We start from the raw sequence: 56,505 nt of genomic DNA, 5'->3' as shown, positions 1-56,505 counted from the left end.
TTGTGTTTTCTTGGCCGGAATTAGAATATACCATGTTCATATTTTTTATGCAAGTACTTTTTTCAAAAAAAGAAATCAAGCAGAAGCATACAGACTTCTATTCAAATAGTTTCTTCTATATATAATATACGAAGTTTACAGCAAGAGCAGTTATATGATCTCAACCATCAAAGGGTCAAACCGAATTAAGTTCTGAACATAAACGTTGCAGCTTATCCAAGATCTATAACATCACATAAACATAAAGTTCTACACGAGTCCCTTTTATTGATCCAACTCATGCTGTATATCTTTATTGACTTACCTTTACAAGCTATAAATCATCTCACCATATCTCTCACCAACTTCCCCTTCCTTCTATAATAGAAAGAAACTTATCCACTATATAAGGAAAGGAACAGTCTTATATTTCTCAAGCGAGATTTAATTCTAATTCTATATTAATAAAAAAAGGACGAAAGCCCTGATCAAGCCCAGGAGCTTTCGTCCTTATATAGTAGAACTGAATTATTCTCCGCCCATAAAGATATAGCGGGCAAGAACAATGATTGCGAGAATCCACATCAACCAGTGAATCTTCACTTTGCGATCCGTAACCAAGTTACTGAATACGGCCAGAATAACATAAGACAGAATACCTGCAGAGATTCCGTTTGCAATTCCGCCTGTGAAAGGCATCAATACAATTGTAAGGAATGCAGGGAACGCTTGAAGGAAATCATCCCACTCAATGCTGCGCACCTGGCTCATCATCAATACACCTACGATAATTAGGGCAGGCGCTGTAGCAGCAGACGGAACAACCAGCGCAAGCGGAGCAATGAATAGCGCCAGAATGAACAAGATCCCAGTTGTTACCGAAGTCAGACCCGTACGTCCACCCGCTTCAACACCAGAAGCACTCTCAACGAATGCCGTAATAGTACTCGTACCCAATGCCGCACCTGCACTTACACCTACTGCATCGACGAGCATTGCTTTACCAATTGTTTTCTCGCCTTTTTGTTTGTCTTTCATAATCCCCATCCGGGTCGCAGTCCCAACCATTGTACCGAACGTGTCAAACAATTCAACGAAGGTAAAGATGAAGATAATCTCAAACAATCCAAGGCTGATTGCGCCCTTCAGGTCCAACTGTCCAACAGCCAGATCACTAAAATTAGGCAGCCAACTTGCACCGGATAGTCCGCTAAGATTCGTAACACCCATCGGAATACCAATTAGAGTTGTAGCAACGATACCAATGAGCAGCGCACCTTTTACACGCATAACCATCAGTACAGCAATAAGGATCAATCCAATCAGTGCCAATAGCGCATCATGATGCGTCACAAAATTACCGAGTGACAAATTGAAACTGCTGCCGGGAATCGGCTGGCTAAGGTCTGCATCTGGCGCAACATTAACCGTAACAGCAACGAGATTGGCCAATTTGAAACCTACAATAGTAATAAAGAGACCGATACCGACCGTAATGGCCATTTTCAATGTTTGAGGTACAGCCACAAGCAGCATCTGACGAATTCTCGTCACGGTCAAGATAATAAATACGATACCCGAGATGAATACAGCCCCGAGAGCAGCTTGCCAGGTAATTGCCCCATTCGAACTCAATACAACCGTCATGAAGTATGCGTTCAATCCCATACCCGGCGCGAGGGCGATCGGGATGTTAACGAACAATCCCATAATGATGGTCATAAGCCCAGCACCTACGGCTGTTGCAAAAAACACTGCGTTATCCGACATCCCCGCCCCGGCTGATCCGAGGAACAATGTGTTAACAAAAAGGATGTACGCCATGGTCATAAAGGTAGTAAGACCCGCAACAATCTCCGTTCTAACATTTGTTCCGTTTTCTTTTAGTTTAAAGAAACGATCCATAATCCACTAACTCCCCCTTAGAGATGTTGAAGCCATTTTGAAAAACGACAAAGACCCTGGACGGACTTACTTCACCCAGGGTTAGCTATTAGGAGAGGCGTAGCCTATTGCCAAGAACAAAAAAAATTCTAATGTGCGTCCATTATAGTTAACCACGCAGTCATATAGAATTTTGCTGTGCTTAGCCTCTCCTGCTCGTAGCCAGATCATTAGGGTGATCTTGTAGAAACTCCCGGGCCATATCCCCAGGATTATACGAAGTAGTATGCGCTATTTGTTTGTTTTCCCATCCCTATTTTAGAAGCACCGACCTTTTCTGTCAATGATAAAAACGAATGTTAACTATATGTTTATACGGAAACGTTCGTGTTCTGAAAGCGCTGTAAATTTCACAGCAAAAAAAGCCACCGTATATACGGCAGCTCATAATCCAATCTATACATTATTCCTAGTGTAAAACAACAGTTTAACAAACAATGCAGCAATTCAGCATTATCCTTTGATTCCCGAATTCAGATTAATCGATTGCAGGAAATACTTTTGTGCAAAAATAAACAGGACGAGTGTTGGAATGATCGCCAGAATCGCCGAACCCATCAGCTGTCCAATCATGCGATAGTTGCCGTAAATATCCTGCAGTAACAGCAGTCCAGCGGTAATCGGCATTTTTTCGACATCTGTATATACGATAACCGGCCATAGGAAGTCATTCCAGGACCCAATGAACGAGAATAGACCGCACACAATCAACACCGGTTTCACTAGAGGTAAAATGATGGAGTAATAAATTCGGAAATCACTTGCACCATCAACCTTAGCAGACTCGTCCAGTTCGCCAGGTATTCCCTTCATGAACTGACGAACGAGGAAGATATTCCCCATACCAGCCAGCCCCGGAATAATCATGGCCCAAGCTGTATTCACCCATCCAAGCGCCTCAATGATTTTGTAGGAAGGGATCAGGTTAACGACACCCGGGAAAAATGATATCCCGAGGAGCGTGAAAAACAAGGCATCTCTCCCTTTGAACTTCAACCTTGTGTAACCATAGCCTGTAAGGGAAATGATAAAAACGACAAGCACCGTGTGAGATACTGCAATGAGCAGCGAGTTGCTCAACCATCTCAGAATCGGAGCGGTTGATGTATTGTCCAGTATGGCGACGTAGTTATTAAAGTCCCACTCTTTGGGAAATAACCGGAACCCGGCCGACACCACTTCCGCCTGCGAGCGAAACGAAGTCGTGATCCCGAAAATAACGGGCACCACCCATATGACACAAATGGTTACCAAAAATAGATAGGATATATATTTGGAGATACTTATTTTTTTGACCATGTTGATATACCTGCTCCTTCCCGATCCACGTTCGATCCTGCTCCTCTAATTGGCGTTCCGGTTCATTACGTAATATTGCAATGCGGAGATGACCAGAATAACCAGTCCTAACAGCACAGCCATGGCGGAAGCCATACCTGCTACTGACTCACCGGAGCCAAACGCAAGCTGGCGAATATACATCATGAGAACATGCGTAGTCTGCTGTGGTCCACCATCGGTCATCATCAGCGGCTGACCAAATACGTTAAACGAACCTGCTGTTGTCATGACAAATGTAAAAATCAACGGGAAACGGATGGAAGGCAGCGTAATGCTGAAGAATCGGCGTACCGGACCGGCACCATCCATCTCGGCTGCTTCATACAGATCGCTAGGTACACCATTAATGGAAGCGCGATAGATAATCATGTTACCACCGACCGCTCCCCATACAGATATCACAATAATAATGATCCAAGCATACGGTTGATTGGCTGCCCAGGATATCTCTGATCCAAATACGTTACCCGTGATGCCGAGCTGTTTATTGAAAATAAGAGACCAGATGAGCGCTGCAGCAGATATGGAGATCATACCTGGAATGTAAATAATCGCCTGCATGAAGCCTTTGAATTTCACCTTTTTATGTTCAAGGGCTACAGCAACAAGCAGCGGAATAATGATTAACGGCGGAACGCTCAGTGCCACGAAAATCAACGTATTCTTTAAACCGTTAAAGAATTGAAAATGAAATGAGGAATCCTGGTCGAACAGGATCGTCCTATAATTTTCAAAACCGACCCAAACTGGATCGTTAATTAGGTTCCATCTGGTGAAAGAGGCATAAATCCCGTAGATCGTTGGCAGCAGTATAAACACCAAAAACAGGATTAGATGAGGACCAACAAATAAGAACGGTGCAAATGATCGTTTATTCATATCCTTTCATTTCTCCTTTGGGAAAAGCAATGTGCCACTCTTGCGACACATTGCTTCTATTACAGTAGAATGGCGAGATGTACAGTACATCCGTTATGCAATTCAAGTGTTACTGGGCACCACTGCTTCCTTGAGCAATTTTGTCCTCAACCTCTTTTTGCATGGTTTGCAGTGTCGCATCCAACTCCACATTGCCACGAACAATATCAGCCGCGTATTTGTCGACCGCTTCAGCTACATACGGGTAATACTCGTAAGTGTAGATGTAGAGCGATTCGATCTCCTTCTCGTTCGAAGTAAAGAACGACTGCATGTAGTCTTTGTACTCCGGACTCTCAATAACCTGTTTACTCGCAACGGTCTGTCCCGCTTTGGCCCATTCCATTGAATTCTGACGGATAAACTCCAGGAATTTACCGATCCCTTGTTCCTTCTCGTCCGTTCTCGCTTCATTGTTCAGCATGGCAAACAGGTGGGACGAAGAACGGTTTGTAAACTTATCAGCCGTAGGTGAATATACATTAGTCACGCCAAAATTCAGACCTTCAACAGTGGCATGAGCGGTTGAGCTCCATGTACCATCTGTAGAAAACAGGACATTACCGGATTGGAACATCAGGTATCCATCTTCACCGAACGGAGTCATGAGACCGGCATCGGCAATCTTTTTGACACTTTCAAATGCAGCCTTCATTTCAGGAGTGTTCAGTGCTGGTTTTCCATCCTTCTGCACATCTCCGCCCACATTCTGCAATTGTCCGAGGATAACCCATCCGAGCAAAGCATCATTAACAACGAAGTCTCCTTCATCTAATTTGCCTTGCAAGGAAAGCATTTCGTCAATCGTGACAACGTCATCGTCCAGGAATGATTCCGCGTTATACTTTTTCAGCAAATCCTTGTTGTAGTACATGGCATTACTGTGGATATCGAGAGGAACAGTGTACTGTGTCCCATCAATGGTTCCTGTCGACCACGCTTGCGGCAAATAGTTCTCTTCCTTGATTTCCGGCTGTGCTGCCAGCATTGAAGTCATGGGTTCAAGCACGTTTTGCTTCACAAAGCCCGGAACACGGTCAGCATGGATAATAGCCAGATCCGGGACCCCTTTACCGGAGTTAATTACCGTAGACAGCTTGGTGTACATATCAGACGTAATCACATGTTTTAATTTGATTTCTGGTTCAGTGGCGTTATATTCTTTAACTAACTGGTCCATATAGGCTCCATCTTCTCCAGTCAGAGGCGTCCAGAACGTAATCGTATTTTTGTCGTCTGTACTGCAACCCGACAGCACAAAAACCAGCAGAAACAGCGTAGATACCATGATTACAAAACCTTTTTTTGTACGTTTCACACAAGAACCCCCCTAGAATAATCAATCCTAAGCACATTTGTAAACGCATTCAAATATTCAAGAAAATCACAGGGCTCTGCTATATTCTCCTTGAAAACCGGCCTGCCCTGCTTCTAAAGTGCCTTACTGAAGGAAGCTTGCCTAGGAGCACTCCCTTCGCCCTAATACACAAACGTTAATGAATTAATTAATGATTAACATTTGTATGAATTTATCGTAATTCATAGCGCTTACATTTGTCAACCACTTTGTTCCATTTTATTTTTTTATTTATGCTATAGCCCTATACGTTCACCGGTCGACCATCTGGAACAGGTTTGCCAAAGTATGGAAATCCATACTCATCCCAACCAAAGACCTGTGCCCGCATGTGGCGATTCGGATCATAGAGCGGGTCTCCCTCAATTTCTTTATAATTGCGAGCATGATACACCAAAACATCCTGACTTCCGTCCTCCGACACGGTGAAACTGTTATGCCCTGGGCCGTATTGTCCAGCCTCTACATCGGTTTGGAATACAGGTGCCGGAAGCTTTGTCCAACTCTTTGGTGACAACAGGTCGCTCCCTTCCTCTGCATACAGCAATCCCATGCAATAATTATGATCTGTCGCACTTGCCGAGAAGGATATAAATATTTTGCCGTTTCTCTTCAACACCGCTGCGCCTTCGTTGACCAAAAAACCGATCTTCTCCCAATCATGTGTCGGTTCAGCGATCATCACCTGTTCCGAAGCGAGTGTCCACGGATTTTCCATGGATGCAATATACAAGTTGGAATTGCCCACGATGTCCGGATCTTTTTGTGCCCAAACTAGATATTGAACATCTTTATGAAGGAACGAGGTCGCATCAAGTGCGAAACTCTCCCATTTTGTCTTGATCTGCCCCTTTTCCTCCCACACTCCTTCAAGCGGGTTAGCCGAGGCATTTTCCAGCACAAACATGCGATGGTCAAAAAGCCCTTCCACCGTAGCTGTTGTTCGCGCTGCAGCGAAATAGATATACCATTTACCATGGACATAATGAATTTCCGGCGCCCAAATGTTGGCACTCATCGGTCCTTCATCATATTTGCGCCATGCTACGACGGGCTCAGCACTATCCAGCTCTTGAACAGTGCGAGCTCTTCTAACCTCAATTCGATCATACTCAGGCACGGAACCTGTAAAATAATAATAGCCGTCGGTATGTTTGTATACCCATGGATCGGCTCGTTGCGGTATAATCGGATTAACAAATGATTCCTTCTTCGAAACTGTACTCACGTTGTCATCTCCTGTTCTGCACGATACGTTAATGTTTTTGTTTATATATTCGTAAATTTGTTACTAATTCACCTAAATATTAAGTTATTGAGTAACACGTGTCAATGAGTTGGCAGGGTTTTTTTGGTTATTTCGTGGTTCGTTTTTACATTTTTCCGATTACTTCTGTTTTTATGTTGTATTCCTGGTATTATTTATATAAAAACGTTGTGATTATTTTCGAATTTCGATATTATAATATTCTACGTTTACTATTCATATAAATGTTAATATTTCATTTCTTCGGAGGAATTACATTGAAAATCGACCTGAACGAGAAAAACCTGCATATCTTCGAAGCCCTTTCTAGCAGTGTACGTATTCAGATCGTTCATCTGCTGTCTAAAAACTCTATGAATATAAAAGAACTGGCCGAAGCGCTTGGACTTAGTAGTGCCATTATGACCATGCATGTCAAAAAATTAGAAAAAGCCGGTGTGATTGAATCCAATATGGCTCCGGGCAAAGGTGGAGCGGCTCAAAAGGTCTGCTCTCTTCGTATGGACACTCTTGAAATCGCATTCCCGACCAAGGACGTCATCCAACGTGAGATTCACAAAACCGAAATATCCGTAGGACATTTCACGGATCTGCAGATCAAGCCGACTTGTGGCATATGTACAAGAGATTCCATCATTGGAATTTTTGATGATCCCCGGTATTTCCTTGATCCTGACCGACTCAAAGCCAAAATCCTGTGGTTTGGACAAGGATATATTGAATACAAGGTACCGAATTATCTAATGGGAGATGAAAATCCGGAAGAATTGGAGATATCGATGGAGATCTCCTCGGAGGCACCACTCACCAACAACAACTGGCCTTCTGATATTTCGTTTATCATTAATGGCGTTGAGGTTGGAATGTGGACGAGCCCTGGTGACTTTGGAGGGAAAGGCAAACTGAATCCGCCCTGGTGGTTTGAGAGTGTAAATCAGTACGGCCTTCTGAAACATCTCATTATCAAAAAGGAAGGTACGTTTATGGATGGCGTAAAATTGTCCGATGTTACCATCGATGATATCGGCATCCGTAATAGCTACTGGTCACTTCGCATTGCCGTCAAGGAGGATGCAGAGCACATCGGTGGTGTTACGTTATTCGGAGAAGGATTCGGGAACCACAATCAAGACATTATTTTCCGGCTGTACTACACCGACAAAACTGAAAAGCCTGAATGAATTAAGCCTTTGTAAGCCTAGCGATTCTGAGTTAATCATCACTGGCGCAACATCACTGGCATAACTAAAAACTCCCTTTGACATGTGTAATACATGATCAAAGGGAGTTTCTTTTCGTTTTTATATCGTTTATTCGTTAACCTATTCCCACTCAATCGTTGCAGGTGGTTTGGAAGTTACGTCATAGACGATCCGGTTAACGTTATCGACTTCATTTACGATACGCACGGAGATTTTCTCCAGTACATCCCAAGGGATACGTGCCCAGTCGGCAGTCATACCATCGATGGATGTTACGGCACGAATACCTACCGTGTAGGAATACGTACGGGCATCCCCCATAACGCCTACGCTCTTCATGTTCGGCAGAGCCGTGAAGTATTGCCAAATTTCGCGGTCCAAACCTGCTTTAATGATTTCTTCACGCAGGATGTAGTCAGAATCACGAACGATTTTAAGCTTCTCTTCCGTAACTTCTCCAAGAACACGGATCGCAAGACCCGGACCCGGGAAAGGCTGACGGTGTACAATTTCGTCCGGCAGGCCGCACTCTGTACCCACTTTGCGCACTTCATCCTTAAACAAGGTGCTCAGCGGTTCAATCAGCTTAAAGTTCATATCTTCAGGCAATCCACCCACATTGTGGTGAGATTTGATCGTTTGTGCTGTCGCTGTGCCACTTTCCACGATGTCCGTGTACAGTGTACCTTGCGCCAGGAATTCAAAATCATCAAACTGCTTGGACTCTTCATCAAATACGTAAATAAACTCGTTACCGATAATTTTACGTTTTTGTTCCGGATCATCCACACCAGCCAGCTTGGACATGAAGCGCTCCTGTGCATCGATTTTGACAACTTTCATGTCAAATTTGCCAACAAACGTCTCCATTACGCTTTCAGCTTCGCCTTTACGCAGCAGGCCGTGGTCAATGAACATACATGTCAGTTGGTCACCGATCGCTTTGTGAAGCAATGCAGCCACAACGGAAGAATCCACACCACCGCTAAGTGCACACAGTACTTTACCGTCGCCCACTTTTTCACGAATATCCTTGATCGTGTCGTCAATAAATGTTTCCATCGTCCAGTTGCCTTCGCAGCCACAGATGTTAAACAGGAAGTTGCTAATCATATCGTTACCACGAACAGAGTGACGTACTTCCGGGTGGAACTGAACAGCATACAATTTGCGCTCATCGTTACTCATCGCAGCGATCGGCGCACTTTCCGTGCCTGCATCCAGTTTGAAGCCCGGAGGCAACGTAACTACATGGTCACCATGACTCATCCATACCGTATGTTCGCCTTCAATGCCTTGTGCCAGGGCAGATCCCGCGGCAAACTCAAGGTCTGCCTTTCCGTACTCACGTTTCTCGGAACGTTCTACTTTACCTTCAAGCTGCTGTGCCATAAGCTGCATACCGTAGCAAATCCCGAAGATTGGAAGTCCCAGATCATACACACCCGGATCTACATGCGGAGCGTTCTCAGCGTACACGCTGGACGGACCTCCGGAAAATACAATACCTTTTGGTGACAATTCTGCGATCTTCTCTGCCGGTGTGTTATACGGCAAAAGCTCGCTGTATACGCCAAGATCCCGGATTCTTCTGGCGATTAACTGGTTGTATTGGCCCCCAAAGTCAAGGACAACCACAATTTCATTTTGCTTATTCATTACCGTGCCTCCCTCAATTAATGAAACTAATTATACGCAACGACAAAACATACCGTCAAGGAAAGACGAAACTCCTTTTTGTGGGCAGTTTGCAACATTTAATATGAAGACCCCTTCATTGTGAGTTTTCTACAAATTCCCCAGTTCCATTCGCTTCATGTTCAAATGAATATTTCATGCCAAGCTTTATGTAAAACAGACACTATAATGACAAGCCAAAACAGAAAGAAATCGCCCAAAGACGCCTTGTCCGCACTTCGGCGAGCAAGACGTCCCTGGGCGATGTTATGGTACTTGCAGGCGCCGGGCGAGGCGAAGTGCCCGGCGCAGGAATGCAAGACTGTCCGCGCGCAGCGGACGGTCCGGCCCGTACAGCAGCCGTTCCCAGTCGGCTGCAAACCGCGCGATGTCCGCGGCGTCCATGCCTGCGGCCAAGGCGGGTGACGCTGCATACTCCCGCAGCGTCATCCCCGGCGGCCGCGGGCCGTACCGCCGCGCGAGCGCGGCCCAGACCGGAGCTGCGGCGCTGAGCAGCCGCTCACGGTCCGGGAAGCTGCTGCGCGGCCATGCCAGCAGCAGCCTGAGCCGCAGCGCGGGGCGAAGCCGCCGCATGCGCAAGGTCCCGGTAGCGGCCAGCAGCGCCGCTGCCGCAAGGGCTGCCGCGAGCCATGGCTCCGCGGCAAGAGCACGCGCGCGCGCCAGCAGCCAGGCGCCCGCACTATCGATCCCGCCCCCAGATTGCGGCGGGATCTCCTCGCCGGGCTGCGCCCCGGCGACTGCTGCGACGTCCGTACCATCGCCTTGCGGCAATGCGAAGCCCGGCGTAGCCTCAAACGGCATCCAGCCTGCGCCGGGGAAATACACCTCCACCCAGGAATGTGCATCCCCCTGGGTAACGACATACCGGCCCGGTACCTCCGGGTCCGGTGAACCTGCACTGAATCCTTTTACCCAACGCGCGGGAATTCCTTCTGAGCGAAGCAATACAACCATCGCCGTGGAGAAGTGATTGCAGTAGCCTTCCCCTGTGACAAACAGAAAGTCGTCGACGAAATCCGTTCCGCGAGGCGGCATGCGTGTGTCCAGTGTATATTCGGCATGCTCTGCCAGGTAGGTCCGCACTGCCTGGACTGCATCATAACGCGTTTCGCTCTTCTGAATAATGTCACTTGCAAGTGATCGTACCCGCTCAGGCAGAGAGGTGGGCAGCTGCAGATAGGTTCGGCGAATTGCTGCCGGATCCTGACTCGAACTGCGCGCCTCGCCCAATTGACGAAGCTGTTCTGGCGACGCAGTGGGAATCATGACATCGGTTGTATACGTTTTGATCGGGTCACGACTGCTGGATCCGGCAAGCCAGAGCGTAGCCGAGTCTGCATTGGAGAGCAGGGCCATTCTATTTTCTTCGTTCTGTTCATTCTTGTCCTGAAAGGACAGGTTCAAAGGTACTCCGCCCGTAAAGAGCGGGTTAGGTCCCCTCCACGGACGCTCCATCGTAACCGTTTGACGAATGCGTGTCCAGTAGGCTTGGTTCTCCCAGCCATCGGCACGAAACAGCCCTGCCGGGCTGGCTTTTTGAAAGTTTTGTGCAGGATCACTCCATGTACTGCCGTTATAGTAGGAACGAGTCTCCCCGCGCCAATACGTGACTTGAGGGCTCTTCGCTGTAAAAAAGATGGCATTCCCTTGTACCAATGGAGATCCCATCGGCGCATCAGATGTGCTGTATCCCGTGACAGATGCCGAAGCAGGAATGCTGCCGCGTGGTGTATAGCCCGCCCAGCGGGCAAGGCGTTCTCCAATCTGATCAAGCGATATCCGTTCCGGCTCAGGGACCGGGACGACACGTCCGGGCAGAGCAGCAACCAATACCATCCCCGCAGCCGCAGCAGCAGCCACCGCACACCAACGAACATAGGGATATCGGTGAAAGGTTAGTGTTGTGCCCCCTTCCAACAGACGGAGCAGTTGGAGAATAGTCTGGATCAACAGTATCCATAGAACGGATCGTACGACGGAGGCGTAAACATCCAGCCCGGCCAATGTTTCCAGGAGCAGCAAATAAAGCAGGGTAGCACTGCCGAACAGCATCACACTCCGCCGCATCAACACAAGGGATTGCACAGAAGCCATAAGCATACTCCACCCACACATCATCAACAAACCTCTTGTCTCCGTACTGATGGAATAAAAGTGCCCACTTTCCATGAATGAGCGTATATCCTCCATCCATGTTCCAGGGTAACCAAGAGCCCAACCGGCAGGATCACTGCCTCCATACATCAGACATAGAGCAGTAAGAGCCACAAGCAGTCGAAGCACTATCCCCAACATCCAGCCTGCACGCAATAATCCTGAAATCAGGAGCGCACCCGTAAGTCCGGCCATCACCGTCAGAAAACGCCCACTTCCCTGCTGTCCCGAGGAAGTAATCGGATAGATCCATTCCAGGGAGAGAAGCAGCAGAAGAACAGAAATGCTTATCTTATACACGGCGGGTTCTCTCTTAGACCGCTGGGATTTGGATCCCTGACCAAGTACCGAAACTTCTTCGGCAGATTGGACAACCGCCATATCACTACGATTACGCTCCCACATCCGAGACACCTGCCTTTCCAATGAAAGGCATGGATTGGTCTGCGACTGAGCTGACTCTTACCCCGCTAAGCCGAAGCTGTTCCGTCCACTGCTCAGCCGGATTCTCAAGCCCTCCCTGAACTCTATTCCTCTTGGCTTGTTCCTCACCCATCTGTGTTTCGGTTAACTGCACTTCTATTTCATGGCCCAACTCAGCCGCACCCAGCACCCATCCGGTCAGCACGGGATCCAATCTGCCAGTAAGGACAACCATGCGTGTCCCCGCGGGACACTGATCCAGTATGGTTGTATCCGCCAGCAATGAAACGGATAAGTCAGCACTTGATATGCTTGCCTGGGCGAGGCTGTCCAGTGACAGATTTACATGCTCGGCATGGATCAGATCGCTTAACCACCCGGGCTGCTTATCCGGACCAGCCTCTACCCCTGTCCTCCAGAGTTGATAGGGAACATCATCGCGAACAGCTGTAAACACCCAGCGGGCAGCCATGTTAATGGCACGTTCAAACGCCGGATGCTCCTTCGCCCCCTGAATTCGTCGTTCGTAGCCAGTCTTTCCTTCATACAGCAGAATACCCAAAGACGTTGATTCCGATATTTCAGGCAAAAAGGTTTGAAGTTTGCCCGTTTTGGCCGTACTTTTCCAATGAATGCGTCCCAAGGGATCTCCTGGTTGATACTCGCGGAACTCGGGGCTTCGGTTACCTTGACCGGTTTTTGTATTTGCCGAAGTTCCCTCATCTACAGCCGCAAATGCTGCAGATTCACGATCACCGAATGTTGATCCAGACGGAACGACAGCAAGAGATGTCCCGCCCACCGTTTCCGCAGAGACGGTGTTCCATCCGAATACATCTCCCCAGTACAGTTGACCTGAGCCCCACTGATACAATCCTCTTCGCAAGCCAGACATTTGATATTGGTAAGCAAACTTGCGTCTCATTCCCGGAAAAAGTAATTTTCTATGCACTCCAGCGGGCGTATCCTCACAGAGCATGATCCATAGCAGTGGAATTCGGCATTCGAACTCCACTTCCACCTGAACACGCACCATCTCCCCAACCATTATTCGTTCCGAATTCATTTGCCGGCGAATGCGAATTCGGCGCGGCCCCAACAGATGAATGACCAGACCGCTAATCAGGATGAGAGAGACCGTAATGGACAAAAACAGCGCCGCCTTGCCTCCATGCCATAGGTAAAGACAAGCAAAAGCTGCTGCCAAGACCGCATGGAACAGCCATTGAACAGGCGCGGTCATGATCGCCGGCCCCTTCCCTGAGCTGTCATTTGTACCGGTACGGGAACCGATGCTAGTGCATCCTGAATGACTTGTTCCTGACCCCGAAATGCCTCCGTCCTGTTCTGCCCTTTCAACCCGATTCGGTGGGCAAGCACAGGCTGAGCCACCTCTTTGACATCATCCGGAATGACATAGCTTCGCCCCTGTAGGTAGGCATATGCTTGCGTCGCAACCATCCAGGCCAGTGTTCCGCGTGGACTGATGCCGAGCCTCACGGCCGGATGATTACGCGTAGCTATAGCCACTGCAACCAGGTACTGCTTGACTACGGAATCAACGTGCACATGTCTAACTTCGCGCTGCATCGCACTCACTTCTTCAGCGAGCACCACTGGACGAAGTTCATCCAGCAACTCTCTGCTCTGCCCTCTGGTTAGCAGCTCGACTTCCTGTTCCGGTTCCGGGTAACCGAGTCCTATTCGCATTAGGAAACGATCCAGCTGCGCTTCGGGTAACCGATACGTGCCCTCGAACTGCAGCGGATTTTGCGTTGCCAGCAAAAAGAATGGCCTTGGCAAGGCATGTGTCGTACCATCCACTGTAATACGTCGTTCTTCCATTGCTTCCAGCAGGGCTGACTGGGTCCGGGGCGATGCCCGATTAATCTCGTCAGCCAGTACAATGTTGGACATGACAGGGCCTGGCCGGAATGTGAATTCACTCGTGTGGGGGTGATACATGGATGTCCCAGTAACATCTGCAGGCATGACATCGGAGGTGAATTGAATACGACCCATGGAACAGCTCAATGATGAGGCGACAGCCCGAACCAGCATTGTTTTCCCTGTCCCCGGTACATCTTCCAGAAGCACGTGACCCCCACCTAGCATTGCAGTAAGGACATATTGAATCTCTTGTTTTTTGCCTATAATTACACTCTCGACCCGCTTGATCACCCTGTTTAGCAGCTCAACCGCATGTTCATGTTCCATTCGAATATACGACATCCCTCATTCTCCTTCCATTCTGGGCATTCAGAGCCATAGTAATCTATGATTCATTGTTGCCCGGAAGTAGAGAGATTAGTCCTGTCTGGATGCGTTAATTCATATCGTTCTGTACAGGTAGAAGTTTAACGCTGCCGCAAGAGGCATATTGGCCTTTACGATCCACTCGGATTCATTGGACTGAAGCGAAGACACATCCAGCCCCATTATTTCAAGCAGTTCTCGCAGTGGAACCCAGATCGTCCCCCCTTGACTCTGCACTGCCCCCTCTATCGTTCTATCATTCGATAGATTCGCTGAAGTGGATTTTAGTTCACCGTTGACGCTGTTCGCCTGGATCACTTTATCCTTCCATAGCGCAGTCGCCGTTCTGGATTCCACGTCCCAGCGAATGCTGCCGCCGAACTTTTTCATAAACGGTCTTAATGGCACCATAATTCGCTGATCTTCCACGCGGAATTCCCCTGGCTTCAGTGTCCCCGCAGCAAGACCAAGCTCTATCTTGAGTTCCTTGCCGGATAACCACAGGTTACGATTGAATTTCACATGCTCTGCCACCCACTCGGCGCCAGGTGCCTTGCGAGATTTGTATTTCCCTTCGGGATGAACACGGAATTGTACAGGTGGATCCTCCGCTCTCATGGTGTCAAAACGATATCCGTGATCACGGTAGTATTTGATTATTCCGGGTAGGGCCTTGACCGTCTCCGCATGAGCTCCACCATCGTGCATTAACAAGATTACTGAACCGGTACCGGCAGGCACCTTGGTGGAATTGCGCAAAATTTCTTTGGCTGGCACACCTTTGCGCTTCGAATCACCACTGTCGACGTTCCAGTCCATCACGGTATACCCGCCCAATTCGAGCAGATCGAAATAGTTTTGATCAAAATGTCCATATGTTCCGCCAGGTGCACGTACCAGGTTGGGGCGGAAGCCGGTGATCCGGTTCACGATGTCTTCCGTCTGCTTCACCTGTTTCCAGAACGATTTAAAATCACTATACAGTTCATCATAATGATGGTTATAGGTATGATTGCCAAGTGCATGTCCCTCTTCCACAGCAGCCTGAATCAACTCGGGATAACGTTCTGCCTGCTCTCCCAGGACAAAAAATGTAGCCTTTACCTGTTCCTCGCGCAAAATATCCAATACTTCACGGGTATGCTTGCCTGGTCCGTCGTCAAAACTCAGATAGACTACCTTTTCCTTATTGCTCTCTTTGTTAGGTGCAGCAACTTCTGCGCCAGCAGCGTAAGAAGGATATGCTGTCCAGGCATAAGAAGCAAATACGCATATTATTACCGCAAGACGAAGCAGAAACGATGGCCATGCGGGAAAACCATGCTTATGTATGGATTTGGCTTTTAGGGATTGCTCTGCATTTTCCACCATTGTGAAATCCGGTCTCTGCATCATTTACGAATCATCCTCCAACGTCTCTAGTGATTCTGCTGATAGACTTTAGCAGATTTGTTAGAATTATATGGAGGCTTTATCGAAAAAAGACGCGTTTCTGTTTTATATTTTTCACAATTTGGGTTAGCTCATGATTGATTCTTGGCTTGGGATTGGGTAGCATAATGAACAGGCACTTATTACCGGAATCACTGCTATTACGGGGATAAGCACTGCAAATGTTTCATTTGACGGCGGACTGCAATGATCGTATACAAGACAGCATGGAGAGTCATCCGATTCCCCTGTCTTCAGGAGAGTGAATCTATTGGAATTGCTTGAAAAGATCCAACATCTGTTCGGATCCTATGGATACAGCGTTTTGTTTTTTGGCTTGTTGCTGGAATTTATCGCTCTTCCCTTCCCGGGAGAAACAACCATGGCTTACGCAGGATACCTATCATACAAGGGTCAATTGGACTTCGGGATTCTTGCCATCCTTGCCTTTCTCGGAACAACCATCGGCATGACGATCACTTACTTCATTGGTGCCAAAGCCGGTCTGCCCTTCATTGTCCGTTACGGAAAATGGTTTCTATTCAAACAGGACAAGCTGGATAAAACGCAAAAGTGGTTTGCCAAATACGGTAATGCTTTGATTTTCATCGGATATTTCATACCTGGTGTCCGGCATTTTACCGGATACTTCGCAGGTATAGCGGCAGTTCCTTTTCGGAAATTCGCTCTATATGCATACTCGGGTGCACTGTTCTGGGTCGTGTTATTTCTGGGCATTGGAAAAGTATTCGGTCCACAGTGGAACGCGGTGTTCCACCTTGCGCATCAATATGCAGCATATATCGTCGCAGGCATTGGATTGTTACTGATCGCTGCCGTGCTGTACCGTTATCGGAAAGCTTGGGGGCGACGCTCAATCCGCAAGTCTTCTCCAATCAGGCAGAAACAAAATGCAGAATGAAGCATATCCCCGGAGTCGCCACCAGTGCGACTCTTTTTGAATTAACTCCTTTTAAAAGCATCCCTTCGAATCCATGCGTAAGCTGCGAGCAAGAGCGCAATACATGCGAATCCCATTCCCCCTGAAAAACCAAGTCTACGCGGTTCCACTACCTCCACCAGTATGCCTGCGCCAAACATGGATAACCCAAGCATCGTACTGCTGCATGCCGTCACTAAACCATAGACAACTCCGCGGTATTTCTCTGGTGTTTCCCGCATCAGGAGCGTATCGAGACACGTGTTCCCCATACCTGACGTAAAGGCCAGCAAAATATACATCAGGACAGCAACTGATGCGAACCTGGTCTCACTTAGCAGCATTAGCAAGCTGCCTTCGATCAACAGACATGCAATAACCCCTGGGAGCAGCCACTGCTGCAAATAACGAGAACCCCAGCTGCTGAGCACAAGTCCAATCCCCAGTGCTGCGTAAAATAGACCCACACCCCAATCACCGAGTTTGAACACTTCAATCGCATATACACTGATCAGAACATTATCAATCCCATTAATAACGGGAACCCACAACTCAAATGCAATAATAATCTGCAAAGGGACAGATGAGCAGATGAACTGCCACAGCAGACGGGCACCCCCTTTGCTTTTACGCTTTAGAGCATGTGCAGGTTGTTTCCCCACCGTTTCATCTACTTGTTCGGTTCTAAGTGTTGGGAACGAAATCTTGCGTATCAGAGCAGCAGCAATCAGGAAAGCAAGTGCATTGGTTACAAAAGCAGCCTGAGGGCCCAATGTAGCCGAGACGATACCCCCTACAAAAGCGCCCACAATGAGAACGGATCCGTTCATGACTTGTTCGAGCCCATTAATCTGGTGCAAGTTTTCCGAACGTACAAGCAAGGGGATTCCCGATTTGCGGACAGGCGCATATAGCGCTTCTGCGCATGCAAGCAGCGTACTCGCTGTATAGAGAATCCATAGATCATCTGCTTGATGTACGAACAAAAAGCTTAAAGCCACAGGTACCCTTAGAAGATTGGTCACAATCATAATCGTTCGCCGGCTGAAATGCAGCGTCAATACACCCCCTAGCGGAGCCAGAAGAAGAAAAGGAAACACCCTCAACCCGAGCGCCAAACCTACGGCAAGACCTGAACCGGTTGTACCAAGAATCAAGGCCAGCATGGCCACCTGACTGAATCGATCTCCAATTCCGTTGACCAATCCCGCCATGAAAAGCTGCCTATAATCAGGTTCTGCATGCAGCAAGCGTTTAAAACCAAAACTGAATGTCATTACGATACCTCACTCATTAGTTAGATATTAATCTAATTAGATAATATTCTAATAATGTGAAGTTGGCAATCACCTTTTGTATGTGCACCGTTCGAATGTTACTTCTTTTTTTTGTCATAAGTTGATTTCATCCAGGTCATACTAACTTGCAAATATAGGGAGGTATGGGGGTGAAGGTTATGAGTTCTGCAGCGCAGAGCGATCATGAACAGAAACTGATCTCTCCGAATCTGATTGAAAATACGGAATATTGCAAACAAGTGATGGGCCAGAGCAACGACCTGATGATCCGCCCTCTCCAATGTTTACATAAATGGCCATCGATTCTGCTGTACATTGATGGGCTAGTAGATGTTCAGATACTGAATCAGGCCATTTTGGGATCTCTGCTTCAGACACATGATCTTCCAGAGTTCTCGGCTGAAGACGAACGCCTAAGCTATCTTCAAAATGACATTCTTGCTGCCAGTGATGTGCTGCTGGTAGACAATATTCAGGATGTACTTAATGCCTTGTTGTCCGGTTCTGCAGTACTGCTAATCGAAGGCTCAATCAAAGGTCTCAAGATCGGAGCGGCCGGCTGGGAAGATCGCGCTGTTTCGGAGCCCGTATCCCAAACCGTCGTACGTGGACCCATGGAAGGCTTTAATGAAAATTTGCGTACAAATACCTCTTTGATCCGAAAACGAATCCGTGATCCTCATCTCTGGATTGAAGAGAAAGAAATCGGACGAGTAACCAAAACTAAGGTAGCCGTACTATATCTTGAACATATCGTGGATAAGGAAGTGGTGGAGGAGCTCCGGCGCAGGCTTGATGAGATCGACATCGACAGCATTTTGGAAGGCGGCTATATTGAAGAACTGGTTCAGGACAAAACTGGAACCATCTTCCCAACTGTTTATAACAGCGAGCGGCCCGACACAGTGTCTGCTGCACTCCTCGAAGGGCGCGTTGCCATTATCGTGGATGGTACCCCATTTGTACTTCTGGTGCCGGCACTGTTTGTGCACTTCTTTCAATCTGCAGAAGATTACTATCAGCGTGCGGACATCAGTACTTTGATTCGAATGATTCGTTACCTGGCCTTTTTTATCGCTTTGCTTGCTCCATCCTTCTATATCGCCATCTCGACCTTCCATCAGGAAATGCTGCCAACAAACCTACTGATTAGTCTGGCCGCTCAGCGTGAGGGGGTTCCTTTTCCTGCCTTCATTGAAGCCATTTTGATGGAGCTTACCTACGAGATCTTGCGGGAAGCCGGCATTCGGATTCCGAAAACGGTCGGTCAGGCTGTCTCCATCGTGGGAACGCTAGTCATTGGTCAAGCTGCGGTTGATGCGGGTGTTGTGTCTGCTGCAATGGTCATCATCGTGTCGATTACCGCCATATCCAGTTACGTCATTCCGGAGAACGGATTATCCATCTCGGTTCGAATCTTGCGTTTCGTATTGATGATTCTGGCTGCTGCCTTTGGTTTCTATGGCATTCTGGTTGTTCTGCTCATTACAGTGACTCACCTGTGCAGCCTTCGCTCGTTTGGAGTACCCTATATGTCGCCATTTGCTCCATTGGTCCAGAAGGATCTTAAGGATACGATCTTCCGCGTACCCTGGTCTCACATGAAAACCCGCCCTCTGAGTACGGGTACACCGAACAAAACCAGACAGTCCAACAAAAAAATGAAACGCTGATCGCGGCAAGGAGAACATCGTATGAACAAATACATCCGACTGGTTTTATCCCTTGCGGTTCTGCTTCCTCTCCTTACCGGATGCTGGGATCGCAAGGAACTCAATGACCTTGGAATTATGCTGGGTCTTGGCGTTGATAAGGATGGAGATCAAGTCAAAGTTAGCGCCCAGGTGGTCGTCCCCAATGAAGTATCCTCCAAATCGGGAGGCGGCAAAGGAACTCCCGTTACCCAATATCAGGCTACTGCCGCTACACTGTTTGAAGCCATTCAGAAGCTGACCGAGACCAGCCCGCGCCGTATCTTCATGGCACATGTGCGTATTCTTGTCTTCGGAGAGGAATATGCCCGCAAAGACGGGATATACGATGTTATGGAAGCATTGATGCGGGAACCTTCAGTACGACCGGATTATTATGTCATGGTTGCCCGCAAGACCACGGCTTCCAAAGTGCTTGATCTGCTTACGCCATTGGAAAATACCCCCGCTGAGAAGCTGTTTAATTCCCTGGACGTATCCGCCAAAACCTGGTCTCCTACAACCACCGTCACTGGAGACGAATTGGTTGATAATATGCTAACCCCTGGTATTCAGCCTGTAATTACCGGCGTAGAGATCATCGGAAATCAGAAGATAAGCGGGAGCAAGGATAATATATCTTCCATCAGATCTCCAGCCAGTCTTCAAACTACCGGATTAAGTGTATTTAGAAAGGATAAGCTGATCGGCTGGTTAACCGAGGAGGAATCCAAAGGATATAACTACATCCGGGACAATGTGGTATCCACGGTAAGTCATCTTCCTTGCGGCAATGGCGGAGCAGTAACGTTCAAAGCACTGCGCACCTCGACGAAACGAAAAGCCAAAATCGTGGACGGGAAACCTGTTATTCATATCAAGCTTGAGAATGTTTCCTCCATCGCTGCTGTGGAATGCGGTGTCAAAATCGGTTCAATGGAAACACTCAGAAAACTGGAAGAGGAGAGCGAGGAGCGACTAATCGAGCTCATGCAGACTTCGGTGAACTCCGTAAGGCGAAAATACCATGCCGATATTTTTGGATTCGGGCAGGAAGTATACCATGCCGATCCCACGCTTTTTAAAAAGGTCGAGAACGACTGGAACAAGTACTTCGACAATCTGGACGTAAAGTACGAAGCCAACGTACAGATTAAACGTACGGGAACTTTGGACAATTCATTCAAAAATGAAATGAAGGAGTGAGATCAGGCATGATCACGGTCACAGTCATTGTTGTGGGAGTTATCGTAGGCTGGATCGATCTTCCTGGTCTAATCCGCCGTAAGGAGTGGAAAGAAACCGCAGTATACAGCAGCATGCTGCTTGTTGCCACCTTCTTTAGCGTGATCGCAGCAAACTTATGGGAATTTCCAAGTCCCCTCTATATCATTATGTGGATTTATGAACCTGTGAATCAATTTTTGGCCAATATCACCGGAACTTAGGAAAGGAGGTAAAACGGATGCTTGAGCAAGGACGGCTTGGAACAAGGCAGTTGGCAACCTTGACTTTCATGATGGTTATTGGAGATATGATGCTTATCTATCCCTCCGTCATCACGTCCTATGCTAAGCAAGATGCCTGGATTTGTGCCCTCATCGGAATTCCGCTCGGTATGGGGCTCATGGCCATGTTCCTTAAACTGGGCAATATGAATCCGGGTAAAAACCTGGTTCAGATTGCACGCAAGCATTTGGGATTCTGGCCAGGAACCGTCATTTCATGCTTTTACTTATTCTTCTTTCTCATTGGGACTTCTACTCACACACGGGAAGTCGGGGATTTTATGACTAGCCAAATCTTTCAATATACACCCATCCGTATCATTACTCTAATGTTTGTCATTACCATTGGTTGGGGAGCATTTAAAGGCCTGGAGACCATGGGACGAACAAGCGAACTGCTGCTTCCAATCGTAATCGTATTTATCCTAGTCCTCTCTTTCTGCCTTTTGCCCAAAGTGGATATCAGTAACTTGAAACCCGTCACTGACACAGACACGGTCTCCATCATGCAGGGGATCCTCGTAAGCGTCATCTATCCGGTGGGCGAGACCATCCCCATTCTTATGATTTTACCTTATACGGCGAGACAAGCTCACCGAACCCGGGACATGATCGCTGCCGCTGGTCTAGGGAACTTGATGCTGGCGATGCTAGTTACCATATCATTGTTAGTACTCGGTGCATTTCTGACTCAGCATAGTATCTATGCATCCTTTATTTTATCTCAGAAAATCAGTATCGGGGGTTTCTTTGAACGTATCGAGGCCATTATGGCTACCTCTTGGCTGATCTCAACCTATTTCAAAGCCATGATTTATCTTTATGCTTTTATGGTGGGAGTTGCCGAGTTATTCAAGCTTAAACAGTACCGGGTTCTCCTTTTGCCAGCATGCATGCTGGTGTTTGGAATGGCCAATGTAGTGGCTCCTAACCTGACCTTTATTGTCATTACCATCGTTCCATATTGGGTAGATTGGGATACCACTCTTGGAATTCTGCTTCCGGGGCTGCTGATGCTTGTCATGGTATTCAAGAAAAGAAAAAAATCGATATCCCACTGATCACATGTTGAAGGAGCACAAGTACGATGCTGATTAAAGATTGCCTTACGGTGCGACAATTCACCTTGCTGACCTTCCTGACATTGGTCGGTGACATGATTCTCATTTATCCATCATTGGTCACCGCATATGGGAGACAGGACGCTTGGATATGCTCCTTGCTCAGCCAACCAATCGGTCTATTGGTAGTATGGATTCTGTTCAAGCTGCATCGTACCCATCCCGAATTGTCCCTGGTTGAAATTTGCAAAAAATTGCTCGGTCCATGGCTTGGTTCTATCCTGGCTGCCGGATACCTGTTCTATTTCATCATGGGCGCCGCGATATGTCTCCGTGAAGTGGGAGACTTTATGACAACACAGATCTATCTTCAAACCCCCATCCGTGTCATTCTGACGTTGTTCCTATTCCCCATGGTATGGGGGATTTTACATGGGCTAAAGACCATGGGCTTGAGCAGTGAACTTCTCGCTCCCATTGTCGTTGTGTTCATGATTCTTCTGCTGCTGGGGCTGCTGCCACAAGTAGAGCCTGCCAAACTACAGCCCATTCTTGAAACACCATGGATCAAATTATTGCACAGCACGATTAGAGGTGCTTTCTCTTCATTTGGCGAGTTGATCGTATTATCCATGTTCCTTCCTTACGTGACAAGGGCATCTCATCTTAAACGGGATATATTGCTTGCTGCGCTTGGAGGGGGAATTCTGCTTAGTATGCTTGAGCTCGTTTCTCTCATGGTATTCGGTCCAATTCTTACGCAGCATGGGTTCTATATCTCCTATTCACTTGCACAGAAAATCAATATCGGTAACTTTTTCGAACGAATCGAAGCATTGATGGCCATCTCTTGGCTGATCTCGACCTATTTTAAGAGCATACTGTATATGTTCGGTTTTGTTCTGGGAATAGCCCAGTTATTCGAGTTAAAAGGTTATAAGCCCCTGATCCTGCCCTCAGCAATGCTGATGTTTGGTGCAGCCGTTCTGATCGGTCCCAATATCGTCTTCTATACCAACACCGTCATGCCCGCATGGCTCGACTGGAATGTGACGGTCAGCCTGGTCATCCCACTCTTTCTGCTGCTCGTTCATCGGCTTCGCTTCCAGAGAAGGAAACGGCCCACCAAACGTGTAACCTCATAACAAAGGCAGTGTCCACGGTGATACCCGAGAACACTGCCTTTGTTGAATTTCCGCTTTTACAGGGATTTCACAGCCTCCAAAGCTGCTTCAATATGTCCTTTGACTCTGACTTTCGACCATTCCTTGATTAGCTTTCCCTCTTCATCGATGAGGAATGTGGAACGGACAATGCCCATGTATTCCTTGCCGTACAATTTCTTAAGCTGCCACACCCCATATTGCTCGGCAACCTGATGTTCTTCATCCGATAAAAGGGTAAACGGCAATCCATATTTCGCAATAAACTTATCGTGCCTGCTCATCGGATCTGTGCTTATACCTAATATAACCGTATTTAACCCCACAAACTCCTCATGGCGATCCCGAAAATCGCATGCTTCCTGTGTACAGGACGAAGTCATATCCTTGGGATAAAAATAGATCAGCACCCGCTGTCCGCGGTAATCGGAGAGCTTCACTGTCTCCCCGGTGCTCGACGGAAGTTCAAAATCAGGAGCAAGGTTACCTTCAGTTAACGTCATCTCTATTCCTCCTTCTCGTCTTACCCTCTATTATCGGGCTTCTCTCTACGAACCAGCACCCCGGTAGCGTTTCACGCCGTAGTTCCACAGCGTAAGTCCGACTGCCCCGAAGATCAGTCCCATCACCGGAGTCAGCAGTGCCATGCGATGCATCTCTGATCGATCCAGGAACAATGCTGCCGGATAGATCCCGACAAAAGCAAACGGAATGACCCAGGTTAACAATACCTGAATGGCTCGATTGTAGATCGTTACCGGATAACGTCCATAACCCTGAATGTTGTACATCAATGGAAGAATACCTGTCGGAGCATCCGAATAAAAAGATAGCGACGTCAGCGTAGTATAAATTCCCGCGTAGATTAACACGGAACTAAGCGCCAAAATGATTAACGCCGGAATGTGCCACCATTCCAGGACAAGCCCCATCTCCGCTCCACTGAAGATCATGATAATCAGTCCGATAAACGAACCCACAAGTGCGGGCGGGTCTACATTTTCGAGCAATATCTGAAACAGGTTATGCGCCGGACGCGTCAGAATGCGGTCCATCTCACCTTTAACGATATACCGCTCGCTGAATCCCCAGAGATTGATAAAACAGCTGAAGATGCCATAGGGCACCATGAAATAACCATATACAAACAGGACTTCACTTTCACTCCAGCCCCCGAGGTTATCCGTGTGGCGGAAAACAACAAAGATAAAGATCAGATTCGTCGCCTGGAACAGCAGATCCGAAATAATCTCGACCCAGAAATCGGCACGATACGTAAGCCGTGTTTTCATGTAGTTTTTTAAATATTCCCCAATTAGACCTAAGTAGAACATGCTGTTAACCCCCTTGCACGAACAGACGCTTGCGCGCCTGACGCCAGATCAGCATCATTGGAACGAGCAGGATGACAAACCAGAGCACCTGAATTCCGAGTACACTCCAAATGCCGGTACCTTCCACTCTTCCAGTGAATACGGAACCCGGCAGATACGTGATAGCCTGAAAAGGCAGTACCTTCATGATCGCGGACATCCAGCCCGGATAAAGGCTGATCGGAATGATGAGACCGGAGAACAAATCGACGACGACCCGTTTCATTCGCATCATACCTTCATTGTTTTCCACAAAGAATGCTGCCAGTCCCGTAATAACATTAATCTGGGAGTTAATGAGGAAACTGAAGAACAGCATGACAAGAAATCCGATCCACGCTGAAGGCGCAGTAGGCAGTTCGACCGGGAACAGCAGAATTGCAATGAGCATGCCTGGAATCATAAGCAGCAGAAAACGGAAAACACCCTCACCGAGACCCTGCATCATTTTGACCATAACGTAATTAATAGGCCTGATAAATTGAATCGCAATGGATCCATCCCGTATATCTGCGGCAATCTCACGGTCCAGATTGTTAAAATAAAATGCACGCGCCATCCAGGATACCGCCACATATGTGGTCATCTGGGCTGCCGTAAACCCACCCAATTCTCCGCTACCACCGTAAATGGCTTGCCATGTAAAGTAATACACGCCGATATTCAGCGTATATATCAAAATGCCGGAATAATAATTCACCCGGTACGCCAGCATTGTCAGAAACCGGATTCGCATAAAATCAAAAAATGCACTATTCATCTAGGATACACCCGCCGCTTCTTTCCCTGCTCCCACAATCTCGGGACGCTCGGCAGAACCGGATTGGTAGATACTCCGTACAATCTCATCGGTATTAATCTCAATAATCTGAATATCCGTAATATCAGCCTGTCCTACCACACGGCCAAGTACATCGGACACATTGAGTTCCAGCGGAATCCAGACCGATGCGGACAACTCGTTCTCTACCGTCCAGCGTACGGGCATAGCGGCAGTCCATTCCTGCATTTGTTCCACCTTATGGCCCGTCCCGAATTTGAAACGGATTTCCCGTTCCTTGCCCCACTGGGATTTCAAGTGATCCAGACCGCCATCGTAGATGATATTCCCGGCATCAAGCATGATCACTCTTGAACACAGGGCTTCGATATCCTGCAGATCGTGTGTCGTCAGCAAAATGGTTGTTCCGTGTTCCTTATTCATGTCTTTCAGGAATTCACGGATTTCCGACTTGACGACAATATCCAGACCAATGGTCGGCTCATCCAGAAAGACAATATCGGGATTGTGCAGCAATGCGGCCACCAGTTCGCAGCGCATCCGCTGTCCGAGGCTGAGCTTGCGCACCGGACGATTCAGCAGTTCCTGCAGCTGCAGCCGCTCGACCAGCTCATCCAGCCGTTTCCGGAAATCAGACTCGTCCACACGGTAAACCTTGCGCAGCAGATGGAATGATTCAATGACACCAATATCCCACCATAGCTGGCTCCGCTGACCAAATACGACACCAATATTCTGTACAAATTTCTCTCGTTCCTGATACGGAACATATCCACCAACCGATATATGCCCTGAAGTAGGCACCAAAATGCCGGTCAACATCTTGATTGTTGTTGATTTTCCGGCACCGTTCTCTCCAATATATCCGCATATTTCACCTTGCGGAATCTGAAACGAAATATCGTTCACAGCCAATACTTCTTGGTATTGTCGTTTAAACAGATCCTGAAATGCGCCCTTCAGTCCACCCCGACTTTTCTGGACGCTAAACGACTTACGCAAATCTTTGACATCAATCGCCAGCATGATTATACCTCACTTGGATTTTGTTGAAATTGCTTGTAGCCCAAAAAGAAATTATAATGGTATCAGTCAAAATTCAGCAAGCTTTTAAAATAGCTTAAGCTGCGTCCTCTGATTGAGTTTGGAAGAGACGTGCACGGAAGGCTTCAGGCTACGTTACTTTGGCACTCGAACTCGTTTTTTTATTTTATCTCAAATACAAAGGAGAGCTAGCATGACCAGAAAGACGAAGAGAACCATTTGGATTTCTCTTGCCGCCTTCGTGCTGATCGTTGGAGGAGCAGCGGCATTTTATTTCGGTTCTATTCTCAATCAGTTGAATGGCTTGCAGAAGGAAGGCGACGAATCTCCGTTCGCCAGTATTGAAAATGTCGAAAAAGTAAATACACCGGACCCTCCGAAATGGGAAGGCACTGAAACCGTAAATATACTGGTTATGGGCGTGGATGCCCGCGGCCTCAAAGAAGGGGAAATTCCCCGTTCGGACAGCATGATGGTCGTATCACTCGACCCACTCACCAAAAAAATTAACTTGTTCTCCATTCTGCGAGACACTTACGTCGATATAGACGGATATGGCAAGGAGCGGATTAACACCGCGATTACCCATGGCCCCAATGCAGCAATGAAAGCAGCTGGCGACCTGCTGGGTATCCCTGTCCAGTATTATGTGTATACCGATTTCCAGGGATTCATCAAATTGGTGGATGCCGTTGGTGGTGTGGATTTTGACGTAGAGAAGGACATGCACTATACAAGCAAGGCAGACAATAACGAATACGATATTGATCTGAAGAAAGGTTATCAGCATCTCGATGGTGAAACAGCGCTTATGTACGTGCGTTTCCGTCATGATGCGATGTCCGACTTCGCTCGTTCCGAGCGTCAACGTGAATTCCTGAAAGCCGTAGCGGCGAAAATGCAATCCACCACAACCATCGCCAAGCTTCCTACCATTCTGGAACAGGTGAGCCCTTATGTGGATACAAACCTGACACTTTCAGATATGTGGAAGTTGGGTGGACTTGGATATCAGAGCAGCATGAACGGCAGTGAACAAATTCCGCCGATGAACATGCTGAAGGAAGAGCGGACCGCAGGTGGAGCACAAGTCCTGACGGTAACCAATGAAGAGAAATTGAAGCAGCATATTCAGGATATTATTCATCCGCCTGCTGAACCGGAAGACAGTACAACTGGAACCGAAGATAAAACAGCAAGCGGTGAAGACCAACAGTCGGAGCAACCGGCTCAGTAATGTAAACACGTAGAGGGCAGCCATTATGCTGCCCTCTCGCTGTGTTGTGTTACGAAAAATCTGCAACAAAATTCATAGCCGAAAGGAAATAAACCCATGAACTCATCTCGTCCCCAATCCGAAATCTTATATAAAGAGGCACTTGAACATATTGTAGGCGGCGTAAACAGTCCTTCCCGCTCATTCAAAGCCGTTGGCGGAGGCGCACCCGTTTTTATGAAAAAGGCGCAAGGCGCACACTTCTGGGATGTTGACGACAACCGCTACATCGATTATCTGGCAGCATATGGCCCTATTGTAACCGGACACGCTCATCCTCATATTACCCAAGCCATTAGTGAAGCAGCAGCGAACGGTGTATTGTACGGTACGCCAACCGAGCTTGAAATCAAGCTTGCCAAAATGCTGAAGGAAGCCATTCCTTCCATGGATAAGGTACGTTTTGTCAACTCCGGTACCGAGGCAGTGATGACTACCATCCGCGTAGCCCGCGCCTACACCAAACGTAATAAAATCGTAAAATTCGCCGGATGTTACCATGGTCACTCCGACCTGGTGCTGGTTGCAGCAGGTTCCGGCCCTTCCACCCTCGGGATTCCGGATAGTGCAGGAATTCCAACCAGCATCGCACATGAAGTGATCACGGTTCCTTATAATGACCTGGATAGCCTGAAAGAGGCCTTGGAGCGCTGGGGTGATGATGTTGCAGCAGTAATGGTGGAGCCCATTGTCGGCAACTTTGGCATGGTTATGCCAGAGCCAGGCTTCCTGGAAGGTTTGTGTGCCATGACACGTGCCAACGGATCACTTGTGATTTATGACGAAGTCATTACGGCATTCCGTTTCCACTATGGTTCTACGCAAACGTATGCCGGTCTTGCCAATCATGCCGAGATTGAACCGGATCTGACTGCTCTCGGCAAAATCATCGGTGGCGGATTGCCCATCGGAGCTTATGGTGGACGCAAGCATGTCATGGAACAGGTTGCTCCACTCGGACCAGCCTACCAGGCCGGAACAATGGCCGGCAATCCTGCCTCCATCTCTGCGGGTATCGCTTGTCTGGAAGTACTGCAGGGCGAAGGCGTGTATGAAGAAATGGAACGACTCGCCATTGATCTGACATCAGGTCTGCAGGCTTCTGCCGATCGTCATGGAATCGCACTGACGATTAACCGGATTCGTGGTGCTTTCTCCACACACTTCTGCGATCACCCGGTAACGAATTATGATCAGGCTCAAGATACAGACGGTGAACGGTTTGCCTCCTTCTTCCGGCATATGCTGAACCGCGGTATCAACCTGGCTCCGTCGAAGTACGAAGCCTGGTTCCTGACCACAGCTCATACCGATGAGGACGTGCAGGCAACACTGGAAGCGGCTGAAGCCTCCTTCAAGGCGATGGCTCAAGAGTAGTTCCTAAGATTTCAGTGAACCAGATAAGGCGTGCAATCAGGCTGACTATTCAGCTTGGCTGCACGCCTTTTGTATTTTGGGGCCGCTAAAAAATCATTACACGTTTCGGCTTTGCAGCTTCACGATCTCTTCACGAATGATCCGCATGCCCTCCTCAATCCGCTGCTTCGGCACATTGGATATATTCAGCCTCAGCATTTTATCCTGCTGCGTTCCATCAGGGTAGTAACGCTCGGTTGTACCTGCTATTACTCCGCGTTCTTCCAGCCTTGATAACAACACGCCAAGCGGCATATTGCCGGCTAGTGGCAGCACGGTATGCTCCCCACCTGTTCGCGGAGCATTGGCAAAGGGACTAAACTCCGGATCGGCAGCAAGCTGCTCATGAACCTTCTGCATCCTGGCTGCATAACGACTTCGAATGACTTTCCCGTGATGTGCAAACATGCCATTGCGAATATAGACCTCCAGCGCAGCCTGAGACAGCACCGAGGTGTCGATATCCAGCATTTTTTTGTGTCCCCCGAACGAAGGAGCAAGAGCCCCGGGAAGGACTGCTACACCAATGCGCAGGCCGGGAAACAGAATTTTGGAGTAGCTTTTCAAATAGATGACCCTGCCTACCGTATCGTAAGAAAATAGCGGGTCCTGTTTTGTATTTTCCTCCAGATCGGCTAAATAATCGTCCTCCACCAGGTATACATCATATCGTTCTGCCAGCTTAATTAATCTCTTCTTCTCGGCTAAGGTCATGGATGTCCCCAGCGGATTGTGAAAGCGTGGCATGACGTAAAAGAATTTAATATCGCCTTCACCAAATTGCCGTTCCAGCGACTCCCAATCAAGACCTTCCAGCGTTCGTCTTACTCCGGTAACAGGTACATTCAAGCCTTCCAGCAGGGATGGCATAAGATGATAGCCTGGAAGCTCAACCAGAACCCGTCTCTTGCCATTCGGAAAAGCCATCAGGGCCAGCACAGCAAGCGCCTGCTGCACGCCGGATGTAATAAAGAACTGTTCCGCAGGGGCAAATACCTGATAATCGGCAAATTGCCTCTGTAACAAATCGATCAGGGATGGCAACCCTTGCTCCGTACCATACAGAAACAACTCCGCCTGATTGTTCTCCATCGCCTGATCAACACAATGGCGAAAATCGGAATACGGAAATACACGGGGATCGGGAGCAGCAGAAGCGAAGTCCAGCGGTTCTTTCCAGTCCACGTCCTCTGCACCCACTCCGTTCTGCACAGCGTAATATCCCGACTGAGGGACGGCATACACCAGATGTCGCTGCTCAAGCCATTGATAGGCACGAATTGCCGTGCTTACACTGCATTGATAATGTTCAGCCAGCACACGTACCGCCGGGAGTTTAATTCCCTTATCAATCCACTGCTGATGCCCCCGCTGCTGCAGCTGTTCCTGTATCCAACGCTGCAGAGACTCCGCGATTATTTCATACTTTTTCATAAATAGAACCTATCCTTCCCACATAACTGTACCGGTACAATCCATGCTTTTCTTTATTGTACCACGACTGAACTGACAGTATATTGAATAAAGCAAAGACCTTACAGCAAGTGATAACAATCAAGGTGTTTGCCTAGTCCAACCGAGTTAATCAGGCTATATGGAGGAACAGTATGAATACGACACGTACCCGGGCTTATGCCTATACCGGAGCCGTAATGTATGCGGCTATCATTGGTTTATCTTTTCTATTTGTCAAAATGACCGTCAATGTCGCACACCCGATGGATGTGCTTGCACATCGGTTCGCCCTATCCCTTCTCGTCGTCAGCATCCCGGTTGTCCTGGGATGGATCAAAATCCGGCTTACACTGCGGGATCTATGGCGAATCATACCGCTCGGTCTGCTCTCGCCCGTTTTGTTTTTTGCCTTTCAGGCCTTTGGGCTTGTATCGTCCAATTCATCCGAGGCTGGAATCATTCAGGCCATGGCCCCTGTCTTCACCCTTATTCTGGCTTCAGTATTCTTGAAGGAACGGACATCTGTGCTGCAAAAGCTATTCCTGCTTCTTTCTGTGGCCGGAGTGGTCTTCATCTTCCTGATGAAAGGCAGCGGAATGACTTCAGGTAATTTCAAGGGAATTGCCCTGCTGCTTCTCTCTACGGTTTGCTTTGCAGGGTATGGTGTGCTTGCCAGACCGCTTACCCAGAAGTATAAGCCGATGGAATTAACGTGGGTTACCCTGCTCGTCGGTTGTCTTGTTTTTAACGTCTCCGCCGTCATCCGTCATTTATCCAGCGGTACGATAAGCGATTTTGTAAAACCTCTCGGGGATGCATCTTATCTGGGGGCACTGGCCTATCTGGCCATCCTATCCACCATGATTTCGACTCTGCTGTCCAGCTATGCGTTAACCCATCTGGAAGCTTCGAAGATGAGTGTATTCAGCAACTTCTCTACCTTGATTTCCATAGCGGGTGGCGCCTGGATTTTGCATGAACCCGTCGGCGGATACCATGTTGTCGGAGCCATCCTGATTATCGCAGGTGTGCTCGGAACCAATATGAGTGGCAGAAAACACAGGCTGGTCAGTGAAGTCTAAGCATGATACAATGTGTAAAATTGTAAACGGACGTTATCAACGATGATGAAGAGAAGTACATACGACAGCGTGCTCCAGAGAGCCGGCGGATGGTGGAAGCCGGTGCACGGGTCGTATGGAAATGGGCTTCGGAGTTCCGAGCTGAACACGGCCTGTATCCTGTAATCGGGGTGCAGGACGGTAAGTAGGCAAGGCGGCATGTTCAGCCGTTATCCAAGGACAGGATATCGATCAATAGATATGCTGGTTCCTGTCTGGTTTTTCAATCAGCCTGACCATGAATCTTGATCCGTATCTCCAAGCGGGCCGCAACCAGCGGCCAATTAAGGTGGCACCGCGAAGCATAAGCTTCGTCCTTCTGTTCTGTTCCCTCACGGGAATCAGGATGAAGGACGAGGCTTTTTTTTGATATCTGCATACTGGTACAGGCTGAAAGGGGGTGATGGTCGTGGAAGACGGCTGGTGGCGTCAGCAGACTAGAATGCTCGAACAATTACAAAATCAAAGGAGAATGAACCATGAGTATGAACAAGGATGTTATTTTGACTGGAGACCGGACCACAGGGCAGCTTCATCTCGGCCATTACGTGGGCAGCCTCCGCAGCCGGGTGCAATTGCAGAATGAATACAAAACCTATATTTTACTGGCAGATGTGCAGGCGCTGACCACACACTATAATCAGCCAGGACTGATTGCAGACAGTGTTTATCAAGTGACTCTCGATTATCTCGCCGTAGGTATTGACCCGAACCAAGCCACGCTGTTCATCCAATCCATGATACCGGAGATTGCGGAATTAACGGTGATCTTCTCCATGTTTGTCACCGTGAACACGCTTCGGCACAACCCCACCATCAAAACGGAAGCGCGTGATCGCGGATATACGGATCTGTACTACGGTTTCCTGGGCTATCCAGTCAGTCAGGCCGCGGATATTGCTTTCTGCAAAGCGACACTCGTTCCAGCAGGCGAAGACCAGATTCCACATATCGAGACTGCACGCAAACTGGTCCGCAGATTTAATGAGCTCTACGCTCCGGTTCTGCCGGAACCACGCATATTGACTGGTGAGCGGCTTGGCGGACTCGATGGCATCGGCAAAATGAGCAAAAGCATGGGCAACGCCATCTCCTTAAATGCGAGTCCGGAAGATGTGCATGCCAAACTGACCAAGGCCAAGACCGATCCTGCACGCGTTCATCGTACCGACCCAGGCCATCCTGATATCTGCCCGGTATTTGCATACCATCAGTTATTCCGGAAGGAGCACGCTGAAGAAATTCATGCCAGCTGCAGCGAGGGCTCCATCGGGTGCAGAGAATGCAAGCATTTTGCTGGCACAGCGATTAACGATTTGCTTGCACCCTTTCATGAACGGCGAAATCATTATGAGCAGCGTGAAAATGAGGTGAAAGAAATTCTTATCGACGGCACCCGTCAGGCCCGCAAAGTCGCGCGAGAAACGATGCTGGAAGTACGAGAAGCCATGGGGATTCGTTATTTCGATCTTTAAGAGTAAAGGAAAAGCCTGAGTTCAGAATGGGATCATCAACTTAACTACTCGCTTGCCGGTATGAAGACCACAAATCACGTTAACACTGCTGAGGATAGTCTATCGCGAAAAGGGGACCCCTCAGCATGAAACCTAGACAACCTTCTTTTTTGCAAGCCATGATGTTAATTATGTTATCTGTTGGCCTAATCAGCCACGTCCTGATCATTCCTGCCTTATTAAGTGCGGCCAAAAGGGACTCCTGGATTTCTGTCCTGTTATCGGCAGGACCCTATCTGGTGTTTGCGCTCATGCTTGCCTACGTCTCTCGTTTTCTTCAGCATCAAACCTTACATGAATGGCTGACTTCCCATCTGGGAAAACCCCTGGGCTTGCTCTTCCGGATCGGAAACAGCCTCTTTTTCTTGTCCGTCATCTATTTCACCCTGCACGATACCACCACCTGGGCTAAAACCAGTTATCTGACGGAGACACCCATATTGGCAACAAGCATTGCTCTTATGTCGCTCTGTGCCTATGCGGCCTATAAAGGCATTCGTTCGCTCGCATTTACAGCAGGACTCGTTCTGCCTCTCGTTGTGCTGCTTGGCTTCTATGTCGCAATCGTAAATACTCAATACAAGGATTACAGCCGTCTGCTCCCCGTTCTTGAACAGGGCTGGCGTCCCGTTCTTCACGGCATGGTGTACAGCCTCGCAGGCATGTTTGAGCTGCTGTTCATTTGGTATATACAGCCCCATCTGTCGAAGCGGATACGTGTATGGCAGTACGTTATGCTTGCTTTTATTATTCTTGGATTGACACTTGGCCCACTTGTGGGGGCTATCGTAGAATTTAATCCTTTTGAGGCTGCCAAAATGCGTTATCCTGCTTTTGAGGAATGGAGAATTGCCTCCTTGGGCAAATACATTGCACAGACCGATTTCTTTTCCATCTATCAGTGGCTCGCCGGCTCATTTACCCGAATAAGTCTTGCCATGTATATTGTGGTAGAAATTTGGAATATTAAGAACACCTCCAGAAGGATCATCACGTTTATTTCAATCGCCGTTTTCTTCATCCTCTCCATGGTGTACCGTCTGGACGATATGACATTCGAAAAAATGCTTGTCCACTACGTATTCCCGTTCAATCTCATCTATCTAAGTGGACTAGCGATTATTGCAACCACCGTTGCATTCATCAGTTCACGCCAACAGAGGAGGAAACATCATGGAGCACCGAGCGATTGACATCACGTCCCATGAAACACTGCTTGCCTCTTTGAAAAAACAATTCGATCCCTGCGCGGATGTTGTTATTCAGACTTTTCCTGCCAAAGATGAAACCGATAAGTCGGTCATTATGCTATATTGTGACGGCTTGACCGATGCCAAACAAATTAACCAGTTCATTATTCCCCGGCTGGAACAGCATTCTCTGCTTATCGAAGAAACACATCCCAAAGAATTGGGCTTAACTCTAAATCCGATCGAAGATCTTACAGATACAGAGAATATAAACCTTCTAATTTTCAGTGGACAACTGCTGCTCATTTTCGGGAATGGCGATCAGTCGTGCAGTTTGGATATTGCGAGTATACCTGGGCGCAATCCTGAGGAATCCGCCATTGAGTCCTCCGTAAAAGGACCCCGGGACGGATTCACCGAGGAGCTGAACGTTAATATCGGACTCATCCGCAAACGGATAAAAACCTCTTCGATGTGTTTTGAAAAATACGTAAAAGGCGGTCGTACACAGACTACCATTGGTCTGTTGTATGTAAAAGACATCATTAATCCGGAGATTCTGAAAGAAGCTCGCCGGAATCTTGACCAGATTGAAGTCGATGGCATTCTCGGTACTTCTGTTATGGAACGTTCGATTATGGGAGGCATCCGCAGTATCTTCCCGCTCACCGATAATACAGAACGTCCTGATTATGTCGTGAGTTCACTCTTAAATGGACGTTTTGCTGTTCTGATCGAGGGCTCGCCCGTAGCCATCATTGCACCAACTACGCTGTTCAATCAGTTGAAGTCACCAGAAGATGAGAGTACACCTTTTTTTATTGTGACATTTGAACGAATCTTAAGGATATCAGGTTTGCTTATCGCTTCCTTTTTTCCAGCCTTCTATATCGGTCTGACCAGTTTTAATGTGGAACAGATCCCTCTACCCCTTCTGGCGACCATTGCCGGAACTCGTATGGGCCTGCCCTTACCAGTGACACTGGAAGCCTTTTTGATGATCTTTATGTTTGAATTATTCAATGAGGCTGGCCGCAGACTGCCGCGTGCACTGGGCCAGACTGTCAGTGTGGTGGGTGGACTCATCATCGGTGATGCAGCTATTCGTGCCGGAATCACTTCTCCTACCATCATTGTGTCTGTGGCCATTTCGGTCATTTCCAGCTACATTTTGGTCAATACGGTACTAAGCGGGGCTACAGCCCAAGTTCGAATAGGGATGCTTGTGATGTCTTCCCTCCTTGGACTGTTCGGTTTCATGCTTGGGCTATTCGCCCTACTGGTACATTTGGTTTCCTTGGAGTGTTATGGCGTTTCCTATTTGTCTCCCGTCTCTCCCTATATTCCCGGTGACTTTACCCAAGCCGTATCCATGCAGCCTACCATGAAAAGGACCAAGCGCCCGGCCGCACTCCATACTCAGGATTCCACCCGCCGGAGGAAACGCCCTTGAACAGATGGTTTTCCATGGGCCTTATGCTTATGAGTTGTCTGATCTTACTGACGGGGTGCTGGGATTCCAAAGAGGTTCAGAGCATTAACTTTATTACGGGTATAGGGATCGATTATGAAGATGGCAAGTATATCGCTTATGCCCAACTGATCGATTTCTCCAGCATTGCCAAGCAAGAGGGGCCGACTTCACGGCAAGCAAGTGACATCTGGATTGGGCGAGGCGAAGGCACAACGCTCAGCATGGCGATTAATGACCTCTATCAGACTTCGCAGCAACAAACCCTTTGGACACATGTTAAAGCAATCGTTTTATCGAAAAACGCCCTTAACGGTCGGCTCGAGGATATTTTCAATACGCTGCTGCATTCCGGTGAGTTGAGATATACACCTTGGATTTACGGGACGGAACAAAGCATACCCGATGTTCTTGCTCCCTCTGCCTTGTTAAATCAATCTACGCAAACCATTGAGCTATTCGAACCGATCAAACTATATAAGCAGTTCTCTGCCTTTGAACCCATCCGCCTTCATCAGCTCCTTGATGGTTTTCGTGAGCCTGCTTCGGTTATTCTACTACCTTCTATAACCAACAGGAACCATACCTGGTTCAATGGGGATGAGAATCCCCCTCTAGTTAAAACCGATGGATTTTTCGTCATTACAGACGGCAAAAATCAAGGCAAGGTTTCAGGTGAAGACGCAGATGGTACTCGATTCGTAAATTACGATCATGTCTATCAGTATCCGTTGTACGTATACAAGAGTGGGGGGAAACTGCCTGATCTGACTCTTAGGCTCCTTGATCCGCATACCAAGGTTTCAGCCAGGATGGAAGGAAGCGGGGTCACCTTCGACCTGTCTACTTCAGTAAAAGGTATCATCATTGAGGAACATGTCTCTCACCAGTCTCCCCAAATGATGGAGGAAGCAGCCGAGAAACAAATTGAGTCTGCAATCCGTACTACATTTGAAAAAAACAAATCACGCCAGATCGACTCGTATGGTTTTGTGGAACATCTGTATCGTCATGACCTCGCATTGTGGAAAAAGGAGGTTCAGCACCGAGCGGATCCGATTAAACGATTCAAACTTGGAAAAGTGAACGTTCATGTGAAAATCCTCAATGCCAGCACATACAAATACACAGAGTAATATGTGAAAAGACGACCAGCCACCTGCAGTCGTTGCAAGGTGGCTGGTCGTCTTGGCATGAGTATTTAAGTCAGCGGAAAAGCCATGACACTCATCAGTGCCAGTTCGGGCTGTGTGGTATCCAAACGACTGTATTGAATGATAACAGGTACATTACTGGAAACGGTGATGGCATACGGCACACCTGAAGGAATAGACTGATCTCCGGAATGAAGAGATGCCGTACGGATGTGCTTGGTCCTTCTTCCCGGCACGCTTGCTTCTATGTTCTCGATCGGTTCCCTGTCTTCGAAGAAGATGGTTATATCGAGTACCGCCTCCTCCTGACCCGTATTGAGAACACAGATGCTCTCATGACTCTCCAGCGAGCCCCGACTATCTGGCGGTATGTATCCGTCTGGAATAACCCAATAAGTGTGACCTGTAGCCGCTGCTGTCTCATGCTTTGCCAAACGGCCTGCTTCCGTTTGCTCTCTTGCCATTAGGAGTCCTCCTCTATGCATGATATTTCCGCCCTATCTATCGTAAATACATTTGCAGCGGTTGCAGTCTAAGCTCGCGGATCGCTTCCGCTACTTGTGCCGCCAGTCGCCGTCCGCCGCGTTCCTGAAAGTGCGTATTGTCCTCCACGCCTGCCGGGAAGTTCAAATATTCGCCCGGAAGAACCCACATGAAATCGTCCTTGGTGCCTTCGATCCCCGCCTGCTCAAACAGAATACGGCTGCGTTCAGCAAGATCAATTAGTGGAACATCTTCCTCTTGTGCCAGCTCCCGCACGGCAATAATATAATCACCATGCGTGTCGTTCAGCGTGCCATCGTCCGCAAAAAAGCGCCGATGCACGGGCGTCACCAATACCGGGCGAGCTCCGGCTCCGCGGGCTGCATCAATATACTTTTTCAAATACTCCTTATAGGTTGTGAAGGGTTCTGTTCCCCGCTCCGGGTCTGGTTTCTCATCATTATGTCCGAATTGAATGAACAAGAAATCTTCAGGCTTAATACGCTTCATGATCGCATCCAATCGACCTTCATGGATGAAGCTGCGCGAGCTCCGTCCCGACTTTGCGTGATTGTCAACAGCAACATCATGCTTGAATTGAGCCGGCAGCAGCTGTCCCCAGCCACAGTATGGGTACCCGCTCTCCGGCTGATCCGTTACCGTGGAATCTCCCGCCAAGAATACGGTCATCGTCTGATTGGCAAGCGTAATCTCCAAGGCGTTGATCCGTGGGGCCGGACCGGAAAAGGACAGACGAAGCCTTCCGCCTCTGACCACAACCGAAAATCTGACCTCGGCATATTGTCCCGGCAGAGTACGGATCGTTGGCAGCATCAATCTGCCTTCACCAGCCTTCACTCTGGTGACCGTCTCAGCGAGCTCATCTCCGGCAATAAGCAGTACCTGATACGTGCCGTCCGGCACATCAACGATAAACGATGCCTTGAGTGGAATGCAGAAGCTTGAACGCAATCGGGCAGACACATTGGCCTGCCCCGAGTACTCCTGATTTTGCTGTACGACATCTGAATCTTCTGTCTCACCAAACCGCTGTCTCTCATAAACACGGGAATTCGGCTCAAATCCGTACCCGATTGTATCCCTGTAGATACTATTGGCTGACACTTTCTGGTACCCTTCAATGCCCGCACCTGGACCGAAGTCAAATTTCCAATGCGTAACCTTCTCTTCATTGCGGGCCGCTGCCTCGGTGGCAACGGCTTGACTACCCAGAGCTTTATCCAATAGGAACAACCTCCCTGTTTAAGCTTTTGGATGAAGTGATAATCCACAGTGAATCAAGTTTATCCTTTCAGTCCGCTGGTACTCATGCCCTGTACAATCTGTTTCTGGAAAATGAAGAATACGGCTACAACCGGAATCAGACTGACGATGGACATGGCGAACATCGCTCCCCAGTTGGAGGCTGACTCGCTATCCAGGAACATTTTGAGCGCCATGGATACCGTATATTTATCCGGTGAGTTCAGATACAGTACCGGCCCCAGAAGATCCTCCCATCTCCAGTAGAAGGAGAAGATTGCGGCAGTCGCCAGCGAGGACTTAATCAGCGGCATGATAATCTGAATGTACAATCTGAATTTGTTACATCCATCAATCGTTGCCGCTTCATCCAGCTCTTTTGGAATCGTACGAATGAACTGCACCATCAGGAAAATGAAGAACGGCATTCCGAAGAATGTAGGTACTACAATCGGTAGAATCGTATTCAACCAGCCCAGCTTCGTAAAGATAATGTATTGCGGTACCAATACCACGTCATGCGGCAGCATCAGAGTCAACATCATCAGGGAGAACCAGAAGCTGCGGCCTCTGAAGTTAAGTCTGGCGAAACCGAAGGCAATAAGCGACGAGGATAACACGGCACCAATGGTGGAGATGACTACGATCACGAGTGAATTGGTGATGTAGTCCATAAACGGTCTTCCGCCCGCACCTTTCCAGCCATCCACGTAGTTGCTCCAGATCCACTCTGCAGGAAAAAGGGACTCCGCCGTAACGAAGATGGTACGGCTCTCTTTGAATGAACTGAACAACATCCAAAGTACCGGATACAGCATCAGGAGGGCTAAAGCTGCAACGAACAGATGATAAATCGGCCACTTTACATTTCTCCAAACCATCCTTACTTCCCTCCTTCAGATTCATAGAATACCCAGAACTTGGATGTTAAGAACACAGCTACGGTGAGGATACCGATCATGATGAGCATGATCCAGGCCATTGCCGAGGCATAACCCATATTGTTAAACATAAAGGCCTGACGGAACAAGTACAGTGAGTACAGCATCGTACCATCCATTGGACCCCCTTCTCCTTTGGAGATGATGTATGCAGGTACAAAGGTCATGAATGCACCGATCGTTTGCATAATCAGATTGAACAGGATGATCGGGCTAAGCAGTGGCAATGTGATGCTAAAGAATTTGCGTACCGGGTTAGCACCATCCACACCTGCAGCCTCATACATCTCGGGGGAGATATTTTTAAGGCCTGCCAGAAAGATCAACATGGACGAACCGAACTGCCAGACGGACAGCGAGATCAGCATCACCAGGGATGCATTGGGATCACCGAACCAGCTGATAGGTCCGATTCCGATTGCGGTTAGCGCACTGTTAATTACACCTTCATTACTGAAAAGGTTACGCCACATGATCGACACGGCTACGCTACCACCAATAATGGATGGGAGATAATACAGGGTACGGTAAGTCCCGACCATACGGGAACCAGTATTCAGGATCATGGCGACAAAGAGTGCGAAAACCAGTCTCAGTGGAACACCAATGAATACATACAGGAAGGTTACCTTAACCGAGTTCCAATACTTGGGGTCTTCAAAAAACATTTTGGTGTAGTTGTCCATCCCAATCCACCGGGGGGAAGTGAACAGGTTATAACTTGTAAACGACATGTATAAGGACACAAACATTGGGATCAGCGTAAAGCCCAAAAATCCGATAATAAACGGACTTATAAATGCGTACCCGGTCAGGTTTCTGCGTAACGACGAATACTGCCTCAACGGAATGAACCTCCTTTATTGATCTGCCTGCTTCCAACAAACGGGGTATTCACAATTGGGACGGGGAAAGGCCCCCGCGGTTAGCGAGCAGCCCCAGTCCCCGTCATCCCGGGTGGGATGAGCAAGCAATCATTCAACTGTTATTTATTGTTGGCCAGAACCGCTTCAGCGTTTTTACGGAATGTCTCCGCTGCCTGTTCCGGTGTAATTCTGCCAAAATTCAGTTCCTCAACAGCATCCGCCAGAGACGCAATGACTTCAGGGGAACCCACTGGCGGTGGTGGACTCATTGGCGAAGCTTTTGGCTCCATGGCCGCTACAAAGTCAAATACCTGCTTCGTTGGCTCACTCAGTTCAGGTGCAATGGCATCTTTGATTGCACCTGAGATCGGCACACCGCGCTCGCCCTTGATCAGTTTGTTGGCTTCCACGTCGTTCACCCAGAAATCGATGAATTTGGCCGCTTCTTCCTTCACTTTGGAGTTCGAAGTGACTGCCCAGTACATACTTGGTTGCATGTAGAGACCCTTCTCCATGTCCGGTCCAGGCATAGGAGCAAACTCCAGTGGACGGTCAGCAACTTGCTGTACGGCCACAAACTGGTTCGACCATTGCCAGATTCCGATTCCTTTGCCTTTGACCAGATCGGATTCCTCGATAATCCCCTTCGTTTGGTTAGCTATGTCCGGCGAAGGCGCTGCTCCTTGTTCGATCATGCGACGCATCAAACCGAAGAACTCGACAAACAGTTTATCATCGTCATACCCAAGTCCCGTACCTTCAGCATTGTAAAGTGACAAGCCTTTGGTCCGGAGGAAGTAGTGGAAGAAAATATCCGGAGCTACCCCGCCATCCAAGTACAGTCCTTTTTCTGCGGTTTGTTTACCCAGCGCTTCGTACGACTCCCAAGTCAGATTTTCCGGGAATGTATCCACTCCTGCTTTTTTGAGCAGTGCCGGGTCATAATGGAAGCCCAATACGTTAACCCCGGCAGGTACACCATACTGCTTGCCGTTGATTACGCCAGTACTGATGACGTTTTCGGAAACATCATCCACCTTGATCTGATTCCCAAGGTATGGTGCCAGATCTTCCAGCTGACCATTTTGTGCATATTGGCTGATGTAGGAAATATCCATCTGAACAATGTCTGGCAGTTGATTCGCTGCAGCCTGTGGAGCGAGCTTCTTCCAGTAGTCATCAAACGAGGCATACTCGACGTCAATTTTGACGTTCGGATTTTTCTCTTTGTACAAGTCAATGACCTTCTGCGTGTATTCATGACGTGCATCCGAGCCCCACCACGCGATACGCAGCGTCACCGAGCCATCCGCGGATGTTCCTCCCGATTCTCCATCTGAGCTGCATGCCGCTGTAAATACCAGCAGCATTGCCATCATCAGGAATATTGCCTTTTTCACCATGCCAATCTCCCCTTTTTGTGTGGATATGGTTATGTGAACGGGTTATCCTCACCTTTCTGATAACGCTTTCACAAACTTGATACTGTCATTTTCGCAAATGTACGACCAGAGTTGAATACACAAATCCGTCTTGTTGGTTCAAAAAACAGAGGAGGACCACATTCACCCGTCACGGTGTTGTTTGTCCTCCTCTTGCAATGATCAAGGAGCGCCAGCTAATTGTTATATGCCGGATCTTCGGTATTCTGTTGGTGTCATGCCGGTCCACTTTTTGAACACCTGACTGAAATATTGCGAATTGCCTCCGAAGCCAAACAGTTCCGCAAGCTCGAATACCTTGACGTCCCCTCCCCGACGAATGTGCTCACATGCTCGCTCAATGCGCAGGCGATTCACGTAGTTGGAGAAGTTTTCTCCTGTCACTTTTTTGAAAATTTTGCCCAGGTAGTCCGGATTCATATACAGCATTTGATGGGCAACACCATTCAGTGAAAGATCAGCTTCACCGTAATGTTTATCTACTATATCCATCATCTTCTCCACGGCAGAAGACTGGCGGCTTATATGATTTTTATAATAGCCTGATGTCAGGTTGGCTGTGCTGTTGGCGATAAAAGACTTTAGTCCGGACAAGGTATCCATGTGAGGAAGCTCTGCCATCCGCTGTGTAAACTCCGTGGCCTCTTCAGGCGGACAGACATGAATCATGGCCGAGTAGAGCTGAACAACATAAGATCGGGTGACCTCAATATCAAGCTGCTGTCCAGCTAAACGCTCAAACAGGCGATCAACTTCGGCACTGGCTTCCTCGCTATTACCCGACTTAATCAGTTGGCACAATTGTTCGGCATCCTGCTCGGCATGCACGCCTTCACATTCCCCGGCAATGGCTACATCATTCTTCGTGATCAATTTGCCTTCTCCGATGAAAAAGCGATGGTTCAGACATTGCAGCGCCTCACGATACAGACGCCGTGACTGGACCATGTGGTCCGCTTCGCTAAGTGCAGCCGTTACTTGTAATTTATAGAGCCTGGTAAAAGCCGCTCTCACTTCCTCAATTCTCTCCCTTAAGTCAGCGTAATCAGCCGAATCTTCCAGCAGAATCAGCAGCTTGCCTTCAATGGTTGTGCTTAACAAGACATACGGCAGCAGATCGCTAGCAATGTTCTTGATGGCAAACAAATGACTGTAGTCATGTTCGTCCGAGATATGGAACAATAACAAGCGAACTTGACTTGCTTCGAGTTTCAGATTGAACAGCTCCTGATAATACTCCAGATCGACCGGACCATAAGTCCGATTGGTCATGAACTCGAGCAAAAATTGTTCTTTTACATGGGGAAGTACCCTTTGTAGCCGCTGCTTCATTTCCCCAGCCACATGCTCTTTTACCTGTGCATCCTGATGCTCTTGAAGCAGTTCCGACAGGGCATCATGAATCTGATTTTCATTGCAGGGCTTCAGCAAGTAATGCTTCACGCCATATTGCATGGCCCGGCGGGCATATTCGAACTCTTTATAACCGGATAGCATGATAAACCGGAGCCCAGGGTAGGCTTCAGAAGCCTTTTCTATAAGTCCCAGTCCATCCAAACCCGGCATGGATATATCGGTAATAATAATATCAGGTCTGGAATGCCCGATTTTGTCCAATGCCTCAATCCCGTTCCTGGCGGTGTCCACCAATTCAGTACCGGCTGCTGCCCAATCCACCACTTGGGAGATCCCCTCCAAAATCACACGTTCGTCATCTACGAGCATCACTTTGTACATCGTCATCGTCCTCTCTGATCCAAGGTATTCTGATCGATACTACGGTCCCGGCACCGGGATTGCTGCTCATGACCATGCTGCCCTCCTCACCGAAGGTCAGCCTGATCCGTTCCTGGATGTTGGATAAACCTATGCCTTGCCCTCTTGTCTGAATGCGCCCTTCCTGCAATTGCTCCAAAAACTCCGGGGTCATGCCCGGTCCGTCATCCTCTACTTCGATGATAATCTTGTCATCTTCCGCTCTGGCTCGAATCCGAATTTTGCACGGGTGTATACTTGGTTCAAGCGCATAGTGAATGGCATTCTCCACCAAAGGCTGTAACGTTAGCTTCGGAAGTCGTGCACTCCCCACCTCAGGAGCGATATCCATATCAAAATCAAGCCTTTCCTCAAATCGCGTGCGCTGAATGGTCACATAACTACGAACGATATCCAGCTCCCTTTCCAGCGTGATCCACTTCTCGGACATATTCACTGAACTGCGCAGCAGGAATCCGAGTGCCTCGACCATTTCGGAAATTTGCCGCTGCTTCTGCACTTTGGCCAACCAGTTAATGGACTCCAGCGTGTTATAGAGGAAATGAGGATTGATCTGTGCCTGAAGCGCTTTCAACTCTGTCTCCCGAATGACCAGCTGCTTCGCATAATTCTCGTCAATCAGTTCCCGGATGCGCTGCAGCATCATTTTGAATGTACGATGGAGCAGCCCAACTTCATTTTGGGAAGATACCGGAACATTGCCCAGAGCAGCCTCCTCCAGCTTATCCAGATCCCCCTTTTCAATGTTGCGCATCTTCTTGATCAACTGGGCGATCGGCTGTGTAATGCTGCGTGACAGCTTGGCTCCAAACACCAGTGCCACCAGCAAAATCATAAAGAAAATGACAGTAACCAATTGTTTGACAAACTGTATTTGCTTAAACATCTGATCAAACGGCGTCATATAAAGGTACACCCAATTCGTATAGGACGAATGCGCACGAGCGACGAAATTTCTCCCCTGTTCAAACATGGCAATCCCATAAGGCTGGGTCCGCTTCAATTCGGATTCCAACTCGGAATCGGTCACTGATGACTGCGTGGGATAGATCACCTCTCGTCCATCCGTAATCAGCAGCTGCGAGTCCTCAGCGGGGTGCTGCATCTGATCCTGAACTATACGATCCAGCCGTACACGAATAATCAGTGTTCCCAGCTTCTCCAAGGTAAAGGCCCCACCTGTAAAAGACTTGACCTGCCTAACTGATATCAGCCTGGCTTGCTGATCTCCACTCGTATACCATGCATTGGATCCTGAATATTGCTGTCCGAGTGCAATCAGTTCCGTCTGCATGGACTCCGATATTCCCTCACGGTTTCCCGCAGCCATAACATTATGATCATTATCGATAAATATCATGGAATAGATGTACTTCTCTGATCCTGCATATGCGACAAGTCGGTTGGTTATTTTTTTGAGCAGCCCGTTTTTCTCGTATCCGGATTCCGCCTTATCCAACTGCAGAAGATACTGCTGGAGCGCCTCGTCCGACATGACCTTGAAGGAAAGGTTGGCGATTTCGCGCAGCTGATTCTCGATGCCTACGGAAGACATATTCAGTACCTGGGACGACTTCTCATAGATTTGACGATCATAGATTTTGAATACATATCCTAGGACAGAAACATAAAACGTGAAGCTGATCAGCATCAAAAATCCGATGAGAAGAATGGTTTTGTGATGGATCGGCAGCGATGTGAAAGCGTTCTTAATTTTTCTCATCCAAAGCGCTCCTTTGGCCCCGCGAAGGGTGCAGGCAGGTGTGAGAGTCTCGTTCTACTGTAAGTTATTTTCATATTTACACATCCATGGGCAGATGACAAGTCATATTTATGCAACATATAGCGTCCTATTCAAAGGCACTTCGAAAAGAAGCCGGATTGATCGTTAGATCAACCCGGCTTCTCGAATAGAATAACTTCACATTGGCTTACGGATTAACGAATACAGTCTTCAACTTCGCCACATATTGCACATCAAAGCCAAGCCCTTCAGCTACCATGGCCAGTGGCACATACGTTTTGGACTCCTTGCCCACCTTGTTCAGGAACGCAGGTGTATCTACGGCAACAGATGCGCCATTTACCTGAACCGCACTTGCACCAATCTTCACAGCGACCTTACGGTCTCCGTATGTAATGGTTGCCGTAGAGGTTTTATTGTCCCAAACCGTGGTAGCCCCTACAGCGTTCACGATGTCCTGAATCGCCACAAAATTTTTCCCATTGCGAATGATGGGTTTATACGGCGTGTTTAACGTTTTGCCGCTAACGATGATGTTCATCGGTTCACCTGCTGCAGGCACGGCCAGTTTGGTATAATCGCCCCAGATCGTTTCTGCAAAGACCTTGGCGATCGCTTCGTAACCAAACTGATTCGGATGAAAATCACGATCCTTGATCATATGTGTCATGGTTCCCTCACCGCCAACAAACTCCTTGGCTACATGTGCCACTTTTACATCCATCCCCTGTGCGGTGAATTGGGATGCAATGCCGTCAATGGTTGCCGTAAAACCTTCGGATGCTTCCATGAGCTTGGCATATAATGCTTTTCCTGCTACTTCAGGCATAGGCTGGTACTGGTCGGCAATGACAATTTCGGCGTCGGGATTAATGACATGAATCGTATTGATTACCTCGCTGACATTCGCGGTATACGCTGCCAGCAGCTCCTTCACCTTAGCTTCCAATTCCGAGTCACTTAGGGTACTCGCTGTACCCAGCAGTTCGGATACATCATTGCCTCCAATGGTAATCGCGATGAGATTGGCTCCTGCTACGCTCTCGCGGATTGCAGCTATGTTGGCTCCCATCTGCCCGGCTCTTGGATCTGGCAAACTCGGCTGAATGGCTTCAGAGGTTAATGTTTTGCCTTCATTTATTGCAGAAGTAAAGTTCTTCAATCCAATACTCTTCAAGCCGGCTATACCATAGTTATCCACCTGAGTACGGCCATGGAGCAGCCCTTGCTCCTGCAAGCGCTCTACATAACCATAAGGGAGGCCCTTAGCATTCGGCTCATATCCTACCGTAATCGAATCTCCCAAAGTAACGATTCTGAACTCCTTCGTTACAGCTGCAGCATCCTTTTTCACATTGGCGGCTGCCGTTGTTGTACCGGCAGGTAATGTGCTAGTGCTGGTATCCGCTGCATGTGCCGGTAATGACGTTGATGCAAACAGCAATCCAGCCAGCATGCATGCTGTCAATGCAGCCGACGTGTTATTCCATGTACGTGTACGCTTCATTCGTGGGAACACTCCTTTTTCTCACATCTATAAGATAATAACTTGAACTTTATTACACAGTTCTTCTGCGGTGGCAGAAGTTCGCCATATTTCTATTCTAGCATTAAAAAGTAGAGATGTCGTACGGACATCAGCCTGCTCACAAAACAACAGACTCCCCTCTGAGGGAAGCCTGTTAACCTATGATCCTAGCTTTGTTTCGCTTGTTACAGCAGTGGTTTAAACGGTGGTTTAGTGGTCTTTCTTTTCCGTATCTGCGGAGTTATTTTTCTCGGCAGAACGTTCCAGATAACGATCATAGCGATCGTCCACTTCACGTGCCATATTCCGGTACATCAACGTTTCCTGGACAATTGGGTCCGTTTCCGTCTGAATGCGCACCTCATATTTGGGAGGAATAAGCTGGCGTTCACGCTTGTCCGTGTCGCCGGACTCTTCCATCTCCCCTTCAGTCAGCATTTCACTCAAACGTCGTTCCAGTTCCTTGGATTCATCCATCGTTCATCGCTCCTTCAATTAAGTTCATAAATGTACAACCAAATATTATTGCACCTACACTTCGATGGCCAGAACAATCTTCCGATCGCTGTTATCCCCAAATTTTCTTGTTTTCTTTTCAAAGGGAAAAATTCGGGGATAAAGGCGAACGCTTCGCTTCTCCAGATTTTTTCTGCCCCTCGTTCATGTACAATATAAGTTTGTTAAATCATTTAAGAAATTAATAAACTCACTCCAGGCCGGTAGCTTTGGCATCCTTGAGTACATCTGTCAGTGCATCATGAATTTTGCCGTTCGTGGCAACCACATGACTGACAGACAACTGATAAGGTGTACCCATGGTATCGGTGACCTTGCCCCCGGATTCCTCAACGAGCAGGGCACCTGCAGCGATATCCCACGGTTTCAGTCCAACTTCGGTGTATGCACTGAGGCGACCTGCAGCAACGTATGCCAAATGCAGCGCTGCTGATCCACCTGCACGCAGGCTTCGTACTTGCGGTGCAAGAGCCTGTACAGCTGCCATGTTGACTGGCAGGGCATAGGTAGTATCTGCCGGGAAGCCCACTGCGACCAGGCTCTGGCCCAGGCTCTGTTCATTGGATACAGCCATTCGGTTGCCGTGGACGTATGCACCTTTTCCTTTTTCAGCTACAAACAGTTCGTCTCTGGAAGGATCGTAAATGACCCCTACAATGACTTCACCATGATGAGCCAGGGCGATAGACACCGAATAAAACGGAAATCCATGGACAAAGTTCGTTGTTCCGTCCACTGGGTCCACGATCCAGAGGAATTCTTCCTCCTGAGCCTCTTTCAGTGCTTTGGCTGAAGCTTCCGGTCCAGGTTCAACACCCTCTTCACCGAGAATGGCATGGCCCGGAAAGTGGGTTAGAATCAGACGGCGGATCATCTGCTCCGCTCCTTTGTCCACTTCGGTAACAAGATCCTGCGGCGAATATTTGGTTCCAGGCTCGCCTATGGTTCCGAGACGGCTCTTGATCCATTCACCTGCTTTGGAAGCTGCATTAATGGCAACAGCAGTATAGCTTTTGCTCGTCACGACATAAGGTGTTTTTTCCTTCTCATTCAAAGCGTTCACTCTACTTTCTATATCAATCTACGAAAAGTTAAAATACTTGTTAAAAGTATACGCCTCACCGGTTGTAAAGTTTCTTGCTGCCCAGGCCCCTTTTGGCTCTAGGGATGGATAATGACTGTAGATTCGTCCACCCATTCCACGCCTTCTTCGTGGTAGAAGGCCAGCTTCTGCATGAGCTGCACCAGGGCTTCATCCTTGCGCTTCGCCTCGATCATGACATCAAGTTCCGGCGTATCTGCAGCAATATGACGTAAAAAGGATAACAGAGGCTCTACTTCAACGCCATCGGCATGTCCGCGGATGTCCTTCTCGCTCTTCGGACTGGATACGTGAATTTTTGGCGGTAATGGCCGGTCTGCAGGGGAGTCCGCCTGTGCCAGCGGCGACTGCCACGTCTTCCATATGTCAGACCACATATCCCATGGCTGTTCGCCTTCATTATTGACCCACTGATGATGAATATCCAGCACCATCGGCAGTCCCAGATGCTGACATACGGCCAGCGTTTCGGAAACGTTGAATGTTTTATCATCATTTTCGAGGGTCAACCGTTCCTGGATATCCCGATCAAGCTTCAGAAAATTCTCTTCAAAGCGCAGCGCTGCACTAGGCTTGTCCCCGTATGCACCACCAATATGTATATTATTTTTGGCAGTGGCATTCAGTCCCATGGCATCCAGCATCCGCACATGATGACGAAGGTCACGCATGGAGTTCCGGAGCACTTCCTCCCGCGGCGTACTTAGAACGGTAAAATGGTCGGGATGGAAGGATACGCGCATTCCGTTCTCCTTCACAAAATCACCAATGGCAGCAAAATCGGACTGGAGGGCCGGGAATGGATCCCAATCCATCAGATCCTCATGTGTCGCCAGCGGAATTAATTTGGAAGAGAAACGATATACATGAATATGGCTGCCCTTGTTATGTCTAAGCAACCGTAACGTATTATGCAAATTCTCGGCTGCAATCCGTTCTAGCTTGCGAATGGCTGCCTCCCTGTCATCAATTTTCTTGAAGCTGGCCATGGTCATCGTGCGGGAAGGAGATGCATTCTCGACCAGTACAGACATCGCCACATAACCAAAACGTACAAGCATGGTGTTCTTCCTCTCTATTAGGGCGGAATTCCTGCCTGGCATCTGCTGCCGTTAGGTTTTCCGGTCACTGTATATAACCAAGTTTTACCCTAAAAGAAAGTCCGTAATCGCTCGCCTTACAATTCCGTTCATTGGTCCCATAAGATGGAGTAAGGTTTATCCCTGTGCCTGCTCCCCAAAGAACATTTCGTCCGCAAGTGCAGTCTGAACACGGGATTCTTCCTCGTTCAACTTGCGAATAAGCTGCATCTCCACTTCCGTTACTTCCTGTCCTTGGAAGTTGATCTCCGCAATGGAAGCAACGATCTTGACGATGGCTACCGCCACGTTATCAGGCGTATAGGCAATAACCTTCTGTCCGGTCGGAAAGACCCGGAAGCCCTGTTTCACCATTTTGCCGCGGCCGTATTCCAGCAGTTCGAACAGCTCCTGCTCGCTCTTGAATTTGCATACGGAATTGAATTCAGTCTGAAATCCCATCCATACCCCTCCTTGTGTAGTCTGCTACGGTAAAGTGTAACTAAAAATTCGAACACTAGTAATTTAAGCCTGCACGCCGTTTTCATAATTAAGTGCCTGCTTGCGGTTGTAACGCTCCAATGCCAGCTCAATCATACGATCCAGCAGTTCCGCATACGATACACCCGTCTCACGCCACAGCAACGGATACATGCTGTACGGAGTAAAGCCAGGCATTGTGTTTACTTCATTAATAAGCAATGCACCATCCGATTTACGAATAAAGAAATCTGCCCGGGAAATACCATTGCCTTCAATCGCACGGAATGCCTGCAAGGCTGCCTCACGGATACGATCAGCGGCTTCGGAATCCAGCGGAGCGGGAATCAGCATCTGTGATTGGCCATCAATATACTTGGCTGCATAGTCATAATATTCACCAGAGGATACGATTTCTCCTGGCACCGAGGCCATCGGCTCATCATTGCCAAGTACACTCACTTCCACTTCGCGTGCCTCAACAAACTCCTCAATAACAACCTTTGTATCGTATCGCAGTGCAAATTCGACGGCTGTCTTCAGTTCATCCCGGTTGCGTGCTTTGGAGATCCCTACGCTGGAGCCGAGGTTCGCCGGTTTGATGAAGCACGGGTAACCCAGCTGTTCCTCCACTTGCAGGATCATGTCATACTCGGTCTGCTTCCACTGGGTCGCATTAAAATAAGTAAAGGCACACTGGTCGATTCCAGCCTGCGCAAACAGCTTTTTCATGACCACTTTGTCCATACCGCCTGCTGAAGCCAGTACACCTGCACCCACATAAGGCATATCCGCCATCTCGAACATCCCCTGAATCGTACCATCCTCACCAAACGTGCCGTGCAGCAGCGGGAACATAACGTCCAGTGCATCTTCTCCGCCATACAGACGTGCAAACAACGCGTTCAGCGCTTCCTGGGTTCCACCTGCTGCATGCTCCAGCTTCAGATCCTCAATCTGCGCGAATGGCGCGTGCATCACAGCTCCCTTTTTCCATGTCCCCTGCTTGGAGATATAGAAAGGAACCAATTCATATTTTTCATAATCAAAAGCGTTCGTTACAGCAAACGCCGTTTGCAGCGATACTTCGTGTTCCCCTGATTTTCCGCCGTAAACGACGCCAACTGTTAATTTATCCATGCTCATGCGTAACCTCCGATTATCTGTGCATGATGCCGTCATACCTGTATAATCAGCATCAATTTTATTCTAGTCCTAGGGCTTATTTTACATGGAACTGAATGTCCACGTCACCAAATCCCTGTACATCTTGCTTCATTAGAACTCATCAGCAATATGAAAAAGCCGGTACACCGTCCGCTCCGTCCAAGCGTAAGAATCCCGGTAATCCCAATAGCGGTGGCGACTGCTGACCGTATGTGCATTGACAAGCGGCATGCCCCCCGCATCGAAGGCAGTCACAACAGTACTATGCTGAAACCTGCCGTCTCCGTCCCAATCGTAGAGAATGACATCTCCGAGCATGAGCTGCTCCGGACGATCAACTTCGGTTGCTGTCAGCCCCCAGCTGCTGCTTCCCAGATAACGCTCCAGACTGTTGGATACGGCCCAGCTGTAGCTCCACATTTCAGTGCTGTTCACATAACCTTTGTACCACCAGCCCGCTTCTCTTCTACCAGTATAGTGGATGGGTGCTCCCCCTGCAAAGAGACATTGGGAGACGTAATTGGTGCAGTCTACCTCGAATTCCTCAAATGCGGGGTTTCCCGCATTCCACCACCGATCTGCATAAGCAACAGCCAGGTCCCGCCGGTATAATTGCTGCCTTGAACTTCTTCCCTGGCCAAGCACTTCCCTGTTCAGCAGTGGCCGATTAATCGCCTGTACAAAATCCGCTTGCTGAAAGGGTCTCCCTTCCCCTGCCGGACGCCGCTCCGGAACTTCTCTTTCAACCCGTCCAATCATCCAGGTTCCACCCTGCCTAATAAAGGTCAACCGTTCCCTCTCAATCCGATCCTCCCGGTGGGTGATTCCACTTTTCTCGTAGAAAAGCCTGCTGTAAAGTTGAATATCCACCACCGATTCTTCCGGACCTTCCGTAACCGTTCGCACAAGCTTGGCACTGGTCTCGCTGCGAAGAGGCACTGCACGCCGTTTACGATACCAATCGTCCAGTCTGGCCATACGCTCTCCCCGCTCCAGCACAAATGCCGAATCCGTGACAATCCGCTCGCTCGTCTGTGGACGATAGTCGATTTCGCATCGGTTGTACTGGTTCACATAGGTGTATAAGGCACTCTTCCATTCCCTTTCCAAGCCTGTGTCCCCCTTTGGCACTTGAAGTTCTCTCTGGAAAATTCAGCTGTGTAAACTACTTCTATTCATATGAGACGTATACCGGTTGTATGTGTTCCGCTCAAGGCTCGAGTGCCGAAAATTGGAGACTTGGACAGCAGGAAGTATCGTAACAAGGCAATATTCACGAAAACGCCTTCATTGTTCGTAAAGCTTGTTTGGACAGGCAAAAAGCCCTTTACGTACGGAGGTGAAAACGGTATACTTAATACTAAAGTTGCAATTATGAAATTACGTTTCATCTGATGAAACTACGAACAAGGACACGGAACGATGAAGGCCTGTTCTTCCACTTAAATGAACTTTATCTTCATCTCACCGACACATTTTAAGGAGGTACATGTATGTCAGCCAAGAACCATTTCTCCGCAGCCCGCAGTCTTGAGGTCGGAGGCAAGTCTTACCGCTACTACAGTCTCGATGCTCTTCAGGAAGGCGGCTACGGCGACCTTTCCAAGCTTCCCTTCTCCATTAAAGTGCTGCTCGAAGCAGCAGTTCGTCAGTTCGACGGACGTGCAATTACTGAAGAACATGTGAAACAACTTACCGGCTGGGCAGAAGGCCGTGACAATAACAAGGAAATTCCATTTATCCCTGCACGTATCGTCCTGCAGGACTTCACTGGCGTACCGGTTGTCGTGGATCTTGCTGCGATGCGCGATACGGTGAAAAAGGCTGGCGGCGATCCAAAACAGATCAACCCGCTCGTGCCGGTTGACCTCGTTATCGACCACTCCGTGATGGTTGACGCATTCGGAACCAACGACGCTCTCGACTACAACATCAAGGTTGAATTCGAGCGTAACGAAGAGCGTTACCGCTTCCTGCGCTGGGCACAAACGGCATTCAACAACTTCCGTGCTGTACCACCATCCACAGGGATCGTTCACCAAGTTAACCTGGAGTACCTGGCTTCCGTCGCTGCAACCAAAACGGTTGACGGCGAAACCGTCGTGTTCCCGGATTCCCTCGTAGGTACGGACTCCCACACCACCATGATCAACGGACTCGGCGTTGTTGGTTGGGGTGTTGGTGGAATTGAGGCCGAAGCAGGAATGCTTGGTCAACCACTGTATTTTGTAACACCTGACGTTATCGGTTTCAAATTGACAGGCAGCCTGAGCGAAGGCGCAACAGCTACGGATCTGGCACTCACTGTCACTCAAATGCTTCGTAAAAAAGGCGTAGTCGGCAAATTTGTCGAGTTCTACGGTCCAGGCCTTGCCAACATCAGCCTCGCTGACCGTGCGACTGTTGCCAACATGGCACCGGAATACGGCGCTACGATTGGTTTCTTCCCTGTCGATAGCGAGACATTGAACTACATGCGCAGTACAGGACGTTCCGACGAGCAAGTGGATCTGGTTGAAGCTTATTACAAAGCACAAGGCATGTTCCGGACTTCCAGCACGGTTGATCCAGAATTCACCGACGTGATTGAGCTGGATCTCGCTTCCGTGGTACCGAGTCTTGCAGGTCCTAAGCGTCCACAGGACCGCATCGAACTGACGCAAATGAAAGAAAGCTTCAACAGCATCATTCGTACTCCGGTCGATAAAGGCGGATACGGACTGAGCGATGAGAAGATTGAAGAAACAGTGCCTGTGAAGCACCCTGACGGTTCCACTAGTGAACTGAAAGCAGGCGCGGTTGTGATTGCAGCCATCACAAGCTGCACCAACACATCCAACCCAAGCGTTATGCTCGGAGCGGGTCTACTTGCGAAAAAAGCAGTTGAGCGCGGTCTGACCAAACCAGGCTACGTAAAAAGCAGCTTGACTCCAGGTTCCCTCGTTGTTACCGAGTATCTCGAAAAATCAGGCCTGAACGTTTACCTCGACCAGCTCGGATTTAACGTTGCCGGTTACGGCTGTGCAACTTGTATCGGTAACTCCGGTCCACTGCCAGACGAAGTAAGCGAAGCGATTGCCGAAAACGATATGACTGTAGCGGCTGTATTGTCCGGTAACCGTAACTTCGAAGGCCGTGTACATGCTCAGGTAAAAGCCAACTATCTGGCTTCTCCTCCACTCGTGGTAGCTTACGCTCTCGCGGGAACGGTCAATATTGATTTTGCTACCGATCCAATCGGTTATGATACGAATAACGAGCCTGTCTTCCTGAAAGACCTCTGGCCTAGCTCCGAGGAAATCAAGGATGCCATTGCAAGCTCACTGAATGCTCAGATGTTCCGCAACAAATACGAGAATGTATTTACAGCCAATGAGCGCTGGAATAACATTCCTGTACCGGAAGGCGAACTGTATGAGTGGGATCCAAACTCCACGTACATTCAGAACCCGCCGTTCTTCCAAAACCTTGGCGATAAGCTGACTGATATTGCAGACATCCGCTCTGCACGTGTTATGGCCTTGCTTGGTGACTCCGTAACAACGGACCACATCTCTCCAGCGGGTAACATTGCTACAACCAGTCCAGCCGGATTGTACCTGAAAGAGCATGGCGTTGAGCGCAAAGACTTCAACTCCTACGGCTCACGCCGTGGTAACCATGAGGTCATGATGCGCGGTACGTTTGCCAACATTCGTATTCGTAACCAGGTGGCTCCGGGTACGGAAGGTGGTATTACGAAGTACCTGCCAACAGATGAAGAGATGTCCATCTACGATGCTTCCATGAAGTATCAAGACGAAGGTCAGAACCTGATCGTTATTGCAGGTAAAGAGTATGGTACAGGCAGCTCCCGTGACTGGGCGGCTAAAGGTACATTCCTGCTCGGCGTTAAAGCCGTTATCGCAGAAAGCTTCGAGCGTATCCACCGCAGTAACCTGGTGGGCATGGGCGTAATGCCACTGCAATTCCAGGAAGGCCACGGCTGGTCCAGCCTGGGTCTGAACGGACGTGAAACGTATGACATTACAGGCCTCAGCAATGATGTGAAGCCTGGACAAGAGTTGACCGTTACGGTAACCCGCGAAGACGGAACCAAGTTCGACTTCCCTGTTATCGCTCGTCTGGACAGCATGGTTGACGTAGACTACTACCACAACGGTGGTATCCTGCAAACTGTATTGCGTCAAATGATGAAAAAAGCTTAATTGCATTGATCTTTAATGTAGTAAATTAAAATGAAAGCTCCCCATTACATGCCTTTCGGCACGATATGGGGAGCTTTTTTTTGTATTCTTATTAAACGGCTTCTAAAAATCTATTCTTATTTCAACTTCCGAATCATCAGGCGGCGAAGGGATGCGATATATCCCCCTGCAGTTTAATTTCTCCACGTTGATCCAGTCCATGAAGTCATCCCCTCCATAACTACGGCCAAAAACGGCGTATTCCAACTTGCCCTCGTAATCAATGGACTCTATGTATTGAGTGAACGGATGCTTCCCCTCTATACTCTGCAAAAAATCGGAAAATTCACTTCTCCACTCTTCCATCTGCTCTGCATATTGATCGGGAACATAATAATAGAAACCATCTGGCGTATAGTACGAAATTTTCATTATCATTCTTATATCCTCCTACAGTTACAGATTAAAGTCTCAAGATCTCCATACCTTCTTTCAGTTGTTCTGA

47 protein-coding genes, 1 riboswitch and 1 other annotated feature (1 of these 49 cut by a window edge) are annotated in these 56,505 nt (G+C 48.4%); of the genes, 15 read left to right on the top strand and 32 right to left on the bottom strand.

What is annotated here, in order from left to right:
- Positions 1 to 507: 507 nt before the first annotated feature.
- The 5 genes from CHH60_RS27855 to CHH60_RS27835 all read right to left on the bottom strand — a co-directional run bounded on the left by CHH60_RS27855 (position 508) and on the right by CHH60_RS27835 (position 6,767).
- Positions 508 to 1,884, bottom strand: a complete 1,377-nt coding sequence (locus CHH60_RS27855; RefSeq protein WP_095362162.1) for an NCS2 family permease — start codon at positions 1,882 to 1,884, stop codon at positions 508 to 510.
- A 178-nt stretch (positions 1,885 to 2,062) separates the two neighbouring features.
- Positions 2,063 to 2,163: riboswitch (purine riboswitch) on the bottom strand.
- 213 nt (positions 2,164 to 2,376) lie between these two features.
- Positions 2,377 to 3,222 carry a carbohydrate ABC transporter permease gene (locus CHH60_RS27850; RefSeq protein ID WP_095293153.1) on the bottom strand — a complete coding sequence of 282 codons (846 nt, stop codon included), beginning with the start codon at positions 3,220 to 3,222 and terminating at the stop codon, positions 2,377 to 2,379.
- Positions 3,223 to 3,267: 45 nt separating this feature from the next.
- Positions 3,268 to 4,143, bottom strand: coding sequence for a carbohydrate ABC transporter permease (locus tag CHH60_RS27845; protein ID WP_095293154.1), 876 nt, complete (start codon positions 4,141 to 4,143; stop codon positions 3,268 to 3,270).
- 109 nt (positions 4,144 to 4,252) lie between these two features.
- Positions 4,253 to 5,470, bottom strand: coding sequence for an extracellular solute-binding protein (locus CHH60_RS27840; protein WP_095362167.1), 1,218 nt, complete (start codon positions 5,468 to 5,470; stop codon positions 4,253 to 4,255).
- 313 nt (positions 5,471 to 5,783) lie between these two features.
- Positions 5,784 to 6,767 carry a glycoside hydrolase family 43 protein gene (locus CHH60_RS27835; RefSeq protein ID WP_095362161.1) on the bottom strand — a complete coding sequence of 328 codons (984 nt, stop codon included), beginning with the start codon at positions 6,765 to 6,767 and terminating at the stop codon, positions 5,784 to 5,786.
- A gap of 296 nt (positions 6,768 to 7,063) precedes the next feature.
- On the opposite strand from CHH60_RS27835, the gene CHH60_RS27830 reads away from it, so the two are divergent.
- Positions 7,064 to 7,987 (top strand): ArsR/SmtB family transcription factor, encoded by a 924-nt coding sequence (locus tag CHH60_RS27830; protein ID WP_095362160.1) that lies wholly within the window; start codon positions 7,064 to 7,066, stop codon positions 7,985 to 7,987.
- A 141-nt stretch (positions 7,988 to 8,128) separates the two neighbouring features.
- On the opposite strand, the gene guaA is transcribed toward CHH60_RS27830, so the two are convergent.
- The 5 genes from guaA to CHH60_RS27805 all read right to left on the bottom strand — a co-directional run bounded on the left by guaA (position 8,129) and on the right by CHH60_RS27805 (position 15,934).
- Positions 8,129 to 9,667, bottom strand: coding sequence for a glutamine-hydrolyzing GMP synthase (guaA, locus tag CHH60_RS27825; RefSeq protein ID WP_095362159.1), 1,539 nt, complete (start codon positions 9,665 to 9,667; stop codon positions 8,129 to 8,131).
- Positions 9,668 to 9,952: 285 nt separating this feature from the next.
- Positions 9,953 to 12,265 (bottom strand): DUF4129 domain-containing transglutaminase family protein, encoded by a 2,313-nt coding sequence (locus CHH60_RS27820; protein ID WP_095362158.1) that lies wholly within the window; start codon positions 12,263 to 12,265, stop codon positions 9,953 to 9,955.
- The gene (locus CHH60_RS27815) at positions 12,252 to 13,526 is read right to left on the bottom strand and encodes a DUF58 domain-containing protein (RefSeq protein ID WP_095362157.1); all 1,275 of its coding nucleotides are present in this window, start codon (positions 13,524 to 13,526) and stop codon (positions 12,252 to 12,254) included. Before CHH60_RS27815 ends, CHH60_RS27820 begins: the two co-directional genes overlap by 14 nt.
- A complete protein-coding gene (locus CHH60_RS27810; RefSeq protein ID WP_255248107.1) occupies positions 13,523 to 14,500 on the bottom strand; it encodes an AAA family ATPase in 978 nt (325 codons plus the stop codon). The genes CHH60_RS27815 and CHH60_RS27810 overlap by 4 nt, the downstream gene beginning before the upstream one ends.
- A gap of 114 nt (positions 14,501 to 14,614) precedes the next feature.
- Positions 14,615 to 15,934: a polysaccharide deacetylase gene (locus CHH60_RS27805; RefSeq protein WP_095362155.1), complete on the bottom strand. Its 1,320-nt coding sequence runs from the start codon at positions 15,932 to 15,934 to the stop codon at positions 14,615 to 14,617.
- Positions 15,935 to 16,241: 307 nt separating this feature from the next.
- Here CHH60_RS27805 and CHH60_RS27800 point away from each other — a divergent pair, with 307 nt between their 5' ends.
- Complete coding sequence (locus tag CHH60_RS27800) at positions 16,242 to 16,892, top strand: DedA family protein (RefSeq protein ID WP_095362154.1); 651 nt, start codon at positions 16,242 to 16,244, stop codon at positions 16,890 to 16,892.
- Positions 16,893 to 16,933: 41 nt separating this feature from the next.
- Here the strand turns inward: CHH60_RS27800 and CHH60_RS27795 are convergent, their stop codons facing one another.
- A complete protein-coding gene (locus CHH60_RS27795; protein WP_095362153.1) occupies positions 16,934 to 18,187 on the bottom strand; it encodes an MFS transporter in 1,254 nt (417 codons plus the stop codon).
- A gap of 179 nt (positions 18,188 to 18,366) precedes the next feature.
- Here CHH60_RS27795 and CHH60_RS27790 point away from each other — a divergent pair, with 179 nt between their 5' ends.
- The 5 genes from CHH60_RS27790 to CHH60_RS27770 are packed head-to-tail and all read left to right on the top strand — an operon-like array spanning position 18,367 to position 23,613.
- Entirely contained in the window at positions 18,367 to 19,881 is a 1,515-nt protein-coding gene (locus CHH60_RS27790) for a spore germination protein (protein ID WP_095362166.1), read from the top strand.
- Positions 19,882 to 19,902: 21 nt separating this feature from the next.
- Positions 19,903 to 21,105 carry a Ger(x)C family spore germination protein gene (locus CHH60_RS27785; protein WP_095362152.1) on the top strand — a complete coding sequence of 401 codons (1,203 nt, stop codon included), beginning with the start codon at positions 19,903 to 19,905 and terminating at the stop codon, positions 21,103 to 21,105.
- Positions 21,106 to 21,113: 8 nt separating this feature from the next.
- Positions 21,114 to 21,347, top strand: a complete 234-nt coding sequence (locus tag CHH60_RS27780; protein ID WP_095362151.1) for a hypothetical protein — start codon at positions 21,114 to 21,116, stop codon at positions 21,345 to 21,347.
- 17 nt (positions 21,348 to 21,364) lie between these two features.
- Positions 21,365 to 22,468, top strand: coding sequence for a GerAB/ArcD/ProY family transporter (locus CHH60_RS27775; RefSeq protein WP_095362150.1), 1,104 nt, complete (start codon positions 21,365 to 21,367; stop codon positions 22,466 to 22,468).
- A gap of 26 nt (positions 22,469 to 22,494) precedes the next feature.
- Complete coding sequence (locus CHH60_RS27770) at positions 22,495 to 23,613, top strand: GerAB/ArcD/ProY family transporter (protein ID WP_095362149.1); 1,119 nt, start codon at positions 22,495 to 22,497, stop codon at positions 23,611 to 23,613.
- Between the two features lie 56 nt (positions 23,614 to 23,669).
- Here the strand turns inward: CHH60_RS27770 and bcp are convergent, their stop codons facing one another.
- From bcp to CHH60_RS27750, 4 genes are read right to left on the bottom strand one after another with little or no spacing between them, the layout of a single operon-like run.
- Positions 23,670 to 24,134 (bottom strand): thioredoxin-dependent thiol peroxidase, encoded by a 465-nt coding sequence (gene bcp, locus CHH60_RS27765; RefSeq protein WP_095362148.1) that lies wholly within the window; start codon positions 24,132 to 24,134, stop codon positions 23,670 to 23,672.
- 45 nt (positions 24,135 to 24,179) lie between these two features.
- Positions 24,180 to 24,965, bottom strand: a complete 786-nt coding sequence (locus tag CHH60_RS27760; RefSeq protein WP_095362147.1) for an ABC transporter permease — start codon at positions 24,963 to 24,965, stop codon at positions 24,180 to 24,182.
- 4 nt (positions 24,966 to 24,969) lie between these two features.
- Positions 24,970 to 25,764, bottom strand: coding sequence for an ABC transporter permease (locus tag CHH60_RS27755; protein ID WP_095362146.1), 795 nt, complete (start codon positions 25,762 to 25,764; stop codon positions 24,970 to 24,972).
- The gene (locus CHH60_RS27750) at positions 25,765 to 26,811 is read right to left on the bottom strand and encodes an ABC transporter ATP-binding protein (RefSeq protein WP_095362145.1); all 1,047 of its coding nucleotides are present in this window, start codon (positions 26,809 to 26,811) and stop codon (positions 25,765 to 25,767) included.
- Between the two features lie 211 nt (positions 26,812 to 27,022).
- On the opposite strand from CHH60_RS27750, the gene CHH60_RS27745 reads away from it, so the two are divergent.
- Both CHH60_RS27745 and CHH60_RS27740 read left to right on the top strand, forming a co-directional pair.
- On the top strand, positions 27,023 to 28,066 hold the full coding sequence (locus tag CHH60_RS27745; protein ID WP_095362144.1) for an LCP family protein: 1,044 nt from the start codon (positions 27,023 to 27,025) through the stop codon (positions 28,064 to 28,066).
- A 96-nt stretch (positions 28,067 to 28,162) separates the two neighbouring features.
- The gene (locus CHH60_RS27740) at positions 28,163 to 29,482 is read left to right on the top strand and encodes a glutamate-1-semialdehyde 2,1-aminomutase (protein WP_095362143.1); all 1,320 of its coding nucleotides are present in this window, start codon (positions 28,163 to 28,165) and stop codon (positions 29,480 to 29,482) included.
- A 96-nt stretch (positions 29,483 to 29,578) separates the two neighbouring features.
- On the opposite strand, the gene CHH60_RS27735 is transcribed toward CHH60_RS27740, so the two are convergent.
- A complete protein-coding gene (locus tag CHH60_RS27735; RefSeq protein ID WP_095362142.1) occupies positions 29,579 to 30,955 on the bottom strand; it encodes an aminotransferase-like domain-containing protein in 1,377 nt (458 codons plus the stop codon).
- A gap of 173 nt (positions 30,956 to 31,128) precedes the next feature.
- Between CHH60_RS27735 and CHH60_RS27730 the strand changes: the two genes are divergently transcribed.
- The 5 genes from CHH60_RS27730 to CHH60_RS27710 all read left to right on the top strand — a co-directional run bounded on the left by CHH60_RS27730 (position 31,129) and on the right by CHH60_RS27710 (position 37,408).
- On the top strand, positions 31,129 to 32,058 hold the full coding sequence (locus CHH60_RS27730) for a DMT family transporter (protein WP_095362141.1): 930 nt from the start codon (positions 31,129 to 31,131) through the stop codon (positions 32,056 to 32,058).
- 33 nt (positions 32,059 to 32,091) lie between these two features.
- Positions 32,092 to 32,419, top strand: a binding site (T-box leader).
- Between the two features lie 157 nt (positions 32,420 to 32,576).
- A complete protein-coding gene (gene trpS, locus CHH60_RS27725; protein ID WP_095362140.1) occupies positions 32,577 to 33,572 on the top strand; it encodes a tryptophan--tRNA ligase in 996 nt (331 codons plus the stop codon).
- Positions 33,573 to 33,697: 125 nt separating this feature from the next.
- Positions 33,698 to 34,804 carry a GerAB/ArcD/ProY family transporter gene (locus CHH60_RS27720; RefSeq protein ID WP_095362139.1) on the top strand — a complete coding sequence of 369 codons (1,107 nt, stop codon included), beginning with the start codon at positions 33,698 to 33,700 and terminating at the stop codon, positions 34,802 to 34,804.
- The gene (locus CHH60_RS27715) at positions 34,785 to 36,254 is read left to right on the top strand and encodes a spore germination protein (protein ID WP_095362138.1); all 1,470 of its coding nucleotides are present in this window, start codon (positions 34,785 to 34,787) and stop codon (positions 36,252 to 36,254) included. The genes CHH60_RS27720 and CHH60_RS27715 overlap by 20 nt, the downstream gene beginning before the upstream one ends.
- Positions 36,251 to 37,408, top strand: coding sequence for a Ger(x)C family spore germination protein (locus CHH60_RS27710; protein ID WP_095362137.1), 1,158 nt, complete (start codon positions 36,251 to 36,253; stop codon positions 37,406 to 37,408). Before CHH60_RS27715 ends, CHH60_RS27710 begins: the two co-directional genes overlap by 4 nt.
- Positions 37,409 to 37,473: 65 nt before the next feature.
- Here the strand turns inward: CHH60_RS27710 and CHH60_RS27705 are convergent, their stop codons facing one another.
- The 14 genes from CHH60_RS27705 to CHH60_RS27640 form a co-directional block, all read right to left on the bottom strand.
- A complete protein-coding gene (locus CHH60_RS27705; protein ID WP_095362136.1) occupies positions 37,474 to 37,890 on the bottom strand; it encodes a sensory rhodopsin transducer in 417 nt (138 codons plus the stop codon).
- 37 nt (positions 37,891 to 37,927) lie between these two features.
- Positions 37,928 to 39,142, bottom strand: a complete 1,215-nt coding sequence (locus CHH60_RS27700) for a rhamnogalacturonan acetylesterase (RefSeq protein ID WP_369680210.1) — start codon at positions 39,140 to 39,142, stop codon at positions 37,928 to 37,930.
- Positions 39,143 to 39,213: 71 nt separating this feature from the next.
- A complete protein-coding gene (locus CHH60_RS27695) occupies positions 39,214 to 40,053 on the bottom strand; it encodes a carbohydrate ABC transporter permease (RefSeq protein ID WP_095362134.1) in 840 nt (279 codons plus the stop codon).
- A gap of 2 nt (positions 40,054 to 40,055) precedes the next feature.
- Positions 40,056 to 40,958: a carbohydrate ABC transporter permease gene (locus CHH60_RS27690; RefSeq protein ID WP_221192845.1), complete on the bottom strand. Its 903-nt coding sequence runs from the start codon at positions 40,956 to 40,958 to the stop codon at positions 40,056 to 40,058.
- A 140-nt stretch (positions 40,959 to 41,098) separates the two neighbouring features.
- A complete protein-coding gene (locus CHH60_RS27685) occupies positions 41,099 to 42,382 on the bottom strand; it encodes an ABC transporter substrate-binding protein (protein WP_095293183.1) in 1,284 nt (427 codons plus the stop codon).
- A 222-nt stretch (positions 42,383 to 42,604) separates the two neighbouring features.
- Positions 42,605 to 44,158, bottom strand: coding sequence for a response regulator transcription factor (locus CHH60_RS27680; RefSeq protein ID WP_095362132.1), 1,554 nt, complete (start codon positions 44,156 to 44,158; stop codon positions 42,605 to 42,607).
- Positions 44,133 to 45,920, bottom strand: coding sequence for a sensor histidine kinase (locus CHH60_RS27675; RefSeq protein WP_095362131.1), 1,788 nt, complete (start codon positions 45,918 to 45,920; stop codon positions 44,133 to 44,135). Before CHH60_RS27675 ends, CHH60_RS27680 begins: the two co-directional genes overlap by 26 nt.
- A gap of 208 nt (positions 45,921 to 46,128) precedes the next feature.
- Complete coding sequence (locus CHH60_RS27670; RefSeq protein ID WP_255248106.1) at positions 46,129 to 47,448, bottom strand: stalk domain-containing protein; 1,320 nt, start codon at positions 47,446 to 47,448, stop codon at positions 46,129 to 46,131.
- 231 nt (positions 47,449 to 47,679) lie between these two features.
- Positions 47,680 to 47,946 carry a hypothetical protein gene (locus CHH60_RS27665; RefSeq protein WP_095362130.1) on the bottom strand — a complete coding sequence of 89 codons (267 nt, stop codon included), beginning with the start codon at positions 47,944 to 47,946 and terminating at the stop codon, positions 47,680 to 47,682.
- Between the two features lie 229 nt (positions 47,947 to 48,175).
- Entirely contained in the window at positions 48,176 to 49,039 is an 864-nt protein-coding gene (locus tag CHH60_RS27660; protein ID WP_441339419.1) for an inositol monophosphatase family protein, read from the bottom strand.
- Positions 49,040 to 49,146: 107 nt separating this feature from the next.
- Positions 49,147 to 50,148 (bottom strand): UV DNA damage repair endonuclease UvsE, encoded by a 1,002-nt coding sequence (uvsE, locus tag CHH60_RS27655; protein ID WP_095362128.1) that lies wholly within the window; start codon positions 50,146 to 50,148, stop codon positions 49,147 to 49,149.
- A 156-nt stretch (positions 50,149 to 50,304) separates the two neighbouring features.
- Positions 50,305 to 50,628, bottom strand: a complete 324-nt coding sequence (locus CHH60_RS27650) for a hypothetical protein (protein WP_095362127.1) — start codon at positions 50,626 to 50,628, stop codon at positions 50,305 to 50,307.
- Positions 50,629 to 50,691: 63 nt separating this feature from the next.
- Positions 50,692 to 51,792: a D-alanine--D-alanine ligase gene (locus tag CHH60_RS27645; RefSeq protein WP_095362126.1), complete on the bottom strand. Its 1,101-nt coding sequence runs from the start codon at positions 51,790 to 51,792 to the stop codon at positions 50,692 to 50,694.
- 132 nt (positions 51,793 to 51,924) lie between these two features.
- A complete protein-coding gene (locus tag CHH60_RS27640) occupies positions 51,925 to 52,923 on the bottom strand; it encodes an amidase domain-containing protein (RefSeq protein ID WP_095362125.1) in 999 nt (332 codons plus the stop codon).
- Positions 52,924 to 53,306: 383 nt separating this feature from the next.
- On the opposite strand from CHH60_RS27640, the gene acnA reads away from it, so the two are divergent.
- Complete coding sequence (gene acnA, locus CHH60_RS27635) at positions 53,307 to 56,021, top strand: aconitate hydratase AcnA (RefSeq protein WP_095362124.1); 2,715 nt, start codon at positions 53,307 to 53,309, stop codon at positions 56,019 to 56,021.
- Positions 56,022 to 56,123: 102 nt separating this feature from the next.
- On the opposite strand, the gene CHH60_RS27630 is transcribed toward acnA, so the two are convergent.
- Both CHH60_RS27630 and CHH60_RS27625 read right to left on the bottom strand, forming a co-directional pair.
- Positions 56,124 to 56,438, bottom strand: a complete 315-nt coding sequence (locus CHH60_RS27630) for a hypothetical protein (protein WP_095362123.1) — start codon at positions 56,436 to 56,438, stop codon at positions 56,124 to 56,126.
- 25 nt (positions 56,439 to 56,463) lie between these two features.
- Positions 56,464 to 56,505: the 3' end of a hypothetical protein gene (locus tag CHH60_RS27625; RefSeq protein WP_176476235.1), read on the bottom strand. The gene runs 312 nt beyond the window's last position; the window shows 42 of its 354 coding nt (coding positions 313–354); its start codon lies off the right edge, out of view; it ends in the stop codon at positions 56,464 to 56,466.

The organism is Paenibacillus sp. 7523-1 (genome assembly GCF_002276415.1).
In the GTDB taxonomy this organism is placed as follows: Bacteria; Bacillota; Bacilli; order Paenibacillales; family Paenibacillaceae; genus Paenibacillus; species Paenibacillus illinoisensis_A.
This window is presented reverse-complemented; position numbering and strand designations above follow the sequence as displayed.

Coding starts and splice junctions, on each gene's coding strand:
- bcp (WP_095362148.1), bottom strand. CDS start 24,134: ATGACGTTAACTGAAGGTAACCTTGCTCCTGATTTTGAACTTCCGTCG.
- acnA (WP_095362124.1), top strand. CDS start 53,307: ATGTCAGCCAAGAACCATTTCTCCGCAGCCCGCAGTCTTGAGGTCGGA.
- CHH60_RS27730 (WP_095362141.1), top strand. CDS start 31,129: ATGAATACGACACGTACCCGGGCTTATGCCTATACCGGAGCCGTAATG.
- CHH60_RS27755 (WP_095362146.1), bottom strand. CDS start 25,764: ATGAATAGTGCATTTTTTGATTTTATGCGAATCCGGTTTCTGACAATG.
- CHH60_RS27805 (WP_095362155.1), bottom strand. CDS start 15,934: ATGATGCAGAGACCGGATTTCACAATGGTGGAAAATGCAGAGCAATCC.
- CHH60_RS27685 (WP_095293183.1), bottom strand. CDS start 42,382: ATGGTGAAAAAGGCAATATTCCTGATGATGGCAATGCTGCTGGTATTT.
- CHH60_RS27845 (WP_095293154.1), bottom strand. CDS start 4,143: ATGAATAAACGATCATTTGCACCGTTCTTATTTGTTGGTCCTCATCTA.
- trpS (WP_095362140.1), top strand. CDS start 32,577: ATGAGTATGAACAAGGATGTTATTTTGACTGGAGACCGGACCACAGGG.
- CHH60_RS27695 (WP_095362134.1), bottom strand. CDS start 40,053: ATGGTTTGGAGAAATGTAAAGTGGCCGATTTATCATCTGTTCGTTGCA.
- CHH60_RS27665 (WP_095362130.1), bottom strand. CDS start 47,946: ATGGATGAATCCAAGGAACTGGAACGACGTTTGAGTGAAATGCTGACT.
- CHH60_RS27715 (WP_095362138.1), top strand. CDS start 34,785: ATGGAGCACCGAGCGATTGACATCACGTCCCATGAAACACTGCTTGCC.
- CHH60_RS27780 (WP_095362151.1), top strand. CDS start 21,114: ATGATCACGGTCACAGTCATTGTTGTGGGAGTTATCGTAGGCTGGATC.
- CHH60_RS27855 (WP_095362162.1), bottom strand. CDS start 1,884: ATGGATCGTTTCTTTAAACTAAAAGAAAACGGAACAAATGTTAGAACG.
- CHH60_RS27745 (WP_095362144.1), top strand. CDS start 27,023: ATGACCAGAAAGACGAAGAGAACCATTTGGATTTCTCTTGCCGCCTTC.
- uvsE (WP_095362128.1), bottom strand. CDS start 50,148: ATGCTTGTACGTTTTGGTTATGTGGCGATGTCTGTACTGGTCGAGAAT.
- CHH60_RS27840 (WP_095362167.1), bottom strand. CDS start 5,470: ATGGTATCTACGCTGTTTCTGCTGGTTTTTGTGCTGTCGGGTTGCAGT.
- CHH60_RS27785 (WP_095362152.1), top strand. CDS start 19,903: ATGAACAAATACATCCGACTGGTTTTATCCCTTGCGGTTCTGCTTCCT.
- CHH60_RS27750 (WP_095362145.1), bottom strand. CDS start 26,811: ATGCTGGCGATTGATGTCAAAGATTTGCGTAAGTCGTTTAGCGTCCAG.
- CHH60_RS27775 (WP_095362150.1), top strand. CDS start 21,365: ATGCTTGAGCAAGGACGGCTTGGAACAAGGCAGTTGGCAACCTTGACT.
- CHH60_RS27650 (WP_095362127.1), bottom strand. CDS start 50,628: ATGGGATTTCAGACTGAATTCAATTCCGTATGCAAATTCAAGAGCGAG.
- CHH60_RS27645 (WP_095362126.1), bottom strand. CDS start 51,792: ATGAGCATGGATAAATTAACAGTTGGCGTCGTTTACGGCGGAAAATCA.
- CHH60_RS27735 (WP_095362142.1), bottom strand. CDS start 30,955: ATGAAAAAGTATGAAATAATCGCGGAGTCTCTGCAGCGTTGGATACAG.
- CHH60_RS27795 (WP_095362153.1), bottom strand. CDS start 18,187: ATGACATTCAGTTTTGGTTTTAAACGCTTGCTGCATGCAGAACCTGAT.
- CHH60_RS27850 (WP_095293153.1), bottom strand. CDS start 3,222: ATGGTCAAAAAAATAAGTATCTCCAAATATATATCCTATCTATTTTTG.
- CHH60_RS27815 (WP_095362157.1), bottom strand. CDS start 13,526: ATGACCGCGCCTGTTCAATGGCTGTTCCATGCGGTCTTGGCAGCAGCT.
- CHH60_RS27820 (WP_095362158.1), bottom strand. CDS start 12,265: ATGTGGGAGCGTAATCGTAGTGATATGGCGGTTGTCCAATCTGCCGAA.
- CHH60_RS27630 (WP_095362123.1), bottom strand. CDS start 56,438: ATGATAATGAAAATTTCGTACTATACGCCAGATGGTTTCTATTATTAT.
- CHH60_RS27790 (WP_095362166.1), top strand. CDS start 18,367: ATGAGTTCTGCAGCGCAGAGCGATCATGAACAGAAACTGATCTCTCCG.
- CHH60_RS27770 (WP_095362149.1), top strand. CDS start 22,495: ATGCTGATTAAAGATTGCCTTACGGTGCGACAATTCACCTTGCTGACC.
- CHH60_RS27740 (WP_095362143.1), top strand. CDS start 28,163: ATGAACTCATCTCGTCCCCAATCCGAAATCTTATATAAAGAGGCACTT.
- guaA (WP_095362159.1), bottom strand. CDS start 9,667: ATGAATAAGCAAAATGAAATTGTGGTTGTCCTTGACTTTGGGGGCCAA.
- CHH60_RS27760 (WP_095362147.1), bottom strand. CDS start 24,965: ATGTTCTACTTAGGTCTAATTGGGGAATATTTAAAAAACTACATGAAA.
- CHH60_RS27670 (WP_255248106.1), bottom strand. CDS start 47,448: ATGAAGCGTACACGTACATGGAATAACACGTCGGCTGCATTGACAGCA.
- CHH60_RS27720 (WP_095362139.1), top strand. CDS start 33,698: ATGAAACCTAGACAACCTTCTTTTTTGCAAGCCATGATGTTAATTATG.
- CHH60_RS27705 (WP_095362136.1), bottom strand. CDS start 37,890: ATGGCAAGAGAGCAAACGGAAGCAGGCCGTTTGGCAAAGCATGAGACA.
- CHH60_RS27810 (WP_255248107.1), bottom strand. CDS start 14,500: ATGGAACATGAACATGCGGTTGAGCTGCTAAACAGGGTGATCAAGCGG.
- CHH60_RS27675 (WP_095362131.1), bottom strand. CDS start 45,920: ATGAGAAAAATTAAGAACGCTTTCACATCGCTGCCGATCCATCACAAA.
- CHH60_RS27680 (WP_095362132.1), bottom strand. CDS start 44,158: ATGTACAAAGTGATGCTCGTAGATGACGAACGTGTGATTTTGGAGGGG.